The 52,464-nt window shown below is 61.1% G+C and carries 68 protein-coding genes and 2 tRNA genes (2 of these 70 cut by a window edge); 25 read left to right on the top strand and 45 right to left on the bottom strand.

The features are described 5' to 3' along the window. The 19 genes from HRU92_RS05165 to HRU92_RS05075 form a co-directional block, all read right to left on the bottom strand. Window positions 1-496: the 5' end (the start) of a hypothetical protein gene (locus tag HRU92_RS05165; protein ID WP_173087714.1), read on the bottom strand. The gene continues 719 nt to the left of window position 1, outside the view; 496 of the gene's 1,215 nt are visible here — the first part of the coding sequence; it begins with the start codon at window positions 494-496; the stop codon falls past the left edge of the window. After that, complete coding sequence (locus HRU92_RS05160) at window positions 474-644, bottom strand: hypothetical protein (protein WP_173087712.1); 171 nt, start codon at window positions 642-644, stop codon at window positions 474-476. The genes HRU92_RS05165 and HRU92_RS05160 overlap by 23 nt, the downstream gene beginning before the upstream one ends. Window positions 645-655: 11 nt before the next feature. Then, window positions 656-2,941, bottom strand: coding sequence for a hypothetical protein (locus tag HRU92_RS05155; protein WP_173087710.1), 2,286 nt, complete (start codon window positions 2,939-2,941; stop codon window positions 656-658). Further along, window positions 2,941-3,579, bottom strand: coding sequence for a phage tail protein I (locus HRU92_RS05150; RefSeq protein WP_173087708.1), 639 nt, complete (start codon window positions 3,577-3,579; stop codon window positions 2,941-2,943). Before HRU92_RS05150 ends, HRU92_RS05155 begins: the two co-directional genes overlap by 1 nt. Continuing rightward, window positions 3,579-4,487, bottom strand: coding sequence for a baseplate J/gp47 family protein (locus HRU92_RS05145; RefSeq protein ID WP_173087706.1), 909 nt, complete (start codon window positions 4,485-4,487; stop codon window positions 3,579-3,581). The genes HRU92_RS05150 and HRU92_RS05145 overlap by 1 nt, the downstream gene beginning before the upstream one ends. Before the next feature lie 8 nt (window positions 4,488-4,495). Beyond that, window positions 4,496-4,894 (bottom strand): GPW/gp25 family protein, encoded by a 399-nt coding sequence (locus HRU92_RS05140; protein WP_173087704.1) that lies wholly within the window; start codon window positions 4,892-4,894, stop codon window positions 4,496-4,498. After that, on the bottom strand, window positions 4,894-5,058 hold the full coding sequence (locus tag HRU92_RS05135; RefSeq protein ID WP_173087702.1) for a hypothetical protein: 165 nt from the start codon (window positions 5,056-5,058) through the stop codon (window positions 4,894-4,896). The genes HRU92_RS05140 and HRU92_RS05135 overlap by 1 nt, the downstream gene beginning before the upstream one ends. Before the next feature lie 9 nt (window positions 5,059-5,067). Then, complete coding sequence (locus HRU92_RS05130) at window positions 5,068-5,601, bottom strand: baseplate assembly protein (protein WP_173087701.1); 534 nt, start codon at window positions 5,599-5,601, stop codon at window positions 5,068-5,070. Between the two features lie 5 nt (window positions 5,602-5,606). Further along, entirely contained in the window at window positions 5,607-6,413 is an 807-nt protein-coding gene (locus HRU92_RS05125) for a hypothetical protein (protein ID WP_173087699.1), read from the bottom strand. Beyond that, complete coding sequence (locus HRU92_RS05120) at window positions 6,410-6,793, bottom strand: hypothetical protein (RefSeq protein ID WP_173087697.1); 384 nt, start codon at window positions 6,791-6,793, stop codon at window positions 6,410-6,412. The genes HRU92_RS05125 and HRU92_RS05120 overlap by 4 nt, the downstream gene beginning before the upstream one ends. Beyond that, on the bottom strand, window positions 6,793-7,092 hold the full coding sequence (locus HRU92_RS05115; RefSeq protein WP_173087695.1) for a hypothetical protein: 300 nt from the start codon (window positions 7,090-7,092) through the stop codon (window positions 6,793-6,795). Before HRU92_RS05115 ends, HRU92_RS05120 begins: the two co-directional genes overlap by 1 nt. A gap of 10 nt (window positions 7,093-7,102) precedes the next feature. Further along, window positions 7,103-8,143: a major capsid protein gene (locus HRU92_RS05110; RefSeq protein WP_173087693.1), complete on the bottom strand. Its 1,041-nt coding sequence runs from the start codon at window positions 8,141-8,143 to the stop codon at window positions 7,103-7,105. Between the two features lie 6 nt (window positions 8,144-8,149). Next, complete coding sequence (locus HRU92_RS05105; RefSeq protein ID WP_173087691.1) at window positions 8,150-8,530, bottom strand: head decoration protein; 381 nt, start codon at window positions 8,528-8,530, stop codon at window positions 8,150-8,152. 10 nt (window positions 8,531-8,540) lie between these two features. After that, window positions 8,541-9,557, bottom strand: a complete 1,017-nt coding sequence (locus HRU92_RS05100; protein WP_173087689.1) for a head maturation protease, ClpP-related — start codon at window positions 9,555-9,557, stop codon at window positions 8,541-8,543. A 10-nt stretch (window positions 9,558-9,567) separates the two neighbouring features. Then, window positions 9,568-9,831 (bottom strand): hypothetical protein, encoded by a 264-nt coding sequence (locus HRU92_RS05095; protein ID WP_173087687.1) that lies wholly within the window; start codon window positions 9,829-9,831, stop codon window positions 9,568-9,570. Next, window positions 9,828-11,477, bottom strand: coding sequence for a phage portal protein (locus tag HRU92_RS05090; RefSeq protein WP_173087685.1), 1,650 nt, complete (start codon window positions 11,475-11,477; stop codon window positions 9,828-9,830). The genes HRU92_RS05095 and HRU92_RS05090 overlap by 4 nt, the downstream gene beginning before the upstream one ends. A 9-nt stretch (window positions 11,478-11,486) precedes the next feature. Then, window positions 11,487-13,463 (bottom strand): phage terminase large subunit family protein, encoded by a 1,977-nt coding sequence (locus HRU92_RS05085; protein ID WP_173087683.1) that lies wholly within the window; start codon window positions 13,461-13,463, stop codon window positions 11,487-11,489. Next, on the bottom strand, window positions 13,393-13,986 hold the full coding sequence (locus HRU92_RS05080) for a hypothetical protein (RefSeq protein ID WP_173087681.1): 594 nt from the start codon (window positions 13,984-13,986) through the stop codon (window positions 13,393-13,395). Before HRU92_RS05080 ends, HRU92_RS05085 begins: the two co-directional genes overlap by 71 nt. 424 nt (window positions 13,987-14,410) lie before the next feature. Beyond that, window positions 14,411-14,983 carry a hypothetical protein gene (locus tag HRU92_RS05075; protein ID WP_173087679.1) on the bottom strand — a complete coding sequence of 191 codons (573 nt, stop codon included), beginning with the start codon at window positions 14,981-14,983 and terminating at the stop codon, window positions 14,411-14,413. Between the two features lie 102 nt (window positions 14,984-15,085). On the opposite strand from HRU92_RS05075, the gene HRU92_RS05070 reads away from it, so the two are divergent. The 3 genes from HRU92_RS05070 (at window position 15,086) to HRU92_RS05060 (ending at window position 16,822) form a co-directional block, all read left to right on the top strand. Continuing rightward, window positions 15,086-15,283, top strand: coding sequence for a hypothetical protein (locus HRU92_RS05070; RefSeq protein WP_173087677.1), 198 nt, complete (start codon window positions 15,086-15,088; stop codon window positions 15,281-15,283). Window positions 15,284-15,388: 105 nt separating this feature from the next. Then, complete coding sequence (locus HRU92_RS05065; protein WP_173087675.1) at window positions 15,389-15,820, top strand: hypothetical protein; 432 nt, start codon at window positions 15,389-15,391, stop codon at window positions 15,818-15,820. Window positions 15,821-16,531: 711 nt separating this feature from the next. Beyond that, a complete protein-coding gene (locus HRU92_RS05060; protein ID WP_173087673.1) occupies window positions 16,532-16,822 on the top strand; it encodes a hypothetical protein in 291 nt (96 codons plus the stop codon). A gap of 204 nt (window positions 16,823-17,026) precedes the next feature. Here HRU92_RS05060 and HRU92_RS05055 read toward each other — a convergent pair whose 3' ends face one another. Beyond that, window positions 17,027-17,239 (bottom strand): cold-shock protein, encoded by a 213-nt coding sequence (locus HRU92_RS05055; protein ID WP_172123201.1) that lies wholly within the window; start codon window positions 17,237-17,239, stop codon window positions 17,027-17,029. 303 nt (window positions 17,240-17,542) lie between these two features. Between HRU92_RS05055 and HRU92_RS05050 the strand changes: the two genes are divergently transcribed. Then, window positions 17,543-17,791, top strand: coding sequence for a hypothetical protein (locus HRU92_RS05050; protein WP_172123200.1), 249 nt, complete (start codon window positions 17,543-17,545; stop codon window positions 17,789-17,791). Window positions 17,792-17,858: 67 nt separating this feature from the next. Beyond that, the gene (locus tag HRU92_RS05045) at window positions 17,859-17,996 is read left to right on the top strand and encodes a hypothetical protein (protein WP_173087671.1); all 138 of its coding nucleotides are present in this window, start codon (window positions 17,859-17,861) and stop codon (window positions 17,994-17,996) included. 171 nt (window positions 17,997-18,167) lie between these two features. Here the strand turns inward: HRU92_RS05045 and HRU92_RS05040 are convergent, their stop codons facing one another. The 10 genes from HRU92_RS05040 to HRU92_RS04995 form a co-directional block, all read right to left on the bottom strand. Further along, window positions 18,168-18,653: a hypothetical protein gene (locus HRU92_RS05040; RefSeq protein ID WP_173087669.1), complete on the bottom strand. Its 486-nt coding sequence runs from the start codon at window positions 18,651-18,653 to the stop codon at window positions 18,168-18,170. Beyond that, a complete protein-coding gene (locus HRU92_RS05035) occupies window positions 18,650-18,796 on the bottom strand; it encodes a hypothetical protein (protein ID WP_173087667.1) in 147 nt (48 codons plus the stop codon). Before HRU92_RS05035 ends, HRU92_RS05040 begins: the two co-directional genes overlap by 4 nt. Window positions 18,797-19,035: 239 nt before the next feature. Continuing rightward, on the bottom strand, window positions 19,036-21,411 hold the full coding sequence (locus HRU92_RS05030) for an AAA family ATPase (RefSeq protein WP_173087665.1): 2,376 nt from the start codon (window positions 21,409-21,411) through the stop codon (window positions 19,036-19,038). Beyond that, window positions 21,408-22,691: a DNA cytosine methyltransferase gene (locus HRU92_RS05025; RefSeq protein ID WP_173087663.1), complete on the bottom strand. Its 1,284-nt coding sequence runs from the start codon at window positions 22,689-22,691 to the stop codon at window positions 21,408-21,410. Before HRU92_RS05025 ends, HRU92_RS05030 begins: the two co-directional genes overlap by 4 nt. Then, on the bottom strand, window positions 22,688-23,005 hold the full coding sequence (locus HRU92_RS05020; RefSeq protein WP_173087661.1) for a hypothetical protein: 318 nt from the start codon (window positions 23,003-23,005) through the stop codon (window positions 22,688-22,690). Before HRU92_RS05020 ends, HRU92_RS05025 begins: the two co-directional genes overlap by 4 nt. Next, entirely contained in the window at window positions 23,002-23,643 is a 642-nt protein-coding gene (locus HRU92_RS05015; protein WP_173087659.1) for an MT-A70 family methyltransferase, read from the bottom strand. Before HRU92_RS05015 ends, HRU92_RS05020 begins: the two co-directional genes overlap by 4 nt. Beyond that, a complete protein-coding gene (locus HRU92_RS05010) occupies window positions 23,640-24,446 on the bottom strand; it encodes a hypothetical protein (protein ID WP_173087657.1) in 807 nt (268 codons plus the stop codon). The genes HRU92_RS05015 and HRU92_RS05010 overlap by 4 nt, the downstream gene beginning before the upstream one ends. Then, window positions 24,443-24,994, bottom strand: a complete 552-nt coding sequence (locus tag HRU92_RS05005) for a hypothetical protein (RefSeq protein ID WP_173087655.1) — start codon at window positions 24,992-24,994, stop codon at window positions 24,443-24,445. Before HRU92_RS05005 ends, HRU92_RS05010 begins: the two co-directional genes overlap by 4 nt. Beyond that, window positions 24,994-25,446 (bottom strand): hypothetical protein, encoded by a 453-nt coding sequence (locus tag HRU92_RS05000; protein WP_173087653.1) that lies wholly within the window; start codon window positions 25,444-25,446, stop codon window positions 24,994-24,996. Before HRU92_RS05000 ends, HRU92_RS05005 begins: the two co-directional genes overlap by 1 nt. 2 nt (window positions 25,447-25,448) lie before the next feature. Then, window positions 25,449-25,889 carry a hypothetical protein gene (locus tag HRU92_RS04995; protein WP_173087651.1) on the bottom strand — a complete coding sequence of 147 codons (441 nt, stop codon included), beginning with the start codon at window positions 25,887-25,889 and terminating at the stop codon, window positions 25,449-25,451. 118 nt (window positions 25,890-26,007) lie between these two features. Here HRU92_RS04995 and HRU92_RS04990 point away from each other — a divergent pair, with 118 nt between their 5' ends. Continuing rightward, on the top strand, window positions 26,008-26,226 hold the full coding sequence (locus tag HRU92_RS04990) for a hypothetical protein (protein ID WP_173087649.1): 219 nt from the start codon (window positions 26,008-26,010) through the stop codon (window positions 26,224-26,226). A gap of 154 nt (window positions 26,227-26,380) precedes the next feature. Here the strand turns inward: HRU92_RS04990 and HRU92_RS04985 are convergent, their stop codons facing one another. Beyond that, window positions 26,381-26,629: a hypothetical protein gene (locus HRU92_RS04985; protein WP_173087647.1), complete on the bottom strand. Its 249-nt coding sequence runs from the start codon at window positions 26,627-26,629 to the stop codon at window positions 26,381-26,383. Window positions 26,630-26,721: 92 nt separating this feature from the next. Here HRU92_RS04985 and HRU92_RS20350 point away from each other — a divergent pair, with 92 nt between their 5' ends. From HRU92_RS20350 to HRU92_RS04970, 3 genes are read left to right on the top strand one after another with little or no spacing between them, the layout of a single operon-like run. Then, window positions 26,722-27,363, top strand: a complete 642-nt coding sequence (locus HRU92_RS20350; RefSeq protein WP_210259487.1) for a hypothetical protein — start codon at window positions 26,722-26,724, stop codon at window positions 27,361-27,363. After that, entirely contained in the window at window positions 27,360-27,611 is a 252-nt protein-coding gene (locus HRU92_RS04975; RefSeq protein ID WP_173087645.1) for a hypothetical protein, read from the top strand. The genes HRU92_RS20350 and HRU92_RS04975 overlap by 4 nt, the downstream gene beginning before the upstream one ends. A gap of 1 nt (window position 27,612) precedes the next feature. Then, the gene (locus tag HRU92_RS04970; RefSeq protein WP_173087643.1) at window positions 27,613-28,170 is read left to right on the top strand and encodes a phosphoribosyltransferase; all 558 of its coding nucleotides are present in this window, start codon (window positions 27,613-27,615) and stop codon (window positions 28,168-28,170) included. Here the strand turns inward: HRU92_RS04970 and HRU92_RS04965 are convergent. After that, on the bottom strand, window positions 28,150-28,911 hold the full coding sequence (locus HRU92_RS04965) for a DNA-processing protein DprA (RefSeq protein ID WP_248306956.1): 762 nt from the start codon (window positions 28,909-28,911) through the stop codon (window positions 28,150-28,152). The genes HRU92_RS04970 and HRU92_RS04965 overlap by 21 nt on opposite strands. Before the next feature lie 389 nt (window positions 28,912-29,300). On the opposite strand from HRU92_RS04965, the gene HRU92_RS04960 reads away from it, so the two are divergent. The 10 genes from HRU92_RS04960 (at window position 29,301) to HRU92_RS04915 (ending at window position 34,021) form a co-directional block, all read left to right on the top strand. Then, window positions 29,301-29,648: a hypothetical protein gene (locus HRU92_RS04960; RefSeq protein ID WP_173087641.1), complete on the top strand. Its 348-nt coding sequence runs from the start codon at window positions 29,301-29,303 to the stop codon at window positions 29,646-29,648. Next, window positions 29,648-30,094: a hypothetical protein gene (locus HRU92_RS04955; RefSeq protein WP_173087639.1), complete on the top strand. Its 447-nt coding sequence runs from the start codon at window positions 29,648-29,650 to the stop codon at window positions 30,092-30,094. The genes HRU92_RS04960 and HRU92_RS04955 overlap by 1 nt, the downstream gene beginning before the upstream one ends. Window positions 30,095-30,206: 112 nt before the next feature. Then, on the top strand, window positions 30,207-30,530 hold the full coding sequence (locus tag HRU92_RS04950; RefSeq protein WP_173087637.1) for a hypothetical protein: 324 nt from the start codon (window positions 30,207-30,209) through the stop codon (window positions 30,528-30,530). Continuing rightward, on the top strand, window positions 30,527-30,745 hold the full coding sequence (locus HRU92_RS04945; protein ID WP_173087635.1) for a hypothetical protein: 219 nt from the start codon (window positions 30,527-30,529) through the stop codon (window positions 30,743-30,745). The genes HRU92_RS04950 and HRU92_RS04945 overlap by 4 nt, the downstream gene beginning before the upstream one ends. 13 nt (window positions 30,746-30,758) lie before the next feature. Continuing rightward, on the top strand, window positions 30,759-31,694 hold the full coding sequence (locus HRU92_RS04940; RefSeq protein ID WP_173087633.1) for an ATP-binding protein: 936 nt from the start codon (window positions 30,759-30,761) through the stop codon (window positions 31,692-31,694). Next, window positions 31,694-32,314 carry a hypothetical protein gene (locus HRU92_RS04935; RefSeq protein WP_173087631.1) on the top strand — a complete coding sequence of 207 codons (621 nt, stop codon included), beginning with the start codon at window positions 31,694-31,696 and terminating at the stop codon, window positions 32,312-32,314. The genes HRU92_RS04940 and HRU92_RS04935 overlap by 1 nt, the downstream gene beginning before the upstream one ends. Then, the gene (locus HRU92_RS04930) at window positions 32,314-32,766 is read left to right on the top strand and encodes a recombination protein NinB (protein ID WP_173087629.1); all 453 of its coding nucleotides are present in this window, start codon (window positions 32,314-32,316) and stop codon (window positions 32,764-32,766) included. Before HRU92_RS04935 ends, HRU92_RS04930 begins: the two co-directional genes overlap by 1 nt. After that, window positions 32,766-33,236, top strand: a complete 471-nt coding sequence (locus HRU92_RS04925) for a nuclease domain-containing protein (protein ID WP_173087627.1) — start codon at window positions 32,766-32,768, stop codon at window positions 33,234-33,236. The genes HRU92_RS04930 and HRU92_RS04925 overlap by 1 nt, the downstream gene beginning before the upstream one ends. Next, entirely contained in the window at window positions 33,233-33,637 is a 405-nt protein-coding gene (locus HRU92_RS04920; protein WP_173087625.1) for a MucR family transcriptional regulator, read from the top strand. Before HRU92_RS04925 ends, HRU92_RS04920 begins: the two co-directional genes overlap by 4 nt. 57 nt (window positions 33,638-33,694) lie before the next feature. Further along, window positions 33,695-34,021 carry a DUF4326 domain-containing protein gene (locus HRU92_RS04915; protein WP_173087623.1) on the top strand — a complete coding sequence of 109 codons (327 nt, stop codon included), beginning with the start codon at window positions 33,695-33,697 and terminating at the stop codon, window positions 34,019-34,021. Between the two features lie 5 nt (window positions 34,022-34,026). Here the strand turns inward: HRU92_RS04915 and HRU92_RS04910 are convergent, their stop codons facing one another. Further along, complete coding sequence (locus HRU92_RS04910; protein ID WP_172123187.1) at window positions 34,027-34,260, bottom strand: hypothetical protein; 234 nt, start codon at window positions 34,258-34,260, stop codon at window positions 34,027-34,029. Here HRU92_RS04910 and HRU92_RS04905 point away from each other — a divergent pair. Both HRU92_RS04905 and HRU92_RS04900 read left to right on the top strand, forming a co-directional pair. After that, entirely contained in the window at window positions 34,259-34,579 is a 321-nt protein-coding gene (locus HRU92_RS04905) for a hypothetical protein (RefSeq protein ID WP_248306955.1), read from the top strand. The two genes, HRU92_RS04910 and HRU92_RS04905, sit on opposite strands and share 2 nt — an antisense overlap. Further along, a complete protein-coding gene (locus HRU92_RS04900) occupies window positions 34,570-35,664 on the top strand; it encodes a tyrosine-type recombinase/integrase (RefSeq protein ID WP_173087621.1) in 1,095 nt (364 codons plus the stop codon). Before HRU92_RS04905 ends, HRU92_RS04900 begins: the two co-directional genes overlap by 10 nt. A gap of 40 nt (window positions 35,665-35,704) precedes the next feature. Here the strand turns inward: HRU92_RS04900 and HRU92_RS04895 are convergent. The 10 genes from HRU92_RS04895 to HRU92_RS04850 form a co-directional block, all read right to left on the bottom strand. After that, window positions 35,705-35,780, bottom strand: a tRNA-Val gene (locus tag HRU92_RS04895). Between the two features lie 122 nt (window positions 35,781-35,902). Further along, the gene (locus tag HRU92_RS04890; protein WP_127752972.1) at window positions 35,903-36,181 is read right to left on the bottom strand and encodes an HU family DNA-binding protein; all 279 of its coding nucleotides are present in this window, start codon (window positions 36,179-36,181) and stop codon (window positions 35,903-35,905) included. A 197-nt stretch (window positions 36,182-36,378) separates the two neighbouring features. After that, window positions 36,379-37,566, bottom strand: a complete 1,188-nt coding sequence (gene tet / locus HRU92_RS04885; protein ID WP_173087619.1) for a Tet(A)/Tet(B)/Tet(C) family tetracycline efflux MFS transporter — start codon at window positions 37,564-37,566, stop codon at window positions 36,379-36,381. A gap of 131 nt (window positions 37,567-37,697) precedes the next feature. Beyond that, the gene (gene lon / locus HRU92_RS04880; protein WP_172123184.1) at window positions 37,698-40,130 is read right to left on the bottom strand and encodes an endopeptidase La; all 2,433 of its coding nucleotides are present in this window, start codon (window positions 40,128-40,130) and stop codon (window positions 37,698-37,700) included. 363 nt (window positions 40,131-40,493) lie between these two features. After that, window positions 40,494-41,771, bottom strand: a complete 1,278-nt coding sequence (clpX, locus tag HRU92_RS04875; RefSeq protein ID WP_127752969.1) for an ATP-dependent Clp protease ATP-binding subunit ClpX — start codon at window positions 41,769-41,771, stop codon at window positions 40,494-40,496. A gap of 170 nt (window positions 41,772-41,941) precedes the next feature. Then, on the bottom strand, window positions 41,942-42,568 hold the full coding sequence (locus HRU92_RS04870) for an ATP-dependent Clp protease proteolytic subunit (protein ID WP_127752968.1): 627 nt from the start codon (window positions 42,566-42,568) through the stop codon (window positions 41,942-41,944). Between the two features lie 246 nt (window positions 42,569-42,814). Beyond that, entirely contained in the window at window positions 42,815-43,045 is a 231-nt protein-coding gene (locus HRU92_RS04865; protein WP_172123183.1) for a hypothetical protein, read from the bottom strand. Window positions 43,046-43,109: 64 nt separating this feature from the next. Further along, the gene (locus tag HRU92_RS04860; RefSeq protein ID WP_172123182.1) at window positions 43,110-44,600 is read right to left on the bottom strand and encodes an NAD(P)H-hydrate epimerase; all 1,491 of its coding nucleotides are present in this window, start codon (window positions 44,598-44,600) and stop codon (window positions 43,110-43,112) included. Between the two features lie 78 nt (window positions 44,601-44,678). Beyond that, complete coding sequence (gene tig, locus HRU92_RS04855) at window positions 44,679-46,058, bottom strand: trigger factor (protein ID WP_173087617.1); 1,380 nt, start codon at window positions 46,056-46,058, stop codon at window positions 44,679-44,681. 43 nt (window positions 46,059-46,101) lie between these two features. Next, window positions 46,102-46,186, bottom strand: a tRNA-Leu gene (locus HRU92_RS04850). Window positions 46,187-46,478: 292 nt separating this feature from the next. Here HRU92_RS04850 and HRU92_RS04845 point away from each other — a divergent pair. Both HRU92_RS04845 and glnA read left to right on the top strand, forming a co-directional pair. Beyond that, a complete protein-coding gene (locus HRU92_RS04845; protein WP_035079039.1) occupies window positions 46,479-46,817 on the top strand; it encodes a P-II family nitrogen regulator in 339 nt (112 codons plus the stop codon). Window positions 46,818-46,868: 51 nt separating this feature from the next. After that, entirely contained in the window at window positions 46,869-48,278 is a 1,410-nt protein-coding gene (gene glnA, locus HRU92_RS04840; protein ID WP_127752964.1) for a type I glutamate--ammonia ligase, read from the top strand. 47 nt (window positions 48,279-48,325) lie between these two features. Here the strand turns inward: glnA and HRU92_RS04835 are convergent, their stop codons facing one another. Then, on the bottom strand, window positions 48,326-49,003 hold the full coding sequence (locus HRU92_RS04835; RefSeq protein ID WP_172123180.1) for a PilZ domain-containing protein: 678 nt from the start codon (window positions 49,001-49,003) through the stop codon (window positions 48,326-48,328). A gap of 466 nt (window positions 49,004-49,469) precedes the next feature. Continuing rightward, complete coding sequence (locus HRU92_RS04830; RefSeq protein WP_127752962.1) at window positions 49,470-49,790, bottom strand: hypothetical protein; 321 nt, start codon at window positions 49,788-49,790, stop codon at window positions 49,470-49,472. 270 nt (window positions 49,791-50,060) lie between these two features. Between HRU92_RS04830 and parE the strand changes: the two genes are divergently transcribed. Beyond that, window positions 50,061-52,082, top strand: a complete 2,022-nt coding sequence (gene parE, locus HRU92_RS04825; protein ID WP_172124953.1) for a DNA topoisomerase IV subunit B — start codon at window positions 50,061-50,063, stop codon at window positions 52,080-52,082. Between the two features lie 353 nt (window positions 52,083-52,435). Beyond that, window positions 52,436-52,464, top strand: the beginning of a protein-coding gene (locus tag HRU92_RS04820; protein ID WP_172123179.1) for a DEAD/DEAH box helicase. The gene runs 1,489 nt beyond the window's last position; 29 of the gene's 1,518 nt are visible here — the first part of the coding sequence; its start codon is at window positions 52,436-52,438; the stop codon falls past the right edge of the window.

Raw genomic sequence — 52,464 nt, 5'->3', positions numbered from 1 at the left:
CAAGAAGTCCATCTGCCGCCAAACCGGCATAGCCGTTGGGCTGGTTTTTCTGGTCACGCTGCTGCGCCCCCTCGGCCAGTGGCGTAAGTTCGGAAAGGACTTCGCCGAGGCCGCTCAAGGCATTCGAAACAAGCGCAAATGCCTGCGCTGCGTTCGAGTTTGCCGGGAAGCCCTCAATTGGCCCCAGCGGCACGTTTTCGGCGGCAACACCGCCGTTTTGAAGCGCCGCAAGCCGATCCTCGGCGTCGGACATAAGCCCGGTGATTTCAACCACCCGAGCATTGAGCGTGTCCAGCGCCGGCTTTACCGCGAGATCGAGCTTGCCAGTTGCAAGGTCAATTGCGCTCTGTGAAACCGCGTCCTCAAAGCCTGCCGCGATTTCTTGCAGCGCCTTAATGCGGAACCAAAGCCCTTGAAAGACCGCAGTGAGCGTGGGCGGGTCCAGCAGCGTGTCATTGCTGACGAGAAAGTCGTTAGCGGGGGACGGCAGTGTCAATGACCTTCTCCCCTTCCTGTTCGACCATCGCCGCGAGCAGCAAGCCCTTGGCGAAGTGCGTCTCGGTTCGGCTGAACCGGATGCCATCGAGCTTTACGCTCTCACGCAACGTGAACATATATTCCTGATCGGCCTCAAACTTGGACATGGGTGCTGCTCTCACGTTGCCATCACGAAAAGGCTTTCGCCGAACCACTCATCAACACCGGTCTTGGTGCCCTCGAGAAGGACAATGGCCGAGGTCGTGGAAGGTAGTCCGGTGAACACCGCGCTGAGACGCCGGCGCTTGGGTTTGTCGGGGTCCTGCCAGATGCTCACGGCCGTCGCCGTGTATTCGGTCGCGCCAATAAGCAGCCGCACGGTTGCGGTGTGCTGCGCATCGACCCACTGGTCGATCATCAGGTCCACCACGATGCGGTTGGTGCTGACGCCGAACTGGATCAGCTCGGTGCGCGCCCTGAGCAGACCTTGAGTACGGCCGACCTCGCTGCGCGCTGTGGCGCCCAGCAGCAACGCCGGCGAAAGGTCGGTAGTCCCGACCATCACCATCCTGAGCCGAATGCCCTCGGGTTGCGCGTAAAGCGTGTCCGCGTTCTCTGGCGTGATGTTGCGCCAAGGCTGATCATCGCCTGGAAGCTTAAACTGCCAGAGGGCTTGGGTGCCCTCGGGCGCCCACCCGGGAGTGATGAGCCGAACATAGGTCATACCGCCAGGCAGATTCAGGGGCTGGAACTCGATCTTCGTGCGGGTGCTCAAGAACTTGGCGCCCATCAGATCGAACTCGAAATCCTCCGTGATCGAGCCCTGCGCCCAGGCGCCGTCCGACATTTGGAACATCGAACCTTCGGCGAATTTGTTGTTCTCCACATAGGCGATCTGGTGATTGCCGGTGGTGACCATGAACCAGGCATAGCGCCGGCCGGGCTCCAGAAGGCTGGGCCGCAGTGGGAAGCGCACCTTTCCCGCTGCCAGGTTGGCGTGCAGCACGGTAGACCGATAGATAACCTTGTCGAGTTCGGGCTCGCCATCATCGGAGCATTCGCACACTACAAGATGCGCATCGCCTGAGCTGCCGACGCGGGTGAAGCGAAGACGAATAGCGGTCAAGATCTGCATCTGGCTGTTCAGCCAAGTTTGCCCATAAACGGACCCGTTGAGCCCAAACTCCTCGCTCACATAGTCCCAATAAGTCTCGGTCCAACTTGTGGTCGAAACTTTTTGGACGTCGTAGTTCTTGTGGCCGTCCGAACGCGGATCGGCATTCCAGTTGGCTGAGCGAGTGTTGGTTGAGAGACCTACAACCTTGAACGTCTCGCCCTTCACCGCCAGCTTCTTGCCAGCCTTTGCGGCCGTCCCGACCCGCTCCCAATCCTTGGTGTTTTCGCAAACAGTGACGATCGGGCCGTAAGAGGTAGAGGAGCGCGAAACCTCACGCTGCACGGCCCGCACCTCGGTGTGGACCAGCTGGCTCATATTCTTGGATTGCGTGCCGCCCTCAACCGAGAGTTTTACCACTTCCTCGTAGCGAGGGAGCAGCATGCCATCCACGACCACGATGTCGGAGTTAGCCGCGTCGTAGAGTTCCAGGCGGTCGTCCCGCAGTTGGACGAACTCGAAGCGGATACCTTCGGCCACACGCGCCACCCACATCGGGTGGTCGGTGTCCCATTTGTCGTTCACGAGGCCCGGATCATAGAGGTAGGCGCGAGGTTCGTTCTCGAGGATGCGCGTCTCCCGGCGCAAGGCGCTGATATCGAGCAGAGCCTGGGCAAAAACGTCCCGCCTGACGGCATCGCGCTGAGCAGCCGCTACGGCCGAGAGATCGGTACGCAGTGTTGCTACCGTCTGGACCAGTTCAGCGAACCGGAACTCAAGGATGGTCAGCCGGCCTTCGACTTCATAGAGCGAACGTACCCGATGAGCCGGGTGCATCTCGATGGCGGCGACGCTGGCGTTCGACAGCAGGACCCACGCAACAATGCATTCAGTCTCGGCAACGGTAGGCTTGAGCGGCGTCGGGCCGGGAATACCTGCCTGCACGATCCCCTCCATGGTGAAGTGCTCGGCAACTTCGACCTGCTGAACATCGGTCTCTTCGGTGTCCGCATCGATCAGGACCTGGCGCTGCTGCCGGATCACGTCGACCTTGCCGCGCAACAGCAGGGCAACCCAGACCGTGTCACCCGACACTTGAGTCAATCGCGGCTGCAGATCCACGTCTACGGGCTGGTCTAGGTCGTACACCTTGCCAGCGGCATAGAGCCGGCCAGGATTGATGCGAACCACAGTCGCTGCTGGTGCGGAGACGGTTACAGCCGCGTAGTGGTGCGGGTAGCCTGCAACGTCGGCCGCTAGATTGCCCACAGCCTCGATCGTGTTGAGCCCATGGGCAGAGTGGTCCTCCCCACTGTTGTAAACGTCATCGCGGATGATCTGGCGCTTCATCAGGTCCGGCCCAATCTATTTCGAGATAGGTATTGGCCGGCTCGCGTGGCGCTGCCGGCCGGAATGGCGTCGCCCGCGGTCAGCGGACGGTAATTGGCGAAGTCCACCAGGATCTCCGTCTCGGGAGCCTTGGCCTGCCGGAGTGCTTCCAGTGCTCGCTTCACCGGCTTGAAGTCCGCCGCTCGAGCGGGTCGACGTCCAACCGGGTGCCGGCCGACGCAATAGCCATGCTTGGGCGCAGCGGTTGCGGTCTTCACAAGATAGATCGCGCGAAATGCCGGATGCCCCAGCAGCACACGTCCAATGGGATATCGGCCGGTAAGAGGTCGATGTGGGTGCGACAGAGCATCGACTAGCTCAGCGTCGACATAGGCGAGCAAACGGGGCGGCGCTGCCCGTGCCCCAACAAGGCTTGCGAGCTTAGGCCAGTCGGCAATGATGGCGCGCTTGCGGTCTTGCGACCAATCCTCAAACCAGAGATCAACCGAGCGATGCGCTGCCAAGAACGGTAGGAAGCGCGAGGGCGTCCGTGCAGGATCCATAATCTCCCGGATCGGCACCGGAAGTTCGTCGGTCATTGCCTCGGCGGCTGCGCGTTCGAACGCTCCGGCATTGCTGTGGAGAAGCGCCGCACCCATCAGCGAACCTCAACCGCGATGTCGACCTCACCCAAAATTGGGACGGTGTAGGGGTCAGGTTCAATCACCACTGGGGCGAGATCCCGTACCTTGATCACCGATGGCCCGTAAGCCGCGCCTGACAGAAGGTCCGCCGGCACTTCGCCGCCAATCACCATGCGCTCGTCGGCGACTCTGCGCACCCGGGCTTCGGCTTCCGCTCGGACCAGTTCGGCATCCGGCCCCTTGGGCACTTCGATCACGAGCTTCACGGGATAGATCAGACGATGCGCGGCCAGGACATTGACTGCTACGGCCTCCGGCTGCACGTCCGGTGCGGTGACAGCCTTGCGCACAGCCGCCCTCTCCTCGCCCGTCGGCAAGCGTCCACCTGGGCCGATAATTACGACGTCACTGTCACCGCGGCGACCGTGGATGGCATAACCATTTACACGGGCATCGAGCATAGCGGGCCAGGCGGTCCACGCTTCCAAGAGGTAGCGGTCGCGCGTGCCAGCAGCGGGTCGGCCGAAACTCAACAGGTAGCGGCGCAGCAGTGCAGTGTCGCTCTCCAAAACGGCTGGAGCGCTTGTACTTGCCGGCACCACGACGAGGCGCTGGATGCCCTGCCCCGCTGCGATGTTTTCGAGATCGGCTCCATGGGCCAGCGGCGCGAGAACGGCGCTGATTGCCTCGTTGACGCGTTGGCGGTCGAGCAGCCGCAGATAGCTAAACACACGCTTGAGCACATTGGCTGGGCTGGCGGCAATCCGGGTGGCATCAAACACCGGCAAGGCGGGATTAGCCGACCGCTCTTCATCCCAGGCCAGCAGAAACCGATCGATGAACGCATTCTGCAAGGCATCAGCCGACAGGACTTCGATCGCTGCCGGTGGGGGCAGACGCGACAGATCAATGCTGGTGGTCATTGCAGCCTCTAAGTGTTGGCCGTCACGGCACGTCCACCGGCAAAGGCCAAGCCGAAGGTGCGCACACCCTCGACGGTGTTGTCGCCCAAATGAGCGCGAGGCCGCCAATCAACCTCGATGCGGAAACCAGCCCGGCCGAGCCGAACTTCATCAACGCTGCCGTTGAGATCGACGCGCCTGACCCGAAAGCGCGGCTCCCAAATATCAATCCCGGCGGCGAGGAGTGTGCGAAAGGCAGCAAATAGTGCCGGCACCATCAGCCGGCCGAGAAGTTCGACAAGCCCTGCCCCGAAGTGGCGCATCAGTATCATCTCGCCGATGCGGGTGGTGAAGATCACCTCAACCGACTGCAGGGCCGAGGCATAGTTATCGATGACCTCGCCTGTGTGTCGGTCGATATCAGCCATCAGTCTTTCGCCGGAGCCTTGGCCGGGCCGGCGAGCGAAATCCGCCCGAGGCCCAGATCATACTGCGCTTGAGCAGCGGTCAGCTCGACCTTGCGATCTTTCGGCGTCGGAGCGCCGTTCACCCAGGCGACGCCCGGCGCTACGTCGTAAGTCTTCTTGTCCATAATGTTCTCCTAGTCGACCGCCGAGACGATCGATGAACCTTCAACAATCGGCCAGAGGCCCGCGGAAGAGCCGGACCCGACATTGACCATGTCGCCAACGCGGGCGACTGCTGGGCCGCCCTCGCCCCCGAGCGAAACCTTGGGGGCATTGACCACGACGTGCGAGCCGGCGGTGATGTGTAGGACGCCGGCTTTGACCTCAATGCGGATGTCGGCGTCTTCAAATACGTTGGCTTCCATGTCGGTGTTCGGCGACGGATTGCCATCAGAGTACCCCGCGCGGAACACCAGACCCTGCCTGGGGTCGCCGGAGGGGTTCATGACCCCAACGATCTGGCCCTTCTTTAGGGGGATGCTGGTCTTGCCGGTTTCAGGATGCGGGTAAAACGGCGAGAGATACGGTTCCTCGTCGGTGCCACCGAGCCGCAGGCGGTATCCCTTCTGAGCGTCGACGACTTCGACCGACCCAACCTTCAGCGCATTGCCGAAGGCGGACTTCAGCATCTCCAGATCCGCCTTCAACCCTACCAGCTCGGCGAACATCAGGTTTACTCCGCAGGTTGTGGTCGGCGCTGTAAGTCGATCGTTGCGCCCTCCATCATCGGAGAGGCGCGTTCTTCGTCACCAGCAACAGGACCACGACCAAGGGCGAGCAATTCCGCTGCCGTCATGCCATGCCGGCGCTGTAGCGACTGCCAAGGTTCATTGGACCCCGCCAGCAGGGCGCGGATCGTTGCGGCCTGCTTCCGATAGGTGCTATCTGACGTCGCCTCCAAGGCAGCGAGGAACTGGGCGAAGGCAGCTTGGGGGTCCAGCTCCTCACCCGTCACGGGATCATCGGCAAGCCGAACAGAGATCCGCATCTGATGACCAGCAAGGCGCTGTCCATCATCAGCGTTGCGGGCACCCGCGTATTCGATCTTCACTACGTCATAGTGCAGGCCGCGATAGATCTCGGCCCATGGGTTGTCGGGGTCCGTAAGGGCGTCGGTGAGCTGTCGCTGCACAACATCCAGGAAGAACTCTTTCGTGCTGTCCGAAGCCGGCACCTGGATGCCCACAAGCGTAGCTTCGCCGGTATCTTGGTTGACTTCCGTCATGCCAAGCGACACGCCCATCTCGAAGACGATGTCACAGACGCCGTTCTCGATCAGGCTGCGACCGGTGACGCCCTCGGCTTTACCCTGGTCGGTGTAGACGCTGATAAACGGCTTTTCTTCATCCGTCCGCAGGGTCCCATCCGCTTGGATATCGAGTGCGCCGTTGGGGCTGTCGAGCACATTGTCGCCAACCAGCGTCCGGCCCTTCAGTGCCTCAACGGCAGCGATACGCAGCGCGATCCGGGTTAGGCTCATGTCTCGGATAACTCCAAAACTAGTCGGGCTTCGCCCCGATCATCCACGCGCTCGACGTTGAACCAAGGCTCAGCTTTACGAGACAGAGCCTTCACGCGGTCGCCGGTCCTGATTGCTGGCCCGGCATAAGCCGCTGCATTGATGTGCAGCTCGGCTTTGCCTGCCGCCAGTTGGGTGCGCCAGCTGGCTGCCCAACCACCGGCCATGTTCGTTTCATTGCCACCGCCGACCCTAAGCACCGCCTCGATGTCGACGGGCCCACGCGCCGGATCAACAACGCCGTTCTTGAGGAACGACAGGCGGACGGGTTCGGCAAACGCCTTGTCGACGCCCGCAAGAACCTGGTCGCGAGCATCGTGAAAGCGGGCGGCGAGGGGCATCAGGTAACCGGTTGCTGGGCGGCTTTCAGCGCCGCTAGGATTTCAGCCTTATTATCCGAGGCCTTGATCTGGACGCCGCGCTTTACGGCCTCCGCAACGAGCTCGTCCTTGCTCATGTCCTCAATGGGCTTGGGCCCATCCGGCACCGCAACCCTGGCCTTGTCCACGAGGGTCGCACCCGCGGCATCAGCATCGGCCGCCACCTTGTCGCTCACCTCACCAGCCCAGTTGCGCGGAATGGTGACCTTCTGGCCGGCATCGTTGAGGTATTCGAAGCGTTTTCTGAAACGACGGAACATGCTGGCCTCCTTACTGCCCAACAGTGAGCTTGATGATCACGCCGGGCTTGGTGCAGATCGGCAGCACGTTGGACTCCGTGTGAATTTCCTGGCCTTTTCCGTGCGGCAGATCGTCGGTTGAAACGAAGATCTTGTCGCCGGGGTTCGGCGCCTGGTTGGCGTTGGCGATCGTGTCGGGCGGCGCGCTGTACCGCTTGAAGTACGGAGTGCCGAGCGGCACCAGGATCGCTTCATCGTCGGCAACAGCTTCCTTGGTCAGGAAGGTGCCATCGGGCTGGCGATACTGGAATTCTTCGTCGATGCGCTCGAGGCGCATGCCCGCAAAGGTGAAGCTCTCCTCGACCTCTTCGCGGCCCGGATTGGTCCCGGCGTCGCGATAAGCCTTCAGGTTGTCGAGCACGTTCTGGTGGCCAACGTACTTGTCGAAGAATTCAGCGCCGGCGAGCACCACAGCACCGCGAGTTGCAGCACCACGAAGCTCCTTTCGCAGCAGCGCCTTGGCTTCCCGGTTCTTCGCGGCAATCCCGGTTGTGGGCGTATCTAGCGCGAAGTTGACCGTGTGTTGGATCAGTTCGAACTCGTCGTAGAGGTCAAGCAGGAGCTTGCCTTCGGCATCGAGGATCAGACCGTTCAGGGCGCCCCAGTCGAGGTGGTTCCAGGTGGCAGTGTGCTTGGACCGCATCGACCCGAGCTTTTCATTGTAGACACCAGCAAGGGTCTGGAACACGTAGTCCTCACCCCAGACCAGCAGGTTCTGCAGATCTGACGGCGTGATCGCATCATCCAGCGGAAAATGCGGGATGCTGATCATCAGGCCCTGGCGATCGCCACGCATATTGAGGTTGTTCTCACCGCCGCGCTCCCGAGCCGGGATGATGGTAATCTCGTCGTCGGTCAGGCCGAGGCGCACGTAAGTGGTTGCAATAGGCGTGTCGGCAAAAAGCCCCATCTGAGCCGGGCGACCGGTGTCATAGGGCGGGATATTGATGCTTTCCGTTAGGCGGTTGGGCGCGAACTCAGGCGCCTGCAGGTAGTCGAGCGGAGTGGGCATTGCTGGTTAAACTCCAGTGCGGGCAACAATGCCGCGGGTTTCGAGAGCAGCTAGAGCTGCAGCTTGCTGGGTGGCGTTGATGCCGGCCGGCCAGACCAGGGCCTGCAGCACGACCTGGGCCCGCCGCTTGAGGTTGACAACGGTCACGTCCTCGTCCGTTGCGTGGGCGTTCTGCAGGATAATGGCTGCGGCATTCTGCGTGCCGTCCGAAGCACCCGGCGCAAGTGGCGCAAACTTGCCGGTTGCAGCAACGAGCCCGAGTACGGTGCCGCAAACAACGACGCCCGACCCCGCAGCGAGCGTGTCATCATCGCGTGAGAACCGGTTCTTGCCCTCGTCCTTTACGACGTCGGAGTCGACCTTGTAGCTGTAGGTTTCCAGAGCCATTTGCCCCTCCTTACTTGATGCCGTTGCGGCGCTTCATGTCCGCGGCGAGATCGACGCGCATGGTGGATGGCTTGCCGCCACTGCCGTTCAGGCCCTCACCGTTGAGGCGGCGAGCCTCCAGAGTTGCGGCATCATCGTTGGCAGGCGCCGGCTTGTCCGATGCAGTCGGCTTGGGAGCCTTTGCGAGAATTGCAACCGCCGCTTCCGCGGCCATCTCCGTCTCATAGGCCAGGTGTTCGGCCTGATCTTCGCGGCCCTTGGCTTCGGGCGAGGTCATGATTGCCTTGATGCGGGCCTTGGTGTCGGCAGTGATCTGGGTCGTATCGACGGGCTTGTCCCCGCCGTCGTTCTTGTCCGACATGGTGTTCTCCGGTGTTGGACTTGGTGACGCGGCGGGTGCCGCCTTGCTGGTCGGAAGTGACCAATTCTTCTTGCTCGCAAGCGCGGTAAGGCGCTTCGGAGCATGGGCATAGGTGCGGTAGTCGAAGGCGGCCACGGCGTCGGCCTTGGTCTCGGTGGTGTCGTCAGCAAAGCCTTCGGCGATCGCCTGTTCGGGCGAATACCAGCGCTCGGCTTTCATGATCGCTCGGCACTCATCGGTGGTCTTGCCGGACTTCCCCGAGTAGACGCGGGCATAGGCCGTTGCCAGCGCTTCAAGCCCCTCGATGGTCTTGGCGTGGTCGTCCGATGTGCCCCAGGTCATTCCCGATGGATCGTGAATCATCATCACGGCGCCAGCGGACATCGTGACGGTGTCGCCTGCCATCGCGATCAGGGAGGCGGCAGAAGCGGCGATGCCCTCAACCACGATGTTGGTGGTGCCGGCTCGAGCCGACAGAAGGGCGTGGATCGCGGCGCCTTCAGATGCAATGCCGCCACCGGAGTTGACGTGAACATCCAGCTCGCTGTCGTCTTCTACCTGGGCCAGCGCCAGCACGACGTCAGACGAGGTGAACCCGTCCTCAAAGAAATAGTCGCCGACATAGCCGGAAAGCCGAAGCTTTCCGTCTTCAAGAATTGCAGCCATGTTTTGAACCTCAGTAGGGTCGTGTCATGCGGCCGCGGACGGCGTAGCGGGTGCGCTTTGGCTTCTCACCGCGACTGATCTGACACTGCTTCATCGCAGCGTTGAGCGCTGACTGAACATCCGACAGCTTGGCGTTGGCGTAGCGCATCATGTCGGCTCCGAAGCGAGCCTCGGTTACCATCTCGCCGGCGAGGATTGCCTCCTCGACCTTGCGAAGCTTGGCCGCCCGGGCGCACCAGTCCACCGCAAGCGGGTCGTCGCCTTCCACGCTCATACGTCACCTCGTGCCGGTTCACGGTTGCCTTCTGCGGCCATGCCGTTTTGACCGGCGCCTCCCTGCGAACGACCGAACGGGTGCGGGATGCCTTCCCCGGTGAGCAGCTTGATCTCGCGGCCGATCTGGGTTGCGTTCTCTTCCCAGTCTCGGCCCAGCAATGCAGCTTCGTCTGCGAGAGACGAGATGCCCAGTTCCAACCGGACCTTGGCCGCCATGGCGCTCTTGTAATCATCTGCACTGGGCTGTGCGGGGCCTTGCCACTCAGCCCACACGATCCGCTGCTTGTTGGCCGTGAAGACAGCTAGTCCGCCGCGCAGCGGGATGCGTCCTTCGGCAATTGCCTCCTCGAGCCATGCCTCATAGATGGCCTGAGCAAATGGCGCAGCGACACGTTCGCGCCGCCGTGTAACGATCGGCCAGATGGACGCAATGCCCATCCGTACGCTCGAGTAGGTGGCGTTGGTGAAGTCCATCGAAAAGGACTCGAAGGTCAGTCCCAGCCGCCGGGCCATCTCCCGCTGCAAGTTCTGCGAGAACGGGATGTACTGACTGCCCGGCGTTGACGCCGTGTGCATCTGGAATTCTTCCCCAGGGCCAAGATGGTTGATGCGCGCGGGGTCGGACATCGAGATGCCCTTCTCCTTGAGGGCACCAATCCGCATGCCCCAGACGTCGATCAGATCCTGCGCAATGCCGCCGACATGCTCAGCCCAAGGCATTGCAGCTTCGTTCCAGCCCGCCGGTGCCTCCGTATCCGCCAAGGTCTGGATGGCCTGGAAAGCTTCGTCGCTAGCCTCCGGGCTCTTGATGGTGGCAGCGAAAATGGTTTGCATCAAAGCCGTTGCCAGGGTGGCATCGGCTAGTTGGTCAGACTGGGCAATGACCTTGAGGATCGGCGCGAGCACCGAGATGCCTCGCGGGCTGCCCGGGTTCTCGCCCCGATCCATGACGTGAATGACGTCCTGAGCTCTGATCGGCGCATCCACCTCAATGCCCGTCTCACGACGGCGGAACAGGTACTGCAGTGCCCTGCCCCGTGTGTCGTGGTAGATGCCCTGATCCAGCCCCTCGAACTCGCGCGTAACCCGCGGTAGTCGGTGCGGAGCGACAAGGGACACCTTCGTGCCGGTCTCAAGGCCATATTGCCGGCGCTGCCCGCGGGTGAAGAAGTCGAGAACTCCAAAGGCCTCGCCATAAGCGAGATTGCTGCGCATCACCGCATCGAGCATCTCTGGCACCGTCATCTTGCCAGCTAGATCGCACTCGTGCCGGTTCCAAGCCCAGCGGCGCCATTCCGTTTCGACCAACGTGCACCAGTCGCTGCGTTGCTTTTCGGAATAGCCAAGGCCACGGAAATTCGGCCGGGCATTGAGCTTGAGCTCTGTCCCGATTGTGTCAGCGATGACCTGGTCGGCAGCTCCCGCCAACCATCCGCTGTTGTGCAGGAAGTCGATAGCCAGAGCCGAGGCCCGTTCGGCCGCTTCCCACACGTCGTGGCGCGCATCGCGAGTGACAGCCCGGCGCATGGCCAAGATGCCGGAACTATCACCCCGGAGATATCGAGCCGTTGCCTTGCGGATCGGCGCGGCGGGGAACGCAACGGCCCCCGCTTTCACGCGGACCCGCGGCTTGGTCTCGACCATCAGAGTTTCCTATCGATATGCGCTCCAACGGGTGCGCTGACGAGCTTTGCGAGCAGGTACCGCAGTGGCTTGGTCCGACGTGGTTTCGTCGCCTGAGCTTTCCAGCACCTCAGAGGCGGGCTCTGCCCTCGCCTGGGCTTCGGGTCGGGGCCTCACTGGTGTGGGGTCCAGACGGTTCGGCAAGGACAATCTCGCCGCTAGGGCCAGGACCAGGCAGTCCCAAGCTTCATTACGAGCACCGATGCTCTTGGGTACCCACATGCGGCGTGGGCGGTTTTTCACGTAGCTGACAACAGCATGTTCTGAAGTCAGCTGATCGAAATAGTCAGCGCTCAGCCCCACCATAGGGAAGTGGATAGCGCGAGCTGTCGGTCCGTTGGGATCCGGCACGATTGCGAGCCGGGACGAGATGTCGTCCTTCGCAGTGTCCACGCCCACAGTATAGGGCTTGTCGCCGCTGTTCTTGGTGCGACTAGGCGTCTTCGGCCAGATCATCCGCGGGTTCTTCGGATCGGTGTTGCCGCGTCCGACGGTTGCATATATCCGCCGACGCTTTCTATCGCGGCAGAACTTGTAGACCATCTCCGAACGGTGACCGGCGCTGTCGATGCACCCCGCTTGCGGCACCAGCACCTTGCCTTCGTCAGTCTCGCAGGGCTCGACAATCAACTGGTCGAACTGCCTCCAGACCTCCGGCTTCGATGTGTCGCCTGCCACTACTTCATGCCGAGCGACCCAACTCTCACCGTTGGGGCCCCAGGCGACGAACGTCACCTCGATGCGATCATCTTGCGTGTCGGCCCCGAAGGTGACGAGCTTGGCTTCGCTGGGCAGGGTCTCGTGGCTGTAAGGCTCGCACCGGTTGCGCAGAGCCGTGGGGTCGGCGACTTCCACCGTCTCGCTATGTGGTTCGCCGAGCACAAGGTTGACGAACGTTTTTAACTGCGACGGGTCCTTGTAGACCCGTAGATATTCTTCAACCAGATACCGCCAGGCCGCGTTCGGAAACAGGCTGTAAGCCGCCCAGATATGAAAGCCGGCATGTCCATGGAACGGCTTCTCCGCTACCCAGTTGCCTGCATCGATCATTCCCGGCTTGTCGTGTTCTTCGATGCGGCAGCCCTTGGCCTCACATCGGAAGTGGGCAGTCTCGGGCAGATGGTCTCCGGCTTCTGTCTTCTCCCAGCGCAGGTTCTCCCAACGCAGCACCTGCTCGTGACCACAGTGCGGGCACGGCACCCGGTACCGACGCTGGTCGCTGCTTTCCCACGACTTCTCGATACGGCTCACGCCTTTGACCGTGGGAGTGGAGCCCAAGATGGTTTTCCGGTTCCAGAAGCTCTCGGAGCGTTTTCGGCCCAGCGCGATCTGGTCGCCCTCGTTGCCGGCGCCCTGCTCTGGATAACCGTCCACTTCGTCAAATGCCACGATCCGCGCCGTTATGCGGCGGAAGCCGCCAGGACTGTTTGCCCCGACAAACGACACCGACGATCCGTTGCGGAACATTCGCTTCTGAATGCGCTGCTCGCTATCCTTCGCCTTCAGGTCGCCTGCGATGCCCGCCAGCACTGGCGTATCGCGCAGCATGGGCGCGATTTCCGTCCGGCTGTAATCCTCCGCGTCCTCCACCCGAGGCTGCACCACAAGCACCGGCGAAGGGTCCTGGTGGATGAAGAACCCCACCATGTTGTCGAGGATCTTCGTATAGCCCACCCGGGCCGACTTCATGACCGTGAGGTCCTTTACCGTCGGATCCGTCACCGCATCCATGATGCCGTTCTGGTAGGCAAAGGCGTGAAACTTGCCGGCCTCCGCGCTCGTCTCTGGAGACAAGTACGCGTACTCTTCCGCCCACTGGCTCAGCGTGAGGATTGGCGGCGGCTTAAGCGCCTCGGCTCTGGCCTTGCGAACGCGACTAAGAAGGTTGCTTGAGCCGACGCTTAACGGCCTCGTCGGCTTCGTCCAGATCGCCGTCTGCATCTCCATCGAACGCTAGTTCCTCGAGTGCGCTATTGACCTCACGATCTATCAGCGCCTTCACTTCCTCAGCCGATTTCATGACGGCGGCCCTAGGAGCAATGCGCGCGCCCAGGGCCAGCAGCTTGTTCCGCACCAGTTGGTATTCCGCCACGACGATGTTCACGACATCATCGATATCCACCACCGCGCCGGCAGCTCGGTCGAAGTCGATCTGGCGCAGCTTGGCTAGATAGTTTTCCTTCATCCGCTCGGCCTGCGCCTTCGAATGAAACGTTCGCCCATCGATGCTGATAGGCTGATCATCCGCGACCTTGGCCGCAGCTCTGTTGGTCGGACCCCGGACAATTAGCTTGTCCGAACTGTCCGACTGCTTGCCAGATCCCCTTCGCCACCCGCTGCCCACCAGTGCGGGGTCAATAGTCCCGTCGGCAAACGCCAGCAGATGGCCGCTTTTCACCTTACGGCGCACCAGGCTCTCGTCACAGCCCTCCCGCCGGGCGAACTCACTTTTGGAAACGCCCTGCCCCACGCGGACACCTTTTGATCACCTGCACCAAGACGGATTTTGCGGCGGCGCCACCGCATGGCCTAAAGACTGGTGGTACGATCCTTGAACCCGGGGGGGCCGCAGGGGATGCCTGCCCGTCTGCTCCTCACGCCACATAGGTGGCATTGCACGGGTTAAAGTTAACAAGACCTTACCGTTGCTCATAGGCTTCGCTGCACTATGATCGCTCCTAGATCCGATGGAGACGCAACCATGGACTGGCAGATCCTTATCGCTCTTGGCGTTAGCGCAGGTTCGTTCATCGCGTACTTCGCCCTGGGCGGCACTCCTACAACCGAGGCACAGCAGACCCGTAGACGGCAGATCCAGGGCTACAGCCCATTTGCAAACCGGGCTGCCACGCAACCAACAGCAGGCCGGTACAGGCAATCAGATACGGCAACGCTCACGTCATTGCGCCGCTAGTGAGCAGCTTGATCAGGCGCGCTGCCTCGCTTGGTAGCGTCTGCGTGGCTATCCGCTCGAATGCTGCTTTACTCTGGTCTTTCACCAGCTCCTTGGGGACAGCAGGCCCCCATAGGCTCTCGATGGCGTTGTTGCGGCCTGACTTCTCGCTGAACTTGCCGGTGTTCCTGAACACCTGCCCGCCGAGCTTCGCAACGATGAACGTGCTGCCGAATAAGCGCCGCTTACCCCATGGGCTAGCTGATACGCCTTTACGGGTCTGCCGTCCGCTGAAGTCCTTCAGAGGAATGTAACCGCCGCTGGATTCGATAGAGGTCTGGAGGTTGCTGCCCAATGCCGGCATGCGCCTCAGGTGCCCGTACTTGACGACCCTTGCCTGGGTTGCGCCCATCTGCTTGGCGACGGTGCGCTTGACCTCGGTGTAGACCTTCTTGCCCGTGGTGTTCAGCGCCATACGGTAGGCGCGAGTGGCTTTCGTGCTCCCCAAGGCTGCGACCGCGTCTTCGAACTTGGGCAGACCAGAGCCTTGAAAGGTGATGGTGATCGCGGTCATTGTGGTACTATCCCATATGGAACGGACGCCAGAAACGTGATCACCGCCTTAAGACCTCGTTAACGACCGAAGAGCACCGTCTCGGTATTCAGGAGAGTGTCCATGACAGCCCAGAAGCGAGATTATGAGCGGGAACACCGCATCGATCCGATGTGGGCACTTGATGAAGACGCGCGGCGGCTTGCCATAATCCGTCGGGCTGCGGCCGGTGCTCGCAAGGCGTTGAAGGCCGACGCTCAGCGTATCGACCGAATACGGCTCAGGAACAATCTGGCCGGTGCAGGCGGCGAGGTCCATTGATGATCCTTTCGCTGGCTGGCCGCGCGGCTCCTAAATAAGTCATGCTTCGATCTGCGACCGCTTGCGTTGTCCTTCTGTGCGCACCATGCGCGCAAGGAGAACGACATGCAGACGCGCCATGAACTTCTTTTCTACGCAAGTGAGAATGGCGACCGCTGGCTGCTGGACTGCGAAGACGATGTGCTGTCGGTAATGCACTACGCTAACGAACCATCGGGCGGCCGTGTGACTACCTATGACCTCGGTGCGTTCTTGGTGCAGGAGCGACACTCGGCTGAAAACCGGTCGCTTCGCCAGCTGATAGGAACGCTGCTCAATCCGTTAGCCGCCATTGATCCGGCCAGGACCGATAAGGACAAGGACACATCTACAGTGATCTCACCGAAGCCTGATGGCGACGATAAAGAGCACAGTGATCTGCCCGAGCTGAAGGACGTCGAGCCGGGCAGTGATGCCGATGCAACGCCGGTTCCAAAGGTCGGTGAGACCCCACCAAACCCCAATCAGAACGACAGCGACGCCGACGTAAGAGAGTGAAGTGAGCTGTAGATAAGTCCTGGTAATCAGACCAGGCCCGCTGCGGGCTTGTAGCCCGCAAGCGCATAAGCCTCATCCGCTGTCCTGCCCTCGCTACGGCTGACCACCCGGTGCGCAGGGTGCCCAGGACCGCCGCCCTGGAGGGATGATCGAGGTCATTACCAGATCGTTGGTGAACAGCCTCTCCCACAGCAGCACAGGAGCGGCTACCGTCGGTGTGTTCAACTTCTCGCACGGCTGGGTCTTTTCGCTAACCATGTGCGTTTGTCACTCTGGTAACGAATCGAAGCTACGCCGGCCCTCCGGAGGAATAATGACCGGTTCTATCGACCCCGAGATTGCGGACGCTATTCTGCACGCCCGCATACTGCGACTTCAGACTGCCCGCGAAGCTTTTGAGCGTTTTATAGGGCGACCCGCGACAGAGGAAGAATGGTTGAAGGTAGAAGGCACCTGGACATTCCATGCCGCAAGAGCGGATGGAGACCTGCTCACACTTAGCCGAGCCTTCCGGATCGCTAAGCGGAACCGTTAAAGGCGGCCTTTCAGCCCCTCAAAATGCACGAAAACTAGTTCTCAGGCCGGAGATGAATATCAGGCGCTCGCGCTGCCAGCGGCGCCATACCCGCGCGCAGCAGTTGTAGGGCGCCGCTGGATTGCTTGCCTCAGTGGGGTTCGAGGGTGGTAAGGTCGGCCGTGATGGAGGACCGAATGGCTGAGAATCCGAAGATTAGCGTCGCAGTGCCGCCCGCCTGGTCGAGAGCAGCAATAATGAAGGGGGAGCCTGCAAGTGCCTTGTCTAACCTTCTCGGCTCCCGCTTCCCCGCCTACGACATTTCCACTGGTGGAATTACGCAGGACTCGGAAACGGTTTCGATTTTCCAGATGTTTGAGGCTACGGGCGAACCCGACCCGAACGACCTACTCCCGAACACCGAGTTGGATGCAATAGAGGAGGTGGTGACTGAGTATTACCGGATGTTCTTCCGGACACCCCGCTAGTCTCTGGCACCTACCAAGCTTCCTTGGATGGAGGCGGTGAGCGTACCGCGCAATCGTGAATTCGCCTCAGCATATTTCTGCTGACAACTCTGTCCGTATGCCAGCTTGCAAGTTCGAGAATCGCCTCAATGCGCTTCAGCTAGAAACAACGAAGCCCCAGCACTGGCCGGGGCTTTAGAGGAGCGTCTGTGCTTGGACCGTACGCTACGAGAGAAGCTTCAGGTTGACGGCAGACTCTTTGCCATCCCGCCCAGATTCCACATCGTAACTCACCTTGTCACCTTCGTAGAGGCCCTGGAGTCCCGACTGCTGAACGGCGGAGATGTGTACAAAGGAGTCCTTCCCGCCGCCGTCAGGCGAGATAAAGCCGAAACCTTTGGTAGTATTGAAGAACTTAACGGTGCCGGTAGTAGCCATTTGCTTATCTGCCAGTTGCGCCGGCGTGGAATATGGCCGGGCTAGTTCCTAAGGGCACATGCCGGTAGGTGCCTGACCTTCGCGCAGTACTGAATTGTTGTCAAACCGCGAAGCGCAAAAGGCCACCATGACGACGTCCCGCTAAAGCGAGCACCATGGCATTGAGATCGACTATTGCCCTGAGCGCCAGGGTGCTTGGTACCAATGGTTGAAGGCTTACGGGGATCGTGTGATCTCCGATCAATTCAGCTGCGATAATGAAACCGCGACTATGGTATAGGCCATGGCAGAAGGATTCTGCCGATGCTTGACGACATCCTATTTGCTGGCGATTGGCGAGACATTCCTGTGGATGCGACGGAGATGTCTGTCGTATCGGCATCACTACTGCAGGGCAGCGGGTTGGCGACCATCGGCAAAGTGGCTGACGCTTCGGATGAAGCGCTCCTGTCGATCTCGACACTTGACCGAACACGCCTTGCTGAGATTCGCGAAGTGATCCGTGAGTGTCAGAGTGGCGACTACGTCCCGCCTCAATGGATGGTTGAATAGATCAACGCCGTACGCCCAACGAGCTTTGCTCGTTGACCTCACACTTGCCCATCAGGAATGCCCAGATATGACAACACGTAACCTTTTGATCGCCTTGATCGCAGCTGTCCTGATTGTCGGTGGCTTCTTTGCCTACCAGGCCTATCAGCGGGACCAGAACACTGTAGACATCAGCGTCGGCCCCAACGGGATCAGAGTGGATTAAGATACCGAATCTGCAACAGGGGTGGAGGCGCGGCGGGTTCCGGGCCGCAATCCTCTGAGGCAGGTTTTTCAATCTACCGTTGTTGACCCCTTTATCGGGTGATTTTGCCTCACGCGTCCAGAAGGTCAGGCGAGTCCGTGGGGAACTGGAGAGTCCGTCTGTTCCGGCCGATCACCAGGCGGCTATGCCCGCCCGATTGAGCCGTTCAGCAATCAAATATGCACCTCGGCTAACGCGCCGATCAAAGGTCGCCTTGCTCCAACCTTCACCCAAGAGCAGGCAAAGCACCTCGACGCTCTTCCGGGGCTTGCCATAAGTTTTCCCCACCTCGCGCCATACCCATAGCTCCAGCGCCATGCGCTCGGGGCTATGGCCGAGCATCTGCAGCCATGCGGGTGCGTCTTTGCTGCCGAACAACGCTGCATCGCTCCGAGTTATCTGCGCTGAGGTAACCTGCGGGCGCGCGCCGCGGCCCTGCTCGTTCGTCCCTGCCCTGCGCTGCTCCCAGATATCCAGGTCGTCATAGATCGGCAGGAATGCCGCCTTGGGCGACTTCGGGCCCCAATGGCCAGCTGTGCGCTCGCACACTAGGTAGGCATCAACCAGGGCCTCTTTAACGCTCTTGTAGGTCCAGAGCTCAACATCCGCATCAATCATAGATCCAGGCCCTCCTTGACGACGCTGCGGAATGTGCCGCGCTCACGCGCACCCGCAACGAGGAACTGGCGGCAGTATTCCTCCTGCCCAAGGCCCTCCTGAGCCGCTCGGGAGGCGATCGTTGCCCGGTCCCGCAGCTTCATGGGGATCACGATAAACCCGTCGGCTTTCCTCCCCCACGCCGGTAGTCCCCACCGTTGAGCCATCTTCCGCACAGTGGCATCTGAGGTTCCATCGGCAAGAGCCTCGGCGATGGCCGGCGCCGAGTACCCGCGACCGAGCAAGAAGCCCACCATGGCTGCCCATGAGTTGGTTCGCTGCTCCACATACGCGCTGCCGCCGCGCATGCGCTCTGTCCTGGGGCGTCGAAAGTTGGTCAGCATCAGAATGGGGCCTCATCCATGTCTTGAAGTTCGCGCTTAACGTCCGGCGGTATGCCGCTGGCGGGCGGTTCTATTGGTGGTGGCGGCTCCCGCTGTTGCCGCGGTGCTGGTCGATCGCTCTTGCCTGTCCACCACACGATCCGCTTGTCATTGTCTCGGCCCATGTAGCCGGCGTTGATCAGCGCCATGGTGGTACGGCTCAGGAAGTCGGCCAGTTCCTTTTGGCGGGCTTCCTGCTCCTCTTCGGGCGCCTTGAACGATATGCGCTTGCGCACCTGCGCCACGAAGGCGCTCTGCGCTACGCACTTACTAACCGAGCCCGCTTCAACCCCTTGGGGCAAGTCCTGCCCATGATCGGCCTGTGCTGCCGTTAGCGCGTCAAATACGAGCTTGTTGCCGCCCTGCAGGCGGGTGACATCTTCCGGCGCATCGTTCTGGCTGTGCCGGGATGGCCGGGCGCACACCATCGTCTGGAACGGCTCGCCGTCTTCGTCTCGCTCATCAAGGCTGACCTCCTCGAGAACAAAGGACCAGCCCTTGTTCGCCACCCCGTTCTTGTTCTTGGCTAACCGAGCACGGCGGATCGGCCGCCCGCTGCCGTCGAGAACAGGCTTGGGATCTTCGCGCCGGTTCTGAGGAATGGTCATCAACTGCCGCAGCTCAATGACATTTGGCACATTGGCGACGATGGCCGTCGAGCCGCGCACCTTAGTGCCGCCGGCGTTCATGTGGTGAACCACGGCAACTGTCGCGCCGGTGCGCTCACGAATCCGGTTTACCCGACCCAGCACCTTGCTGGCCTCGCCCGAGCTGTTCTCGTCCATGCCCTCGGTGGCCATGGCCAGCGTGTCGATGATGATGAACTCGAGGCTGCCGTAGTACTCTTTCCACTCCAGGCACTCGGCGATGAACTTGTCGACCTGAGCGTCGTCCATGAGCGAGAAGCCCATGCCGCCGTTGGCAAACGGGTCCATGATCACATAAGGCACGTCGGTGTCGGGGCTGATGCCGTTAGCCTTGCGATAGCCCTTGTGGCGAAGCTCGGTGCCTTTGCCGTCTTCCACCGCCATGTGGATCACCGCGCCCTGGCGGGTCTTGTGGCCGGCATAGTCGAGGCCGCGGGCGATCTTCATGCCCATGTCCATGACCAGGAAGGATTTGCCGGCCATGCTCTCCCCGGCGATGATCAGGATCCCATTCTGCTCGATCAGGTGCTTGATGAGCCAGTCATAGACGACAGGCTTTTTGGCGATCGTTCCGCTGGTTTGCGCCCCGAATGTGGAAACCGGGGGTTTCGGGCGAAAGTCGGGAAGCTGATCGAGGATCTGCACGAGCTGCTCGGCACGTCCGCCGAACTTCTCAACCCAGTCCGTGAAGTCACCCTTGTGGGTAAAGCCGGGGATAACCTGTGCAAAATCTAGCACGCGGACGCGCCGCGCGATCCCTTTGAGGCTCTTGGCCAGCGTGTCGGCTCGGGCGCCTGCTTCGTCATTATCGAGGCAGATCACGACATCAGCATCGCGGAAGCAGGCCGCGTGCGCATCGGTCCAGTGCTTGGAGCCGCTGCTGTTGGTAGTCCCGCAGAAGCCAAGGTCGACGGCCGTGTCAGCGTCTTTCTCGCCCTCGACAATCAAGACCGGCTCACCGGCAGCAATAGCGATCTCGACCGCTGGGTGCCGGTAGATGGTGTTATCGGCTCCGGACTCAAAGAACCGTGTCTCCATGCCTTCGGAGAACTTCTTCACGTCATAGATGCGCCAGTCGCCACCGGGCCGGCGCATGAACTCGCCCGCGGCGAGGCTCCATATCGACTTTCCAGCTCCATCCGGCCGACGCTGCAGGAACGTCTTCCACGTCCCCTTCCCGTCCTTGTTCTTGGCCCAGGTGCCGTCCGGCAGCTTTCGCTGCAGCCGGCACACCTGGTAGAGTAGCGCCCCATCCCGATCGGTGTAATCGTAAGTCTTGACGATCTCGGGCTTGATCTCAGCTGCCGAGGGCTGCGGCGGAGTTCGCGCCACTCGGGGCTGCTCCGGAGGTCGGGCCGGCATGTCGCCGCCCGAACCTTTCGGCAGCGCAATTCCCGCCATAGCAGCCACAACCGCTACCGCCTCGGGGAACGTGGCACCGGTCACGGCAATGAGGAACTGGAAGTGGTCGCCCGAGGCGCCGCAACCAAAGCAGTGGTAGGCGCCCTTCTGGTTCTCCGCGTGGAAGCTAGGGCTATTCTCCGCATGGAAAGGGCAGCAGGCCCACATGTCGCCCCTGCCCGGGTTCGATTTGCCGTTGTCCCAAACGACATGGTCGCCAATCACGTTGGTGATCGGGACAGCAGCCTTGATGTCGTCCAGCAGAGCTTCGGGGAAGCGGTCCATCATAGCGCATCCACCATCGCGATTCGGTCGCCCAGCACCCGCATAACGTTGACGGCCATGGAGTTACCAAGCGCCTTGTACCGTGGGCCGTCAGCCGCAGGTTTCCCGCGGTACGGGACCTTGGTGAAATCGTCAGGGAAGCCTTGGAGGCGCTCGCACTCGCGCGGCGTGAGGCGGCGAACCTCCCAAGCCTCCTGGATATAGTCGCCGCCCTGGTTGCCGCCGACAGGGCCGTTTGCCATGATCGGTTGTGCGACATCAACGGGGCGCGCCTTGTAATCCTTGCCACTGTTCTGAGGCATGATGGACCACGCGACCGCCGGAGGGTGGGCGCCAGCTGCCAAAGGGTGACAAGGATTCCCAGATTTCGGGTGGCTAATGTTGGTCTTACTGGTGATCTGGGTGGTGTCGAATGCGACTAACTGGCTATGGCCGTGATAAGCGTCCTGACCGGAGGCGCCCTGCAGCCGCCCATAACTCGCGTCGAGGGTGGCGGCGACCTCCGCAACGAACTCTTGCTCATTAGGGTCTAGGCGGCCGGTAGCAGTTTTACAGGCAGTGAGGGCTCGGGAGACATCGGCGACGAAGTGACCGGCTTGTGCTTGGTTGTCGTCCGCGCCACATGTTCCAACGCCGTTTGAAGTAAGGGCGGCAACTGCCTGCCCCTTCCCTCGGCCCGGCGCAGGATTCCCGCGCAGGCTTTCGCCGTTAAATAGTACCGCGGCGGCACGTCGCCAGTCTCCAAGATATCCGACAACGAACACACGCCGGCGTCTCTGCGGGACGGCTCGCTCGTAGCCATGTGCTCGGCAGTATTGAGCGTCAAGCACTCGGTAGGCGAACCCATACCCGAGTTCCCCCAGCGCCCCGAGGAAGGTTCCAAAATCCCGTCCGTCATTGGAGGACAGAACGCCGGGGACATTCTCCCAGACCAGCCACCGGGGGCGATATCGTGCAGCAATGGCAAGATATGTGAGCATGAGGTTGCCGCGGGGGTCAGCCAATCCGGCTCGGAGTCCCGCGACTGAGAAGGACTGGCAGGGCGTTCCTCCAACAAGAAGGTCAATTGCATGGTCCGGCCACTCCTGGAACTTGGTCATATCGCCGTGGTTCGGCACGCCATTCTTGGCATCCGCCTCGCCAGGCAAGTTGCTGCCGTAGTGGTGCGCGAGCACGGCGCTGGGGAAATTCTCGATTTCGGAGAAAAAGGCGGGCACCCACCCAAGAGGGTGCCAAGCCATAGTGGCGGCCTCGATGCCGCTACACACGGAGCCGTACCTCATGCTGCGGCCTTCTGCTCTGCGGCCGCGAGTTCATTTTCGCCGATGACAATGAGAGCGTCGAACACGCCCGGCTTACGGCTCGCCAGCAGGAACAGCGTGCGGAAAGCATCAGCCTTGTCGATCATCGCATCGATCGTCTTGGCGCCCAGCTTCAGGCTCTCGATGTCATACAGCCGGGTGCGATAGAGGATCCGCTGGTTCTCGGTCAGCATCGGATCGTCGAGCTTGGATGCGGGCCAGTCCATTTGCACTTCCCGCGCAGCCGAGAGGATTGCATCTCGGGCTTCGATCAGGCGCTTGCCACGATCGCTCATGATGCCGCTCCCACGAGATGGGTCACATCCACAGCATGCACATCAGCGAGGTCCGCTTCATCGAACTTGGTCGCCTCGTTGCCCCAGCTGGTCCAGCCTGGCCGCGACTGACGGGAGAACAGGTCCACACGGCGTGTGCCGGGCGTCAGCGCCTCCACAAGGGAATATGCTTCGTCGGGCTTGCGTGAGTGTTCCCGGGCCAGACCGTCGATCACGGCGTCCTCCAAGGTTTCGATCATGTTGGTGACGCTCGACCCGCGAGCCGTCTTGCGGTTCAGCGAGCCGATCAGGAAAGGCTCGCACACCGAGCGCAGCACATATCCAGTGCCCCAGCGGAGCTTGCCGCTGGCCGTGCGCTTGGCCCAGGAGCCGCCGGTGACGACGTTGAAGCCCCAGCCGCGCATGATCTCGGCCTGCTGGTCGATCAGCGGCCAGGTGCACCAGTGCATGAGCAGGCCGCCGTTGCCGAACAGGTCACCAACCGGCAGCGCCGCGATGTCGTCCATGCTCATGGTCTGGTAGTGAGCTTCGGGGCCCTTCTCCTGCCCCGCATCCGAGTAAGTCTCGAACGGCCATGGGCAGTCGATCATGCCCACGTCGAAGCCGAACATCGGCAGTTGAGCAAAGGGCCAGTTCATTTGGGTTTCCCCAATCGCTTGGCAACTTCGCCGTAGTGCTCGACCATTTCCTTACGTCCGGAAAACTCAGGTTCTTCCGCAGGCGGTGGCGCTGACTTCCGAATTTGTACGAGCAGTGTGGAGACGCTGTTGAGATTGGCGCCAAGCTCTTTGGCCATCAGGCGGGCTGTGAAGTTCGGACGCTGAACGTGCAAGGCACGCACCCGGCTTTCGAGAGTTGCATCCGCCGATGACCGAAGCGCGGGAGCAGCCGTCGTGGCAGCCTTCAGGGCTTCGGTGGTCTTTGCGGCCTGCGCGGCCTCGTAGCTCGCACCAGAAGGCATGCTGAGCCCCAGCTTTGAGGCATAGCCGCTGACAGTGGCTGAAGGGCAGCCCAGATGCGCGGCGACCACCTTCACCGGCCAGTCTGGGTGCTCCAGGTGGCACAAGCGTACCTGCTCGCGCAGGGAGAGTGTCGCGGCAGAAGCGTTGTTCGCGCCCTCCTCCGCCGCTGTTTGAGCGCTGACGCCTGCTACATTCGGTCCTCCTGTGTTAGCGCTGCCGTCTTGAGTGGCTGGCACAGGGGCGACGGCATTGCCTTGATCTTCCTCACCCGCGGAGTTGTGTGCCTCAACGCTGGGTTGTTCGAGTACCGTTTCCGGCTCAGGGGGCTGCTTCGGCTGCGGTTCAATCTCGCCGACAAGCTCTTGAGCCTGGGCGAGGAATTCTTGCCAGCGCGCGTTGTCGGCGATGCGCCGCTCGATCTCGCTGTTGTTCTCGGCAATGCGGGATTGCGCCCGCTCGATAACGTCCAACGTCATCATGCCTCCTGCGCCGCGGGCGGCTGAGTTTTGAGCGAGCGCCGATATTCCAGCTCCGGCAGCTGCTGCGCAGCCATGTGGCCCCACAGGCAGAGCGCATCGGCCCGGTCGTTCTGCATGGTTTCAAGATCCAGCCAGCCGCGGCGCAAGACTTCTGCCTGCACTGCGTCCTTGGCCTCGCCTTTCGAGTAGCTGCCCTTGCCGGTGAAGGTCTTCCGGGCGGTCGATGCTGCGATCAACTGCGCCGCACCCGGCATCTTGGCCTTCACGGCAAACCGCAGCACATGAATGATGCCCTGCAGCAGATCGGCGGTATGCGGGTTGGTGAAGCCGCCGCCGCTGGAGAGGATCGGCGCTTCCATCGCCACGATGGCCGGACCATGCACGTAGAGGATGCGGTTCAGCCAGACCACGGCGCGGACATATGCCTCGTCGGCCGTCCCACCCTCGCGGGAGAATCGCTCTACGCCGCTGATCGGCTTGTCGCCCGGCAGGCCCATGGCCCAGCCGGTTGCGGTCGCGGACACATCGAGGGCGAGGATCGACAGCATCAGTGCACCGCACCAACGATGTCTTCGAGCGCGGCAGCGCCCTCTTCCTGCTCCCGATCGGTAACGGCCTGAACCTCTTCCCGGCGCTGCCGGGCCGCTGCCTGGGCGGATGTCTCAGCCGGGGCGTCGTCTCCCGACGGAGCGAACATTGAGAACTGGCCGGATGCATCCTCGAAAACCTCGATCAGGTCATCGGGCACCGTCGAGGCGAGGTCTTTGAGCTTCTGCTCGAGCTTGCGCTGCTTCAGCACCGCCCTGAGCACATCGCTTGGAATGCGAAGCTCCTGCTTGGCGATCTTGACTCGGTTCTTCTGGCGCGTGCGAATGGCCGAAACTTTGCCGCGGGCCGTGGCCATGATGGACTCGGCCTCTTCGTCGGCCTCCTCGATCTCGGCGATAACCTGGCGGAAGTCCTCGTCTTCGTAGCCGTTCTTGAGCTGCTCAGTGGTCATGGTCACATTCCCCAGTGGGTTTGATCTTCGTCTTCGGCGGCGAAGGCTCCGCCATTTCCGGGCAGATCCAGTCCGCCAGTTCCCCGCCCTTTCTGCTCACGCTCAGCGCTATTCGCGCCCTCTTGGTGAGCGGCAAGAAACGCCTCCAACCGGAGCTCGCGGGCTTTGAGCCTTTGTCTTTCAATCCGGGCCTCCTCTACGGCGATGGCCGTCAGGTCTTGAATTTCGTAGTGGTCGATGCGGCGGGCTTCGCGAAACCAGATCGCTTTGACGCGGCGCTCGGTCCATGAGCGCTGCCGGTTCCGCAGCACCTCAGCTGGCAGCGAGCGCTCAAGACGCCGGAGCGCCTCGAAAGCTTCCCCGATCGCTGCCTGGGCCTTGCGGCCGGCACCGGTGGGGAAAGCGTCTTGGATAAGTTCGGAAGCGTAATGGGCGTCACTCATGGCGCCTCGGTCCTTGGAGGAAAAATCCACGTTCTCGGAGTGAGTTTCCAAGTCCTTGTCCTCGTTCGCTGGCATTGATTGGGCCAGTGAAGGACGGGGACAGGGAAAGGGCACACAGATGGATATGCGACCGATCAGCGAGATCTTGGACGAACTGCTGGACGGTCTGGGCGTGGGCATGGAGACGGCGGGAACTGTCGAAATGCCGAGAGATGATGCGGGATCGGCTAAAAGACCGACCCCGCTCAAGCTCGTGTGGAACAACACGGCTTTGAGCAAAACGGCGGAGCGGGCAAATGCCAGCGCCGGTTTGCTGAAGATCGTTGTGACGAATTGAAGGGTGTGCCCAGGCCATCAAAGACCTGCCGCCACTTGGGCAATAGACAGGCCGATCCTGTAAGCGACAGCGACAACAGACGCTGAGGCTGCGAGGCCGGCTAGAAACCAGCACGCGCGGCAAGTCTGACCAGGCGAGAGATGGGCGCGCCTAGTCATGCCGCAGACTCCGACTCCAGAGAGAAGAAATCACGAGCGGTAATGTTCAGCCGGGCGTCAGCTGCGTGCTTCAGGATCTTGGTGGCATCGTCGTGAGGTACGACCCCACCGGTGCCGCCCTTGGCGCGCGGATACGTCCACCGATAGATCCGGGAAACATGCTTGCCGGTTATGGCTGCGACGGCATCGACGCCGCCGGCTTTGGCAATCACCGAATATGCTGGTTCGAGGTTACGGTCGCTCATAAGCACATGTTTGCGTTAATCGCGAATAATCGTCAAGCTATCTTCGCGATCTGCGCGATAGAAACTTTCGCGCTTATCGAGAAGATAGCTCCATGAGCGATCCACAGATTGCGCTAAAGCGCTGGTTCCACGAGAAGACCGCCCCACACGGCGCCAAGAAGGCGCTCGCTGACGCTACGGGATACACTCCCACCCAGATCAGTCGTATGCGCAACCTCGAGACTGACGATCCCAAGAAGCGCCAAGAAATCCCCCTCGACATGATCGAGAAAGCGGCCCGGTTCTTCGATAGCCTGCCGCCTGGCTTCGAGGGGATGACGCAGTGGCTCGATCACCATGTCGACAGTGAAAAGACCGTTCCCGTCGTTGGCTACGTCGGCGCTGGTGCAGAGGCCCACTTTTACGCCCTAAGCGACGGGGAGCTCGATCGAGTTCCCGCGCCCGAAAACGCAGGACCGGAGACTGTTGCAGTGGAAATCCGCGGTGAAAGCTTGGGCCCTTTGTTCGCCCGCTGGCTGGTCCACTACGACGAGATTCGGTCGCCGATCACTTCCGACCTAATCAACCAGCTCTGTGTTGTCGGTCTGCCCGACGATCGGGTGCTGGTGAAGAAGGTCAGGAACAGCAAGTCCAAGACCCCTGGGCTCTACGACCTCCTCTCAAACGCCGAAGATCCGATCTTTGACGTGCCAATTGCATGGGCTGCCAAGGTGAAAAGCATGGTGCCAAGATGAACACCCTTCCTACCAAGCTCATCGTCTATCTCGCGTTTGTCCGCGACGAAGAGGGCGAGCTGCAGCCGGCGTTTGAGCCGCGTGAGGCGCAGTCGGAAGGCGCAGCGAAGCAGCAGGCACGGCTGCTCTGGGCCTCAGGCAAGTATGCTGGCGCTCTCGCCTGGTGGCGTTCGGCCGATCTGACAAATGGCGAGTTCGGCGATCCGGTGGTTCTGTTCCAAGAGGGCGAAGTCCCGGAGATGGAGTGAAATGTCAGCCACGAAGTTCGACCACCATGCTGACCGGGACGCGCTGATCTTTTATCTCGGCGACTATCTTCCATGGTCTTGGCACAAGGCAGGTGGAGGAGATGGCTCCAACTATCCCAGCTACAGCGGCCGCATTCTCGATCTCAAAGAATCCAAGGCAGCGAGCCTTAAGAGGTTCGAAGAACTGCTGCTTGGAGAAATCAAAAGGGAATACATCGGGGTTACCGCTGTACCGTCCCATGACCCAGAAAAGGGCATCAACACTGGAGTTCGCTTACTCGCTAAGCAGGTGGCCTCCAAGCTTAGAGTAGTTGATGGTCGAGCGTTTCTTCGGCGCACCTATAAAATCGACAAGCTTGCCGGCGGAGGCGATCGCTCGCTGAAAGTGCACCTTGACAGCTTGTGTGCCGAAAACTCAGACCAGTTCGCAGGAGGCACCGTGCTCCTGCTTGATGACGTGCTTACGTCTGGCAACTCCCTAGTGGCATGCCGCCAGAAACTGCTTGATGCAGGCGCCAAAGAGGTAGTCTGCGTTGCGCTAGGTCGCACTAAGAACTGAAAGCACGTCGTCCGGCGACTGGAGCACACGCACCCTTTCCTCTTTGAGGAATTTCGCCGGCCACGTCAGGCGTGGGTTCTCGACAACCGACTTCATGATAAACAACCACCGGCCAAGCCTCACGCACTCGGCCGCTTGATGGAGAGTTCCAGACGTATCGGAAGCCTCGACAATGATGCTGGCGTCAGTGAGCTGAGCCATCAGTCTGTTGCGCTTCGGGAAGTCTGAAGGCCATGTTTTTTGCCCAGGCGCGAATTGCGACACCAGCAGATGCTCAAGCCATATCTCTTCCTGCAGAGCAGTGTTCTCGGCCGGATACGCCTTGTTAAGCGGCGTGCCGATGACCGCGACAGTATTGCCACCTTCCGCTAACGCCCCTCTGTGCGCCGCCGCATCGACGCCTTTCGCAAGACCACTGGTCACCACAACGCCAGAGGCAGCCATGAAGCGAGCTATCTTGCCGGCACGTCGAACGCCTTCATCTGAGACATCCCTGGCGCCGATCACCGACACCGAAGGCTTGCGAAGCAGTTCAAGGTTTCCCGCCCAATAGATGATCGGCTCCGCCTCGCCGACCTTGCGAAACAGGTCGGAGCGAGCGTCAGCGACCGGACGGTTGCAAAAATCCAGCAGCTCGGTCAGGCCGATGGTCTGCGGATTGTTTGGGGCGCGGTACTTCGGTCTGCGTTCCGCAGTAGAGCGAGCCGGCGTTTGATCGTCTGTGCTGGGCATGTGGAACATCTGGTGCCTCTGGCGACGGCATCTTTCTCGTGAACCTAAGCCGATTCTCGCACATGAACGAGTCTAACGCCAGTTTCGTTCGCGCCTCGCGCCCACTGCCCTATCCAGATATCTCACCAAGCACTGAGCTCAGGGTGATCTACCACTGAGTTCAGTGGAGCGCCGCTTAGGCGCGGCTCCACTTGTGCGGCGGCTAGAACCGATAGTTTGGTTCTTGCTGAGGTATCGCCCCTACCACGACATCTTACTCCATAACCGCGTGTGTACGCGCAGGAAAGGTGCTCGTCAAACATTATTTGCGCAATTCGCGATCTTTCTGTTGACCAGCATTCGCGATAAGCGCAAATATAGCTCCATCGAAGCGATCACCGCATCCGATGGAGAGCGAAGTGAACAAGCACCTAAAGCCCTCAGAGATCATCCAGTCCGAATACTGGACCCTCATCGACGGCGAAGACCACCAGACATTCACCAGCCTCGATAAGGCTCGAAACACACTCGAGCGCAGCTATGCCGGCACGACCGTGTGGCACTGCATGCCGGGCGAAGGCTCGATGCGCGACATCACCGCCGACCTGGCTCAGGACTGGCTCGAGAACGCAGACGTCTACGACAACGCACCGGAAGCCTTCGAGCGCTATGTCGGCAACGATGTCCGTGAGCGCCGCGACGAGAGCGAGGCGATCCCCCATTTCACCAGCCAGCATTCCACCCACTACCGCGGGATCGGTCTGTGATGGGCACCATGGCAACCGTTCGCGTGAACACCACGCAGCAGATGATCCTCTACCGGGACTTCATCATCCAGGAAGGAATGGATGGATGGAGTTGGACCCACCAGGACTTCGACCGCTTCGCCTTCCCCGTCACCGGTGATGTTCAGACCATCTTTGAGTGCATCGAAGCCGTTGACGATTGGCACCTAAACCAGGTCGCGCCCAGTCGTCCGATGCGGAGCGGCCGGTCGTTTGATCTTCAGCTGGCCATCAGCCAGTCACGCAAGCTCCACGAGACGCTGTGCTGCGCCAAAGGCGCGCGGATATCGGGCGGCGACCCCGCGCCGATCCTGGCCGACGCCAAAGTTCGGTTGGTCGAGCTGGCGAATGCCATGAACCACTTCGCCGACCCCATCGATGATGCCGCCCGGCTAGTCGTGGAAGGTGCACGGGTGGTCGCAGCATGATCCGCACGGCCTTGCTCTTCCCCGTCCAATTCCTCGGCCTCCTCGCCTTCCTGTACACCGTTGCCGGCGGCCACATGGTTGTGCCGCCGAGCGCCATCATGGGATTGTTCTGATGGTTCTGTCTTTCCTCGGCGCCTTGCGCCTCGCCCAATCAGGAATGCTGCACTGCAGCCCCACAGAACCGCCATGCGGCGGCATCGGGGTGGGCGACTGGGACTATCCGCTGGCGGTTATCTTTGCCCGTCTACGGGCGGCTGCTGATGATGCCGAACGCCTCTCCATCCTCGAGGAAGCCAAGCATGTTTACGCCCGCCGTGCGGTGATCGTGGAAACTGTCGACCTGGGCATGCGCGACGAGTTGCTGGCGGTCGCGGCCAAGCTCGGCGAGTGGACCGAAGCCATCCAGGCCGACATGCAGATCGGGAGAGCCGCGTGAACGCCATGCTCCCCATCACGCCTGCCGTGGACGAGAGCGATCGCTTCAAGCGCCTGGCCTCGACCCTTCACCAGCTGAGCGGCAAGTACCGTGCGTGGGCGCAGGAAGATCTCCAGCGCGGGCGAACCGACAGCGCCATCAAGAACGCGGCCGAAGCCGACCGCTGCCTCACCGACGCCCGCTGGTATCAGCGCCGCGCTTTGCAACACGCCTGAACGGGAGAACCCCATGGCACTGAAGATCACAAAGTCCACCGACCCGATCCACGTCGAACGCTTGAACGTTGTTGTGTATGGCCCTCCTGGACTTGGGAAATCCAGCCTGGCCTTCACGGCAGAAGCTCCACTGCTTCTCGACTTCGACAATGGCTCGCACCGTGCCGCCAACCGCAAGGACGTGGTGCGGGTTTCCTCTTGGGCAGACGTGACCGCGATCACTGCCGAAGACCTCGCGCCCTATAAGACCATCATCATCGACACCGCCGGTCGAGCACTCGATGCCATCACGGCGGACATCATCAAGACGGACCCGAAAGGGCACAAGAACGGTGCCCTCACCCTGCCCGGCTACGGCACCCTCAAGACCCGGTTCATTGGTTTCCTCAAGCTAATGAACAGCTTCGGCAAGGACGTGGTGCTGATCGCCCATATGGACGAACAGCGGAACGGCGACGACGTGATCGAGCGCCTGGACGTTCAGGGCGGCTCCAAGGGCGAGATTTACAAGGCGGCCGATGCTATGGGCCGGCTGGTGATGGAGAACGGCAAGCGCATGCTGAAGTTCTCGCCGGCCGACGCCGCCTTCGGCAAGAACCCCGGGCAACTGGAGCCTCTGCTGGTGCCGCACCATGAGAGCGCCGAATTCGCCACATTCCTGGCATGGGTGGTTCAGGCCACCAAGGACAAGCTCAACAGCCTCTCCGAAGAGCAGAAGGCGGCTGCAGCGGAACAGGACTGGTTCCGGGGCAACCTGCCCAAGGTCGCCGATGCGGCTGGTATCAACGATCTGATCGAGCGGGCCTCCGCTGCAGGCCGCGCGTGCAAGACGCTTCTGCACGGTCGAGCCACCGAGCTGGGTCTGGCCTATGACAAGGCCAGCGGGCAGTACGGGGCCAAGGAAGCTGAACAGCAGCCCTCAAGCGAGCCGCAGGAAGAGGCGGCCTGATGGAAGCCCTTCGCGTCTCAGCCACCGACATCGATGCGCTGCGCTACTACCTCAACGATGAGGACGGCGATCTCGACACCTTCCTCGCGCAGATGCGTCGGCAGACACCTCCGACGGCTGCAATGCTTGCCGGCACCGCCTTTCACAAGGCGCTGGAGAACTGCGGCGAAGGCTCTGCGGCCCGGCTAGAGGCCGAAGGCCACGTCTTCAACATCGAACTGGAAGACGAGCTCGACCTGCCCCCGCTACGCGAGACGAAAGCCACCCGCGACTATCGCGTTGGCAATGTGCTGGTGACGCTTGTTGGCAAGGTGGACGGCATCTACGGGCGTCGCATCGATGACCACAAGCTGACCAGCTCATACGACCCGGAGCGGTTCCTCAGCAGCTACCAGTGGCGGATTTATCTTGAGGTGTTCGAGGCCGACATGTTCCGCTGGAACATTTTCGAGGGCGCCGAGATCGCCAACCAGGAGCGCGTCTGGAAGGTGCGCTCGCTGCACAAGCTCAAGATGCATCGCTACCCCGGCATGGCGGCCGATGTGGAACGGGCGCTGGCAGCTTTCGTGGACTTCGCTGACATCCATTTGCCTGAACGGTTTTCAGAGGTGGCCGCCTGATGCCGCGCCAGATCATCACTCTCGCGAACGATCGGCTCTATGACCGTGCGGTCGAGCTGATCCGCGGCTCGAAGCCGGGCAGCCGCGTCGAGATCAAGGGGCCAAAGCGCAGCAATGACGCCAATGCAGCCATGTGGGCCATGCTCGGCGACCTCGCGCGTCTACTGGTCTGGAACGGACTGCAGCTCGACGCCGAAGAATGGAAACTGGTCATGCTCGATGCACTCCGCCGCGAGCACCGCGACCAGATGAAGCTGGTGCCGAACACGGATCAAACCGGCTTCGTCAATGTCAGCGGCACATCCTCATCCGAACTAACCAACGAGGAGATGCGTGATCTTCTGACGATCATTCGCGCCTTTGGAGACCAGCAAGGCGTGGAATGGAGCGAGCCTAAGCCGAAGGACACACGCCCTGCTCCGCCCATCGAGGCTTACGAGGAGCGCGCCTGATGGAGAACTTCCGTCTGGAGCCGATTCGCTCGCCCAAATACCTGGACGGCGCCAAGGGTGAAACCTGCAAGCTGCGCTTTGTTGGCGTGTGCCGGGGTGGCACCGAAACAACGGTGGCCTGCCATGTGCACGATGTCGGATTCGGCATGGCCCGCAAGGCAGATGACATCGCGATCATTGATGGGTGCTTTTGGTGCCATGCTTTCCTCGACCACGGTTGGGTCGGCAGGATCAGCCGCACCGTGCTGCTCGAGCACATAATACGCGGTCTGCAGGAGACGCTCAGGAACCGCGTGGAGCGCGGTCTGGTGCCGAAGCCCGCGGAGCTGTTCAAGCCACGCCGGAAGCGATCAGCCGGGCCGCGCAAGACAACGAAGGACCGCACCGCCATCCCCATTCATCGCGAGTGGCCGACCGGCCGCAAGCTTCAAACCCGCCCCATGAATCGCAAGAGCGAGCCCGTCACATGACCGCCACCGCCCAAGAACTCACCGCCCAAATCGTCTCCAGCTACCTCGCAAACAACCAAGTGCAGGCAGACATGGTGCCTGCCATCCTGCAGAGCGTCTACGACAAGCTCAACAGCCTCGACACTACCGTGGTGGTTGAGCCAGCAGCGCCCGCAGTGCCTGCAGTGCCGATCGAAAAGTCGATCACGCACGACCACCTGATCTGCCTTGAGGACGGGAAGAAGTTCAAGTCGCTCAAGCGCCACCTGCAGACCAAGTTCAACATGACGCCGGAGGAATACCGCGCAAAGTGGGGCTTGCCCGGTGACTATCCCATGGTCGCACCGAACTACTCTGCCAAGCGCTCGCAACTGGCGAAGAACAGCGGCTTGGGGCTACGTCCTCTCGAGAAGGCGGCCTAGCCATCGGGCAGTTCAGCAAAGCTATGGAGGAGCGCCATGCCGCTTGGAGATGACGTGATGAGCAAGCCGGTTCGCGTGCAGCTTTCGCGCAAGAAGGGCTGGAAGATGCCCGCCGACACCGTAAGCGTGGCCAGACCGGGCAAGTGGGGCAACCCCTTCCCGGTCGGCGCTGCAGGACCTTGCGGCCGCAAGGCAGATGACCGCGAAGGCGCCGTCGGGTTCTTCCGCCAGATGATGGAAGATGCAGAGCTGCGCGCCGCCGCCGGTTACCCTGCCGACCTCTCTCCGCTTAGGGGCAAGAACCTGGCGTGCTGGTGCCCGCTCGATGGCCCGTGCCATGCAGATGTACTGCTAGAGTTAGCAAACAAGGCGCCGGCGCTATGAGCTTGCTAGTTCAACTGCATCTCCAGCTTGGAAAGAAGACCGCTCCATCCTCGGGACAGCGAAGCCAGCTTGTCCTCCATGTCGGGGAAGTTAGCAGCGATCTCGTCCAGAACGCCGAGCTCCTCGCGGATCATTGCCTCGCCGCCCAGTGGCCGGCTCCCTGCTTCGATCATGCGCCGATACCGCGTAAGCGTGTGACGGGACAGGACGATACGCTCGTTAGCTTTAGTTCTTTCCATGGTCGTGATCGTGCTCATCGGACCTTGGACGGTCAAGGGGCTGGGAAATATGAACACAAGGGAGTTCATTCCTATGAGCGCCGCTAAGTCGGTTGTAGCAACCCGCCTCACAATACGGCGCGGGCTCGGTGAAGCCGAAGCGGCGCTGTATGTCGGCCTCGGTGCAACCAAGTTCTCGTCTCTGGTGAGAGACGGACGGATGCCCAGGCCGAGAATAATAGATGGTCGCCGGATCTGGGATGTGGACGACATCGATGCCGCCTTCCGAGCCTTGCCAATCGAAGGGGAAGACAACAAGGATGATAACCCTTGGCACTGAAGTCGGAGGGCAAGGTCGTGAGTACCATCAACCTACCCTATATCAAGAGCTACACCGACCGTTTGGGAACGCGCCGCCACTACTTCAACAGGCGGGGCGAACCTGGCACTGCCCTGCCGGGGCTACCAGGCTCAAGGGAGTTCATGGCAGCCTATCAATCGTGCCTGGATGCAGCTGAGGCCAACAGGCCGAGCAAGGCTGTGGCGCGGGGGCACAAGATCATCCCCGGCAGCGTCGATGACGTTGCCCTTCGCTACTACGCTTCCGCCGAGTTCAGAACTCTCGCCCCGATCACCCAAGCGACCTACCGCAACGAGATCGACAAGTTCCGTCGCGAGAAGGATAAGAACGGCAACCCGCACGGACCCAAGGCCATGGCCATGCTCGACCGGCGCGGTGTCAAAGCGCTAGTGGCCGAGAAAGCCGACATGCCAGGCGCTGCCAATAAGCGGCTCCGCACCATCAAGCTGCTTGTCAAAGTCGCCATCGAGGAGGAGTTGCGCAACGACGATCCGACCACGGGTGTGAAGCCATTGCGCGTCGGGAACGGTGAAGGCTTCTTGGTTTGGGAGGAAACCCATATCGAGCAGTTCGAACGGCACTGGCCAATCGGCTCAAAGCCTCGGTTAGCCCTCGCCCTTCTCCTTTTCACCGCCCAGCGGCGCAGCGACGTCGTCCGAATGGGGCGGCAACACATTCGCAACGGCATGATCTCGGTGCGCCAACAAAAAACCGGCGCCTACCTCGACATCCCTATACACGCGGACCTGGCACCGATCCTCGACGCTGTCACCGTCGATATTCCCGCATTCCTTCTCTCCGAAATCGGCAAACCCTTCCAACCAACATCCTTCGGAAATTGGTTCGGGGACCGATGCCGCGACGCGGGGTTGCCTAAAGGCTACAATGCCCATGGCCTCCGCAAAGCGGCATGTCGCCGTCTCGCAGAATCAGGCTGCACGACCAAGGAAATCATGGCCATCTCGGGTCACAAGACCATCGAAGAAGTCGAGCGTTACACTCGATCTGCCGACCAGAAGAAGCTGGCCCAAAAGGCCATCGATCGCTTGCCACGTTCTAACTGAAGAAAAAATAGCGTTCTAACCCCTTGATAGATAAAGGGATTGGTGGGCGATGACGGACTCGAACCGCCGACATCCTCGGTGTAAACGAGGCGCTCTACCAACTGAGCTAATCGCCCACAGGCCGTTTGGCCGGTGCAGGGCATTGATTAGGGTGCGCGACCGGGCGCGTCAACCGCAAATCCCCAAAGAAAAAGGCCCCGCCGCGAAACCCAGGCGGAGCCCCAAGAAGTTTTCAGGCTCAGGCGGGGTTCAGTGCGTCCTTGAGACCCTTGCCCGGCTTGAACTTGGCCTGGTTGGACTCTGGAATGCTGATCTCGGCGCCGGTCGCAGGGTTGCGGCCGGTGGATGCCTTGCGGCGCGAGACGGCAAAGGTACCAAAACCCACGAGACGAACTTCGTCTCCAGCCTTGAGGGACTCGGCAATGGCTTCGAACACTGCATCCACGGCCTCGGCAGCCTGTGCCTTGGTAATCGTGGCCTTGTCAGCAACGACGCCAACCAAATCGTTTTTGTTCATAGCGTTTCCTCACAGAGAATGGCCGCCGTTGCCGGCGAGCATGGAAATGGCGGCACCCTTGGGCGATTCCGCCCAGGACGCAAGGCAGCCGGGGCTTTTCCTGACTGACGCGCTCAAGCTGTTAATGAACGGGAAAATCAGGGTGGGCAAGACTTCCACCGCGCTTTTCCGAGGGAAAAATCCCCAGAATCGCCCGGTTACGCCCCCGCAGGAGCCAGCTTGCGCAGCCCGAACATGAGCGGCAGCGCCAAACAATAGATCACGGCTCCGATCAGCCAGATTCCCCCGGGCCACTCCCCCCGGACCCCGGCATAGGCGAGGCTGAAAAACAGTGGCCCGAACACCGAGGTCAAACTGACCAGACTGGCCAGAACGCCCTGCAACTGGCCCTGCCGCTCGGCATCCACCTGGCGCGTGATCAGCGACTGCAGGGCGGGCATGCCGACGCCGCCCACGGCAAACAGCGGCATCAGGGCGAACATCACCCAGCCTTGGCTGGCAAAGGCGAGCACAACGAGGCAGAACACTTCGGCCGAAAAGCCGATCAGCAGCGATGCGCGTTCGCCAAACCGTGTCACCACTGGGCCGGTGAGAAACGCCTGGGCGCCGGCATGGAAGACGCCAAAGGCGGCCAGCGACAGCCCGATGGTGAGCGGGCTCCAGCTGAACTGATCTTCGCCGAACAACACCCAAACGACGCCGTACATCTGACCGACAAACATCATGATCATCAGAATGGCGATCAGCGGGATTAGCGCGCGAAAGCTCAGCGCCCAGCCTAGCGGCAGGAACGGGTTCAGCGTAGTCCAGCTGAACCGGGCCGTGCCACGCACATGGTGCGATTCGGGCAGCACGAAGAAGGCCAGCGCACAATTGAGTGCGTTAAGGACAGCCGCGGCGATGAATGGCGCCCGCAGCCAATATTCCCCCAATACGCCGCCCAGCACCGGCCCGACGATAAAGCCGATTCCCCACATGGCATGGAAATAGCCAAAGCGCCGCGCGCGCTGATCTTCGGGAGATATGTCGGTGATATAGGCCGAAGCCACCGCCATGTTGGCCGCGGTGATGCCGGCGATCGCCCGCCCGACCACCAGGAACAGCAGGTTGGGCGCCAAGGCCATCAGCACGTAATCGAGCGCCGCGCCGCACAGCGACAGGATCAACACCGGGCGGCGCCCGAAGCGGTCGCTGAGCACGCCGAGAATGGGCGAACAGATAAACTGCATGGTCGCATAAAGGGCGATCAGCAGCCCGTAGAGCAGCGTCACATCGCCCTGATGGGCCACCTCGCGCAGCAAGCTGGGCAGGATAGGCGCAATCAGCCCGATGCCGATGGCGTCCGGCGTCACTGCTGAAAGGATCACGACCAGGGGTTTGTTCATGCGGCAGGTTCCGGGGGCACGGCGGCGGGCAGCCTAGTACATCCCAAACGCATGACAATGCCTGTCAGCAGCCAAAAAAATGCGGCGGCCCCCGATGGAGACCGCCGCCTTGTTTACTCTTGCACCAGAGCTTAGTGCAGGCCGCCAGTGAGGCCCTCGTCAGCGGCTTCAACCGTGGTCGACACGGCCGGAACCGTATCCTCGAAGTTCCACTCAATAGCCTCGGGCTTGCGTACCAGGGCGCGGGCGATCACCTGATCCATCCGCGAGACTGGCACGATTTCCATGCCTTCCTTGACGATATCTGGGATCTCGGCGAGATCCCTGACATTCTCCTCGGGGATCAGCACCGTCTTGATGCCGCCACGCAGCGCCGCCAGGAGCTTTTCCTTGAGGCCACCGATGGGCAGCACCCTGCCCCGCAGCGTGATCTCGCCGGTCATGGCGACATCATTGCGCACCGGAATGCCGGTCATCACCGAAACGATGGCTGTCGCGAGGCCGATACCAGCGGACGGACCATCCTTGGGGGTTGCCCCTTCAGGCAGGTGGACGTGAATGTCTCTGGTATCGAACATCGGCGGCTTGATGCCGAATTCGATCGAGCGGGAGCGGACATAGGCGGTTGCCGCCGTCAGCGACTCCTTCATCACTTCCTTGATGTTGCCGGTAACGGTCATGCGGCCCTTGCCCGGCGTCATCACGCCTTCAATGGTCAGCAGTTCGCCACCCACCGACGTCCAGGCCAGACCCGTCACGAGGCCAACCTGTGGCTCGGCTTCAATCTCGCCATGCTTGAAGATATCGGCGCCCAGATACTGGGTGAGCTTTTCCTCGTCGATTACGATCTTCTTGACCTTGGTCTTGACGATCTCGGCCACGGCCTTGCGCATCAGCTTGCTGATTTCACGCTTGAGGTTGCGCACGCCCGCTTCGCGAGTGTAGCGCTGGATCAAGGCGGTCAGCATCTCGTCGGAGAGTTCGAACTCGCCATGGGCCAGCCCGTTTTCCTTGAGGGTCTCGGGGATCAGGTGCTGCTTGGCGATCGCGTGCTTCTCCTGTTCGGTGTAACCCGACAGGCGAATGATCTCCATGCGGTCCATCAATGGCCCGGGGATGTTCAAGGTGTTCGAGGTGGTCACGAACATCACGTCCGAAAGGTCGTAATCGACCTCGAGGTAGTGATCGGCAAAGGTGTGGTTCTGCTCGGGATCGAGCACTTCCAGCAGTGCCGAGGACGGATCGCCACGGAAGTCCTGGCCCATCTTGTCGATCTCGTCGAGCAGGAAGAGTGGGTTGGATTTGCCGACCTTCTTGAGCGACTGGATCACCTTGCCAGGCATGGAGCCGATATAGGTGCGGCGATGGCCGCGAATTTCGGCTTCGTCCCGAACACCACCCAAAGCCATGCGCACGAACTCACGTCCGGTCGCCTTCGCAATGGACTTGCCGAGCGAGGTCTTGCCCACACCCGGAGGACCAACAAGGCACAGGATCGGGCCCTTGAGCGAACCGGTACGGCCCTGAACTGCCAGGTACTCGAGGATACGTTCTTTGACCTTGTCAAGGCCATAGTGATCCTCGTCCAGTACCTTTTCGGCCAGAACCAGATCGCGCTTGACCTTGCTCTTCTTGCCCCAAGGCAGGCCGAGCAGGGTGTCGAGATAGTTCCGGACCACGGTGGCTTCGGCCGACATCGGGCTCATGGCCTTGAGCTTCTTGACCTCGGCGTCAGCCTTGGCGCGAGCTTCCTTGCTCAGCTTGGTCTTGCTGATCCGGTCCTCAAGTTCGGCAATTTCGTTCGAGCCTTCCTCGCCATCCCCCAGTTCCTTCTGGATCGCCTTCATCTGCTCGTTGAGATAGTACTCGCGCTGGGTCTTCTCCATCTGCCGCTTGACGCGGGACCGGATGCGCTTTTCCACCTGCAGAACACCGATCTCGCCTTCCATCAGGCCAAGAATCTTCTGGAAGCGCTCGGAAACGGAAACCGTCGACAGCAGGTCTTCCTTCTCGTTGATCTTGATCACGAGATGGCTGGCAATGGTGTCGGCGAGCTTGGAATGGCTCTCGATCTGGCCAACAGCGGCCACGACCTCGGCCGAGATCTTCTTGTTGAGCTTCACATAGTTCTCGAACTCGGTCTGGGCCGAACGAGCCAGTGCCTCAACTTCAGTCGCATCTTCCTCGGGCTCAGGCAGGATCGATGCCTCGGCCTCGAAATAGTCGACGGTCTGGAGATAGCGGTCGATCGTGGCGCGGCTCAGGCCTTCAACCAACACCTTGACGGTGCCATCGGGAAGCTTGAGCAACTGCAAAACGGTCGCGATGGTGCCAGTGGCATAGATCTGGTCAGGGGCCGGATCATCGTCCTGGGCATTCTTCTGGGTCACAACAAGAATGTGCTTGTCGTCGCGCATGACCTCTTCGAGAGCCTTGACCGACTTCTCGCGGCCCACGAACAGCGGCACGATCATGCCGGGGAATACGACGATGTCGCGCAAGGGGAGGACTGGGTAAACCCGGTCACGGCTGGTGTCGCCAGCGGCGGGATTGACGTCCGTCATCTTAATTCCTTTCGAGGGCGCGCCGAGGTGGGGTGATGGGTAGCGCACCCATTGCAGACAGCCCAAGAGGATGCTGGGCTGAATCTCATTAATAAATAGGTTTGTGCTGGCACGCCACAAGCTATTCTTTTCGGCGCGAGAGCCTTGAAAAAGAGCTGGGGTGTCCCTCGCCATCGGCGTTACCGGTGCCAGCGCGCCCCCTATCCATGACACCTATATTGGCTCGGGTTATCTGCAGTTCAATGCCATGGGGGTTACGTTTTTGTTAACCACGGACGGCTGCTTGCCTAGGGCACGGCAAGGAGCCGCAAACGAAAACGCCGGGCACAAAGCCCGGCGTTTCGATCTTGTATCGCGCCGGTGTTAGGCCCCGGCGGGCATGTCTTCCTTCTTGCGATCGGAATAGATGTAGAGCGGACGAACATCCTTGCCCCGCACCACTTCCTCGCTGATCACCACTTCCTCAACGCCTTCAAGCGAAGGCAGATCGTACATGGTGTCCAGGAGGATCGCTTCCATGATCGAGCGGAGGCCGCGAGCACCGGTCTTGCGCTCGATGGCTTTCTCGGCAATCGCCTTGAGCGCATCCTCATGGAAGGTCAGTTCCACGTCTTCCATCTGGAACAGGCGCTGATACTGACGCACGAGGGCGTTCTTGGGCGCGGTCAGGATTTCGATCAGCGCGGCGATGTCGAGGTCTTCCAGCGTCGCCAGAACCGGCAGACGGCCGATGAATTCCGGGATCAAGCCAAAGCGCACCAGATCCTCTGGGGCAACATCGGCAAGCACCTGCCCAACGCGACGGTCATTGGGATCCTTGACCGTGGCCGAAAAGCCGATGCCCGAGCCTTCGCCACGTGCCGAGATGATCTTTTCCAGACCCGCAAAGGCGCCGCCGCAGATGAACAGGATATTGGTCGTGTCTACCTGCAGGAATTCCTGCTGCGGGTGCTTGCGACCACCCTGGGGCGGTACAGAGGCGACGGTGCCTTCCATGATCTTGAGCAGGGCCTGCTGCACGCCCTCGCCCGAAACGTCACGGGTGATCGAGGGGTTGTCGGACTTGCGCGAGATCTTGTCGACTTCATCGATATAAACGATGCCGCGCTGGGCCTTCTCGACGTTGTAGTCGGCGGACTGCAGCAGCTTGAGGATGATGTTCTCCACGTCCTCGCCCACATAACCCGCTTCGGTCAGTGTGGTAGCGTCGGCCATGGTGAAGGGCACATCAAGGATGCGGGCCAAGGTCTGCGCGAGCAGGGTCTTGCCCGAACCAGTCGGGCCGATCAGCAGGATGTTGCTCTTGGAAAGCTCGACATCCTGATTTTTGCTCGCGTGATGCAGACGCTTATAGTGGTTGTGGACAGCCACGGAGAGCACGCGCTTGGCGCGGAACTGGCCGATGACATAGTCGTCGAGCACCTTGCAGATATCGGCAGGGGTCGGCACGCCATCGGAGGACTTGACCATGGAGGTCTTGTTCTCTTCGCGGATGATGTCCATGCACAGCTCGACGCATTCATCGCAGATGAACACGGTCGGACCGGCAATCAGCTTGCGAACCTCGTGCTGGGATTTCCCGCAGAACGAGCAATAAAGCGTGTTCTTTGAGGTTTCGCCGTTCGTTGTCTCTTTGGACATCCAGTCACTCCCGGGGGCGGAACACCCCCAAAATAAGCGTTATCGGTGACGGTAACGCTCGAGCCTAAAGAAAGTCTAAGCCGAACCGACCTTAAAGGCCGATCCGGCTGGGTGCAATTGAACGCAAGTCACAGTTGCGGGCGCATGCTCATTGGTGTGGACAGCGGGGATCAAACCGCGTCCGGAACAGCGCGCTTTTCCAGAACGCTGTCGATCAGGCCAAAGGTCTTGGCTTCTTCGGGTGACAGGAACCGGTCGCGCTCAAGGGCGTGCTCGATTTCCTCATAGGTACGGCCAGTGTGCTTTTCGTAGATCTGGTTGAGGCGGCGCTTGAGGCCTTCAACTTCCTTGGCATGGATCAGGATGTCCGTCACCTGGCCCTGGAAGCCGCCGGAAGGCTGGTGGACCATGACGCGTGAATTGGGCAGCGAAGTGCGCATACCCGCTTCGCCGGCAGCAAGCAGAAGCGAACCCATGGATGCCGCCTGCCCCATCACCATGGTGGCAACGGCCGGGCGGATGAACTGCATGGTGTCATAGATGCTCAAACCAGCCGTCACCACGCCACCGGGCGAGTTGATGTAAAGCGCGATTTCCTTTTTCGGGTTTTCCGATTCCAGAAACAGCAACTGTGCGACGATCAGGCTCGCCATGTTGTCTTCGACCACGCCGGTCACGAAGATGATACGCTCGCGCAGCAGGCGCGAGTAGATATCGAAGGCGCGTTCGCCGCGGTTGGATTGCTCCACCACCATGGGAACAAGCGTGTTCATATAAAGATCGTGTGGATCTTGCATTAAGATGCCCCTTTGCTGTTCCGGATCGCGTGGAAAACCGGTCAGCCCTCTTGGTTGAAACACGGTCCGCGTCCGAAAACCGGACATCCAGGGTCCGGAGACCGTGCCATTGAAACTCGAATCAGCGCGACAGCCGATTGCAGACCATGCCGCATGTACGCGCGGTAAGGCCAGAGATAGGCGGCATTGGGGCGCGGTTCAATAGTGGAGCAACGCACAACGCATCCAAGGTAAATTGCGGGCTCGTCAGGAGGCGAATTCCACCGCCACACCGCGCTTGCGGAAATAGGCCTGCATGGTCTTGCGGCCCTGGCGATTGTTCTGCGCCAACTTGGCGGGCTCGAAGGTCGCGGCCTTTAATCCCTCGCGCTCCAGCGCGCCCTTGAGCGCGGCAATGTGAAGATCAATATCCTCGTTGTTGGCGCGCAGCGAGGCGTAAACATTGTCCATGGCTTGGCTGAGGGTCAAATCGCTCATCTTGGCCTTCCTTTAGTGTTGGCGCATGCGTTAGCGAATTTTCCCGCCCGCGCAAGGGCCAAGCTCAGCCAGCCGGTGCGCTCAGTGCGCGCAGCACCCCCGGAAGCAGCCCCGGCAGGTCTTCGCTCAGCATGCCGGGGCCACCAAAGTGGTTGGCAGCTTCAGCGTGCAACCACACGCCGGCCGCCGCCGCTTCCCAACCGGGCATGCCCTGCCCCATCAGACCAGCAATCATCCCCGCCAGCACATCGCCTGAGCCCGCGGTTCCGAGCCAGCTTGGTGCATTGGCATTGATCACAGCCCGCCCATCCGGCGCCGCCACCACCGTATCGCTGCCCTTGAGCACGACGACAGCGCCTGATTGTGCCGCAGCAACTCGCGCCCGCTCGAGCTTCCCACCAGCCAATTGCCCAAACAGGCGCTCGAACTCACCTTCGTGCGGTGTTACCACCACTGCCCGCTCCGGATTGGCCCGCACTGCCGCAAACAGTCGCTCGGGTTCATCGGCAAAACTGGTCAACGCATCGGCATCCAGCACTGCCGCAGCGCCCGAGGCGAGCACGGCCAGCACATTGTCCGCAGTTGTTGGGCCCACCCCTGCTGCTGGCCCCGCCACCACGGCATTGATCCGCTTGTCCTCCAATAATTGCGCCAATGCCTGCGGGTCCGCGGCCGGCTTGAGCATGATGGCGGTGACATGCGCCGCATGCACCGCCAGCGCCTCGGGCGTACCGGTCAGCGACACCAGCCCCGCCCCGGCACGGAAGGCCCCCAGCGCTGCTAGGCGCGAAGCCCCGGTTTGCAGCGGCTCGCCCGACACCACCACGCAATGGCCGCGGTGATATTTGTTGCCCGCCGGCTCATCCACCGGCAGCGACCAAAGCGTTGGACCATTCTTCCAGGTCTGCGCAGCGATGGGCCCCAGCACAGCCTCGGGGATGCCGATATCGCCCAGCACCGCCTCGCCGCAAAGCGCTCGTCCGGGCAGCAGCAGGTGACCCGGCTTGAGCCGGAAAAAGGTCACCGTCGTTTGCGCCTTGATGGCGATGCCGCGCACGGCGCCCGTCGCACCGTCAACTCCACTCGGAATGTCGATGCTCACCACCGGCAACCCGCTGCCGTTGACGATTTCAAAGAGGCTATGCAGTTCGCCGGCCACATCGCGATCAAGCCCGGCGCCGAGCACCGCATCCACGATGAGGTCGGCTTCCGAAATGTCGCTTGGCGAGGGCCGCTCGATGCGGCCGGTCCATTGCGCCGCCATTTGCGCCGCATCGCCCCGCAAGGCTTCGCGCTCGCCCAGAAGGCGCAACTGCACCGGCCAGCCGCGCTGCTTGAGCAGCCGCGCGACCACAAAACCATCGCCACCATTATTACCGGGGCCGCACAACACCAGCACCGAGCGCTGGTAGTAGCGCTCGACGATTGCGTCAGCCACCGCCTGCCCTGCAGCTTCCATCAGCCGCAGCGTCTTGATCCCCGCTTCGGCGGCGGTTCGGTCGGCCTCGCCCATTTGCCGCGGTGTAAGCAAAACATCGGGGTGGGCGCTGGTCATGGTGCGGCTCATGCGGGCTGGTGGACAGGCTGACAAAAAAGCCGCCCCGAAGGGCGGCTCTGGTGAAGGGCTGCGCCCTTAGTGATGGTGCTCTTCGGGGACATCGTCCTCGTCGGCCTGGATCAGCTTGGCCAGTTCGGCGCGGGTCATGGTCTGCTCGGTCTGCTCGGCCAGGCCCATGACATAGTCAACGACCTTGTTCTCGAACACGGGAGCACGAAGACCGGCCAGTGCCTGCGGGTTCTTGCGGTAGTAGTCGTAGACCTGCTGTTCCTGGCCGGGGAAGCGACGCACTTCGGCAATCAGCGCCTGCTGGTGCTCTTCGTCGGTGACATTGACTTCGTTCTTGTTGCCGATTTCGGCGACAACCAGCCCAAGGCGCACGCGACGCTCGGCGATCGTGCGATACTGCTCGCGCGCGGCTTCTTCCGTGGTGCCTTCGTCTTCGAAGGACCGACCGTGGTGCTCGATTTCGTGCACGACGCGGTTCCAGATCGTGTTGAATTCGGCATCAACCAGCTGGGCAGGAACGTCGAACTTGTGGCCTTCGTCCAGGGCATCCAGGATCTGGCGCTTGACGTGCTGACGGCTCATCGATTCCAGCGCGGACTGCATCTGCGACTTCACAGCGTCACGCAGTGCGGCAACATTCTCGAGGCCGAGGCGCTTGGCGAACTCGTCATCCAGCTCGCCGGTGTTGGGGCCATCGATATGCAGCACGGTGACCTCGAAGGTCGCCTTCTTGCCGGCCAGTTCGGCGCTCTGGTAATCCTCAGGGAAGGTGACCTCGATCTCGCGGGTCTCGTTCTTCTTGAAGCCGATGAGCTGCTCTTCAAAGCCGGGGATGAATTCGCCAGCGCCAACGGTAAGATGGGCGTGGTCGGACGTACCCCCTTCAAAGGGTTCGCCGTCAATCTTGCCGACAAAGCTCAGTCCCAGCCGGTCGCCATTTTCCACAACGGCGTCGTCGCCCTTGTCGGTGTAGCCGCGGTTCTGGGCAAAGACGCGGTTGACCTCGGCGTCGAGCTCTTCTTCGGTGATCTCGACCACTGGCTTGACCAGCTTGATGCCATTGAGGTCAGACAGCTCAACCGGGGGCAGGATCTCGTATTCAACTTCAAACGCCAGGTCGGCCTTGCCGTCGAGCACGTCGTTGATCACGGCCTGATCGTCGGGCAGGTCAACCTTGGGCTGGGCAGCCGCACGCTCGGAGCGCTCTTCGAGCGCATCGGACACGGTGGTGTTGATGGCGTCGGTCATCACTTCAGACATGGCCGAGCGGCCATACATCTTGCGCAGGTGAGACATTGGCACCTTGCCGGGACGGAAGCCCTTGATGTTGGCCTGGCCCTTGAGCTCTTCGAGCTTGGCATCAAGGCGCGTCACCAGGTCCTGGGCTGGAATGGTCACGCTCAACTTGCGCTTCAGGCCCTCATTGAGGGTTTCGGTAACCTGCATTCGGTCTTCATCCCGTTTTGATTGGTTTGGGCCAGAGAGTATATGGTGCGGGTGAGAGGGGTCGAACCTCCACGCCTTGCGGCGCTGGAACCTAAATCCAGTGCGTCTGCCAGTTCCGCCACACCCGCTAAAGTCCCGCTGGCCGGGTTGCGCGAGGGTCTAGCCTAAGATGAAACGGCAGTCAAAGCTTGATTGCGGCCGTTGCGGGCTCGGCTCGCCCTCTTGCGAACCTGTCGCCTGCCCACTTTTTGTGCATGGAGCATGAACACTGCTCATATCCCGACCCTTCTCGTCCGCTTTCCCCATAGGTTTCGCCGCAAAGGACGGCAAAAGCTTACGTTTTGGGCTTTCCCTTTGGGTTGGCACGGGTCATGCATACTGTGAGGCGGTACCAGCCTATCGTAGCAAGTGGAGGCACACGTGAAAAAGATCGAGGCCATCGTAAAGCCGTTCAAGCTGGACGAGGTCAAAGAGGCCCTGCAGGAAGTCGGCCTGCAAGGCATCACGGTGACCGAAGCCAAAGGCTTTGGGCGCCAGAAGGGTCACACCGAACTCTATCGCGGCGCCGAATATGTGGTGGACTTTCTGCCCAAGGTCAAAGTCGAGGTCGTGTGCCCCGACGAGCTGGCCGAGAAGGCAATCGAAGCGATCCGCAATGCAGCACAAACCGGGCGCATCGGCGATGGCAAGATCTTTGTCTATTCCATCGAGCAGGCCATCCGCATCCGCACCGGCGAATTTGGCGACGACGCGCTTTAAGCAGCGCGCGAGACCATCAACCAACATCCGATCCAAACAGGGGAAGACTTAATGACTACCGCAAGCGATATCCTCAAGCGCATCAAGGACGAGAACATCAAGTATGTCGACCTGCGCTTTACCGACCCGCGCGGCAAGCTGCAGCACGTCACCATGGACGTGAGCGTCGTCGATGAGGACATCTTCGAAGAAGGCACCATGTTCGACGGCTCCTCGATCGGTGGCTGGAAGGCCATCAACGAGAGCGACATGGTGCTGATGCCCGATCCGAACTCGGCCTATATGGACCCGTTCTTTGGTGCATCGACCCTCGCCATCAACTGCGACATTCTCGATCCCCTGACCTACCAGCCCTATACCCGCGATCCCCGCACCACCGCCAAGAAGGCCGAGGCCTATCTTAAGGCGTCCGGTATTGGCGACAGTGTCATGTTCGGCGCCGAGCCCGAATTCTTCATGTTCGACGATGTGAAGTATTCCAATACCCCCTTCAAGGTTGGCTTCGAGGTCGATCATCCCGAGCTACCGTCCAACAACGACACCGCCTATGAAGGCGGCAACAATGGCCACCATATCGGCCTCAAGAAGGGCTACTTCCCCGTGCCGCCGCTCGACAGCGCGCAGGACATCCGCAGCGAAATGCTCGCTGCAATGGCCGACATGGGCGTTGTGGTTGAAAAGCACCACCACGAAGTGGCTTCTGCCCAGCACGAACTCGGAATCAAGTTTGCCCCGATGATCAAGGCTGCCGATGACGTACAGATCTACAAGTATGTCATCCACCAGGTTGCCAACGCCTACGGCAAGACCGTGACCTTCATGCCTAAGCCAATCTTTGGCGACAACGGGTCGGGCATGCACTGCCATCAGTCGATCTGGCGCGACGGCAAGCCGCTGTTTGCTGGTGACCAGTATGCCGGCCTCTCGATGGAAGCCCTGTACTACATCGGCGGCATCATCAAGCACGCCAAGGCCATCAACGCCTTCACCAACCCCACCACCAACAGCTACAAGCGCCTGGTGCCTGGTTTTGAAGCTCCGGTTCTGCTGGCCTACTCGGCCCGTAACCGTTCGGCCTCTTGCCGTATCCCCTTCGGTCAGTCGCCGAAGTCCAAGCGTATTGAGATCCGCTTCCCCGATCCGCTGGCGAACCCATACCTGGCCTTCTCGGCCATGCTGATGGCTGGCCTCGACGGCATCAAGAACAAGATCCATCCCGGCGATCCGATGGACAAGGACCTGTACGAGCTGCCCCGGCAGGAGCTGATGCAGATCCCGCATGTTTGCGGCTCGCTGCGCGAAGCCCTCGACAGCCTCAACAAGGATCGCGAGTTCCTGCTGGCTGGCGGCGTCTTCGACAACGATCAGATCGACAGCTATATAGAGCTGAAGATGACCGAAGTGATCAAGTTCGAGCAGACCCCCCATCCCGTCGAGTACGAGATGTACTACTCGGCCTAAGCCGAACCCGGAGAAACAGGAAAGGGGCCGAAAGGCCCCTTTTTCTGTTATCCTCGAGCACCTGGCCCCTGCCCCTTGCTGCCCTTGGGTGGCCGCAACATCTCCTCGAGCCGATCCGCAGGCTGGATCTTGAGAAACTGTAGCGCGAAGCCCTTCTCGGTGTGACGCACGACGCGGCCGATCAGCCGACCCAATGCCACCGGTGTGCCGATGCCGGGCCTGAACGAAGCCAAGACGGCGGCACCCGAGCACGAAATGTCGGCCACGGTGCATCGCTCCTGCTCGCCGCTTGGCAGCGTCACCGTGCTTGTGGCATTTTCCGGAACAACGCGTTCAAACCGGCGGGCATCGGTGAGACCACCCTCATTCAGGCGCTTGTGCCAGATGATCTTGGCCGCAAGCCGTTCCTGGTCCTCCTGGCTGAGGTCGAACACCATCTCAAAGCCGTCCGGCGTAGAGCGGGAAACCTGAGCCGGCAGGATGCCAAAGGCGTTGAAGTAGACCGATACCCGCTCGCCTTCAAAACCCAGCACGGGGGCCTTCACGGCCGCCCCATGAGGAGAGATCGAACATAGGTGGCAGGTGAAAACCGGCAATCGCTCGATGACTTTACTGCGCCGCTCGGTGATGGCGTAGCGGCCCGGCAGGTTCGCGGTCAGGCGGAGTTCCTGACGGTCGAACACGGACTTGAGCTGTGGCACAAGCTTGTCCAGATTCGGCAGCACGGTGAAATCCTCCGCGCAGCGTCATTACTTGTGTTAACTGCGCAGAGTTCAAGTCGCACCGGCCGGCACCCGTTCCCCGCAAGTCTGGGGCAGGCTTCAGCGCGGGTTAATGCCCGCCCAAGAATAAAGCTGAAAGGCGGGGCAAGGGATCCCGCAAGGCGGGATTGCTGCACACTAGACCAGATAGAACAGCGCTGAAACTAACGCCAGGACACCCCAACGGGGGGCAGACAGATTGACCAGCCGGTACGCAATACCTGATCCGGCATAAGGCCAAACGTCGATAGCAACCGAGCTTATCGGGACCGCTTGATACGCAGTACGACAATCCCTTTGAGCTCGCATACGGCAACTCCAAACACAAAACCGTATGACCCTTGTTCTAGCAGCGCGCCTTTAAAAAAGTGCTGCCAAGAAGCAAAGGCTTGGTAAATGCGTCGCCCGATACTGGGACAACTCCCGCCCGCTATTGCGCGGGGCGCAGCCGCTCGACCGATTCGATCTCGGCAGTGCAGTAGTTGTAGTCGAGCAGATAAACCCACCCGTCGCGGGTCGCCCGCACTTGGATATGCTCGTCATAGGGTACGTTGAGGAACACATCGCTATAGCCCTGCGCCTCGACCGACTGGCGAACCTGGCGCTCATCAAGGCACAGCATCGGGCCAAGAAGAAAATCGCGTTCCTCGTCACCGAAAAAGATCCCGAACTGCGCCTGTGCCGGCAGCGGGGCCACGACCACACCAAGCGTCAAGACCAGTGCCATCAGAGTTGGCAGCGCTTTGTTCATGGCTTTACCTTCGGTCCTGTCGCAGCTTGCAGGTCAATATGTTTCACCAACGTCAACCGCCAATGGGCAGTTGCCGGGTGTTCGCTCACCGATCATTGAGGGATCTGTGGTTAAGCTCGCCTGCGGCAAGCGGCGGCTTGCGCGAGCCGTTCAGATTTCGTTCATGTACTGTTCATCTGGGGAAAGCGCCTTACATGAATGGGGCGGGCGCGCTTGCGTAACCGCAATATGGTACCAACAGTGAACACGCCGATTCGGCAGACGGGGAACATGTCGGAAGTCGAAGACCTTTTTGCAGCTGCAGCTGAGTTAGCAAGTGCACCCGCGCCTGTTGAGCGTAGCCGGCCAGCTGCGCGCCAAGCGCCCGCGCAGCACGACTATTCCGCCGCAGATATTGAGGTACTGGAAGGACTTGAGCCGGTCCGGCGCCGTCCGGGCATGTATATCGGCGGCACCGACATCAACGCCCTGCACCACCTCTTTGCCGAGGTGATCGACAACTCCATGGACGAGGCGATCGCCGGCCACGCCAGCCGTATTGAGGTCCATCTGGGCGCCGACGGCTATATCACCGTTTCCGACAACGGCCGCGGCATCCCCGTCGAAACCCACCCGAAGTTCCCCAATCGCTCGACCCTCGAAATCGTCCACACTGTCCTGCATGCCGGCGGCAAGTTCGATTCCAAGGCTTACGAAACCTCTGGCGGCCTGCACGGCGTCGGCGTTTCGGTCGTGAACGCCCTCTCGGACGACATGGTGGTGGAAGTCGCTCGCGAACAGCAGCTGCACCGCCTGCAGTTCTCCCGCGGCAAGCCCGTGGGCGAGATCCAGCACCTAGGCCGCATCAACAACAGGCGCGGCACCACAACTCGTTTCCATCCCGATCCGCAGATCTTTGGGGAAGGCGCCCGCTTCTCGGCCGCACGCCTGTTCAAGATGACCCGCGCCAAGGCTTATCTCTTTGGTGGGGTGGAACTGCGCTGGAGCTGCGACGAGGAGCTAGCCAGCGACGATGCCCCCGCTCGCGCAGTCTTTCACTATCCCGGCGGCCTGCGCGACTTCATGGCGGACCGGATCGACGGGGAAACCCGGATCGTTGACGACATTTTCTCAGGCAACCATGGCAAGCCCGGCACGCACGGCGCCACCGAATGGGCCATTGCCTGGACGCTAGGCGACGGCGGCGTTGCGTCTTATTGCAACACCGTGCCCACGCCCGATGGCGGCACGCATGAGACGGGCCTTCGGAGCGCCCTGCTGCGCGGCCTCAAGAATTATGCCGAACTGACCAAGAACAAGGCGGCCGCCAATGTGACGGCCGACGATCTGTTCGCGCACTGCAACGCCATGCTCTCCGTGTTTGTCCGGGAACCCGAATTTGTCGGGCAGACCAAGGACAAACTCGCCTCTGGTGAGGCCACCCGCATCGTTGACACGGCTATTCGTGACGCTTTCGATCATTGGCTCGCCGCCTCGCCCAATCAGGCCGGCAAGCTGCTGGACTGGGCCGTAGAACGCGCCGAAGAGCGCATGCGCCGGCGCAAGGAAAAAGAGATCGACCGCGCCAGTGCAACGCGCAAGCTGCGCCTGCCCGGTAAACTTGCAGATTGCACGCAAACTGCCGCGCAAGGGGCTGAACTCTTTATCGTTGAAGGTGATAGCGCCGGCGGCAGTGCCAAGCAGGCACGTAACCGGCAGAGCCAGGCCGTGCTGCCGCTCCGCGGTAAAATTCTCAACGTGGCAGGCGCCAGCCGGGACAAGCTCGCCTCCAGCCAGATCATTCAGGACATCATCCAAGCCCTCGGCTGCGGCACTCGTGACCGCTACCGCGACGATGATCTGCGCTATGACAAGATCATCCTGATGACCGACGCCGATGTCGACGGCGCCCATATTGCTTCGCTGTTGATGACGTTCTTCTTCCAGGAGATGCCGAAACTCATCGAAGGCGGGCACCTGTTCCTGGCCCTGCCCCCGCTTTACCGCATCAGCCAAGGGGCCAAGACGCTTTACGCCCGCGACGACGCGCACAAGGCCGAACTTATGGCCACCGAGTTTACCGGCAAGGGCAAGATCGACGTCACTCGCTTCAAAGGCTTGGGTGAGATGCCATTCGCGCATTTACGTGAAACCACGATGTCACCGAAGTCGCGCACGTTGTTGCAGGTGAAAGTGATCGACACACAAGATGCAACGAAGTTGAGCGTTGACAGGTTGATGGGCAATCGTCCCGAAGCGCGCTTCGACTTCATCCAAGAAAATGCGGCATTCGTCACGGACCTGGACGTGTAAAGCACCCAGTTAAGCTTATCGACCGCAAAGCCGTTGACTTGAAAGGGCTTTGCGCTATGGTCCGGCCCGCTGGAGCATATTCCGGCTTGCCGGCATTTAAGGCGGTCTTCAGGGACCCTTCGCTGGCGTGGCTGAAATTGTTTCAGGGCCATTCCGTCGCTTTGCAGTTCCTGCACTCCCGCCCGATTGGCCTGATGTGTGTACGCGGACGCGTTCGAGCTTAGCCCTTTTGGTCCGCAAGTGACGCAACTGTTCCGGTTCTGGGAACCGGTGCGACACCATTCCCGATGCACCGTTTCGAGCAGTTCGAACGGATCTGGCAGCGGGCAAACTTTTGAGTGGAACGACCGAATTTGAGCGACGATTTTTCCGGGCTTGGCCT

Source organism: Devosia sp. 1635, from assembly GCF_013185955.1.
Classification (GTDB): Bacteria; Pseudomonadota; Alphaproteobacteria; order Rhizobiales; family Devosiaceae; genus Devosia.
The sequence above is the reverse complement of the archived record's forward strand: the minus strand, read 5'-3'. Positions and strand labels throughout refer to the sequence as shown.

What these genes read in the sequence shown, in the direction of transcription:
- lon (WP_172123184.1), bottom strand. Translation starts at nt 40,130, where the DNA reads ATGACGGACGTCAATCCCGCCGCTGGCGACACCAGCCGTGACCGGGTT.
- HRU92_RS04970 (WP_173087643.1), top strand. Translation starts at nt 27,613, where the DNA reads ATGTCAGCCACGAAGTTCGACCACCATGCTGACCGGGACGCGCTGATC.
- tig (WP_173087617.1), bottom strand. Translation starts at nt 46,058, where the DNA reads ATGCAGGTTACCGAAACCCTCAATGAGGGCCTGAAGCGCAAGTTGAGC.
- HRU92_RS04870 (WP_127752968.1), bottom strand. Translation starts at nt 42,568, where the DNA reads ATGCAAGATCCACACGATCTTTATATGAACACGCTTGTTCCCATGGTG.
- HRU92_RS05125 (WP_173087699.1), bottom strand. Translation starts at nt 6,413, where the DNA reads ATGAGCCTAACCCGGATCGCGCTGCGTATCGCTGCCGTTGAGGCACTG.
- HRU92_RS05020 (WP_173087661.1), bottom strand. Translation starts at nt 23,005, where the DNA reads ATGAGCGATCGTGGCAAGCGCCTGATCGAAGCCCGAGATGCAATCCTC.
- tet (WP_173087619.1), bottom strand. Translation starts at nt 37,566, where the DNA reads ATGAACAAACCCCTGGTCGTGATCCTTTCAGCAGTGACGCCGGACGCC.
- parE (WP_172124953.1), top strand. Translation starts at nt 50,061, where the DNA reads ATGTCGGAAGTCGAAGACCTTTTTGCAGCTGCAGCTGAGTTAGCAAGT.
- HRU92_RS04915 (WP_173087623.1), top strand. Translation starts at nt 33,695, where the DNA reads ATGAGCAAGCCGGTTCGCGTGCAGCTTTCGCGCAAGAAGGGCTGGAAG.
- HRU92_RS04985 (WP_173087647.1), bottom strand. Translation starts at nt 26,629, where the DNA reads ATGAGCGACCGTAACCTCGAACCAGCATATTCGGTGATTGCCAAAGCC.
- HRU92_RS04965 (WP_248306956.1), bottom strand. Translation starts at nt 28,911, where the DNA reads ATGTTCCACATGCCCAGCACAGACGATCAAACGCCGGCTCGCTCTACT.
- HRU92_RS05120 (WP_173087697.1), bottom strand. Translation starts at nt 6,793, where the DNA reads ATGCCCCTCGCCGCCCGCTTTCACGATGCTCGCGACCAGGTTCTTGCG.
- clpX (WP_127752969.1), bottom strand. Translation starts at nt 41,771, where the DNA reads ATGTCCAAAGAGACAACGAACGGCGAAACCTCAAAGAACACGCTTTAT.
- glnA (WP_127752964.1), top strand. Translation starts at nt 46,869, where the DNA reads ATGACTACCGCAAGCGATATCCTCAAGCGCATCAAGGACGAGAACATC.
- HRU92_RS05115 (WP_173087695.1), bottom strand. Translation starts at nt 7,092, where the DNA reads ATGTTCCGTCGTTTCAGAAAACGCTTCGAATACCTCAACGATGCCGGC.
- HRU92_RS05075 (WP_173087679.1), bottom strand. Translation starts at nt 14,983, where the DNA reads ATGACCGCGATCACCATCACCTTTCAAGGCTCTGGTCTGCCCAAGTTC.
- HRU92_RS05015 (WP_173087659.1), bottom strand. Translation starts at nt 23,643, where the DNA reads ATGAACTGGCCCTTTGCTCAACTGCCGATGTTCGGCTTCGACGTGGGC.
- HRU92_RS05060 (WP_173087673.1), top strand. Translation starts at nt 16,532, where the DNA reads ATGGCTGAGAATCCGAAGATTAGCGTCGCAGTGCCGCCCGCCTGGTCG.
- HRU92_RS05040 (WP_173087669.1), bottom strand. Translation starts at nt 18,653, where the DNA reads ATGATTGATGCGGATGTTGAGCTCTGGACCTACAAGAGCGTTAAAGAG.
- HRU92_RS05030 (WP_173087665.1), bottom strand. Translation starts at nt 21,411, where the DNA reads ATGATGGACCGCTTCCCCGAAGCTCTGCTGGACGACATCAAGGCTGCT.
- HRU92_RS05110 (WP_173087693.1), bottom strand. Translation starts at nt 8,143, where the DNA reads ATGCCCACTCCGCTCGACTACCTGCAGGCGCCTGAGTTCGCGCCCAAC.
- HRU92_RS04990 (WP_173087649.1), top strand. Translation starts at nt 26,008, where the DNA reads ATGGATATGCGACCGATCAGCGAGATCTTGGACGAACTGCTGGACGGT.
- HRU92_RS05155 (WP_173087710.1), bottom strand. Translation starts at nt 2,941, where the DNA reads ATGAAGCGCCAGATCATCCGCGATGACGTTTACAACAGTGGGGAGGAC.
- HRU92_RS04950 (WP_173087637.1), top strand. Translation starts at nt 30,207, where the DNA reads ATGGTTCTGTCTTTCCTCGGCGCCTTGCGCCTCGCCCAATCAGGAATG.
- HRU92_RS05090 (WP_173087685.1), bottom strand. Translation starts at nt 11,477, where the DNA reads ATGGTCGAGACCAAGCCGCGGGTCCGCGTGAAAGCGGGGGCCGTTGCG.
- HRU92_RS05045 (WP_173087671.1), top strand. Translation starts at nt 17,859, where the DNA reads ATGACAACACGTAACCTTTTGATCGCCTTGATCGCAGCTGTCCTGATT.
- HRU92_RS05145 (WP_173087706.1), bottom strand. Translation starts at nt 4,487, where the DNA reads ATGACCACCAGCATTGATCTGTCGCGTCTGCCCCCACCGGCAGCGATC.
- HRU92_RS04890 (WP_127752972.1), bottom strand. Translation starts at nt 36,181, where the DNA reads ATGAACAAAAACGATTTGGTTGGCGTCGTTGCTGACAAGGCCACGATT.
- HRU92_RS04920 (WP_173087625.1), top strand. Translation starts at nt 33,233, where the DNA reads ATGACCGCCACCGCCCAAGAACTCACCGCCCAAATCGTCTCCAGCTAC.
- HRU92_RS04995 (WP_173087651.1), bottom strand. Translation starts at nt 25,889, where the DNA reads ATGAGTGACGCCCATTACGCTTCCGAACTTATCCAAGACGCTTTCCCC.
- HRU92_RS05140 (WP_173087704.1), bottom strand. Translation starts at nt 4,894, where the DNA reads ATGGCTGATATCGACCGACACACAGGCGAGGTCATCGATAACTATGCC.
- HRU92_RS05100 (WP_173087689.1), bottom strand. Translation starts at nt 9,557, where the DNA reads ATGGCTGCAATTCTTGAAGACGGAAAGCTTCGGCTTTCCGGCTATGTC.
- HRU92_RS04865 (WP_172123183.1), bottom strand. Translation starts at nt 43,045, where the DNA reads ATGAGCGATTTGACCCTCAGCCAAGCCATGGACAATGTTTACGCCTCG.
- HRU92_RS05135 (WP_173087702.1), bottom strand. Translation starts at nt 5,058, where the DNA reads ATGGACAAGAAGACTTACGACGTAGCGCCGGGCGTCGCCTGGGTGAAC.
- HRU92_RS05050 (WP_172123200.1), top strand. Translation starts at nt 17,543, where the DNA reads ATGCTTGACGACATCCTATTTGCTGGCGATTGGCGAGACATTCCTGTG.
- HRU92_RS05055 (WP_172123201.1), bottom strand. Translation starts at nt 17,239, where the DNA reads ATGGCTACTACCGGCACCGTTAAGTTCTTCAATACTACCAAAGGTTTC.
- HRU92_RS04975 (WP_173087645.1), top strand. Translation starts at nt 27,360, where the DNA reads ATGAACACCCTTCCTACCAAGCTCATCGTCTATCTCGCGTTTGTCCGC.
- HRU92_RS05070 (WP_173087677.1), top strand. Translation starts at nt 15,086, where the DNA reads ATGACAGCCCAGAAGCGAGATTATGAGCGGGAACACCGCATCGATCCG.
- HRU92_RS05095 (WP_173087687.1), bottom strand. Translation starts at nt 9,831, where the DNA reads ATGAGCGTGGAAGGCGACGACCCGCTTGCGGTGGACTGGTGCGCCCGG.
- HRU92_RS05000 (WP_173087653.1), bottom strand. Translation starts at nt 25,446, where the DNA reads ATGACCACTGAGCAGCTCAAGAACGGCTACGAAGACGAGGACTTCCGC.
- HRU92_RS05160 (WP_173087712.1), bottom strand. Translation starts at nt 644, where the DNA reads ATGTCCAAGTTTGAGGCCGATCAGGAATATATGTTCACGTTGCGTGAG.
- HRU92_RS04925 (WP_173087627.1), top strand. Translation starts at nt 32,766, where the DNA reads ATGGAGAACTTCCGTCTGGAGCCGATTCGCTCGCCCAAATACCTGGAC.
- HRU92_RS04955 (WP_173087639.1), top strand. Translation starts at nt 29,648, where the DNA reads ATGGGCACCATGGCAACCGTTCGCGTGAACACCACGCAGCAGATGATC.
- HRU92_RS05065 (WP_173087675.1), top strand. Translation starts at nt 15,389, where the DNA reads ATGCAGACGCGCCATGAACTTCTTTTCTACGCAAGTGAGAATGGCGAC.
- HRU92_RS04910 (WP_172123187.1), bottom strand. Translation starts at nt 34,260, where the DNA reads ATGGAAAGAACTAAAGCTAACGAGCGTATCGTCCTGTCCCGTCACACG.
- HRU92_RS04930 (WP_173087629.1), top strand. Translation starts at nt 32,314, where the DNA reads ATGCCGCGCCAGATCATCACTCTCGCGAACGATCGGCTCTATGACCGT.
- HRU92_RS04905 (WP_248306955.1), top strand. Translation starts at nt 34,259, where the DNA reads ATGGTCGTGATCGTGCTCATCGGACCTTGGACGGTCAAGGGGCTGGGA.
- HRU92_RS05105 (WP_173087691.1), bottom strand. Translation starts at nt 8,530, where the DNA reads ATGGCTCTGGAAACCTACAGCTACAAGGTCGACTCCGACGTCGTAAAG.
- HRU92_RS05150 (WP_173087708.1), bottom strand. Translation starts at nt 3,579, where the DNA reads ATGGGTGCGGCGCTTCTCCACAGCAATGCCGGAGCGTTCGAACGCGCA.
- HRU92_RS04940 (WP_173087633.1), top strand. Translation starts at nt 30,759, where the DNA reads ATGGCACTGAAGATCACAAAGTCCACCGACCCGATCCACGTCGAACGC.
- HRU92_RS20350 (WP_210259487.1), top strand. Translation starts at nt 26,722, where the DNA reads ATGAGCGATCCACAGATTGCGCTAAAGCGCTGGTTCCACGAGAAGACC.
- HRU92_RS04935 (WP_173087631.1), top strand. Translation starts at nt 31,694, where the DNA reads ATGGAAGCCCTTCGCGTCTCAGCCACCGACATCGATGCGCTGCGCTAC.
- HRU92_RS05010 (WP_173087657.1), bottom strand. Translation starts at nt 24,446, where the DNA reads ATGATGACGTTGGACGTTATCGAGCGGGCGCAATCCCGCATTGCCGAG.
- HRU92_RS05085 (WP_173087683.1), bottom strand. Translation starts at nt 13,463, where the DNA reads ATGGAGATGCAGACGGCGATCTGGACGAAGCCGACGAGGCCGTTAAGC.
- HRU92_RS04830 (WP_127752962.1), bottom strand. Translation starts at nt 49,790, where the DNA reads ATGAACAAAGCGCTGCCAACTCTGATGGCACTGGTCTTGACGCTTGGT.
- HRU92_RS05025 (WP_173087663.1), bottom strand. Translation starts at nt 22,691, where the DNA reads ATGAGGTACGGCTCCGTGTGTAGCGGCATCGAGGCCGCCACTATGGCT.
- HRU92_RS04860 (WP_172123182.1), bottom strand. Translation starts at nt 44,600, where the DNA reads ATGACCAGCGCCCACCCCGATGTTTTGCTTACACCGCGGCAAATGGGC.
- HRU92_RS05035 (WP_173087667.1), bottom strand. Translation starts at nt 18,796, where the DNA reads ATGAAGCTGCGGGACCGGGCAACGATCGCCTCCCGAGCGGCTCAGGAG.
- HRU92_RS05130 (WP_173087701.1), bottom strand. Translation starts at nt 5,601, where the DNA reads ATGTTCGCCGAGCTGGTAGGGTTGAAGGCGGATCTGGAGATGCTGAAG.
- HRU92_RS05005 (WP_173087655.1), bottom strand. Translation starts at nt 24,994, where the DNA reads ATGCTGTCGATCCTCGCCCTCGATGTGTCCGCGACCGCAACCGGCTGG.